The following is a 48,344-nucleotide window of genomic DNA, read 5'->3' on the forward strand; positions in this document are numbered from 1 at the left end:
AAGCCTCCTGGACCGAGTCGAACGGTCGCCACAGCAGACCGCCGAAAACGAACTCCGACGACTGGCTGAAGGAGTTGTCGAAATACGACGCTCCGACCAACACCTGTCCCCCCAGCCAGCGCTGCGGCAACCGCCATTCGAGGTAGGCCAGCTTCTGCGTGTTGTCGTGTTCGTCGTCCGGATGGAAATGCACCGTGTACAGGCTGGTCTGCAGGTAGAAGCGATCGGTCCGCCAGGGTTCGGGCGCCTCCCAGACCGAGGCCACCGCCGGCGTCACCGCCGATCCGTCAGAAGCACCGGCCGACTGCGCCGACGCCGGGCCAGTCGCACAGGCGCATATAGCGGTGAGCAGCAAAGCCAATTTCCTTGGCGCACAGGTGCAGGAAGAAAGAGTGGACATGGCACCTCGAGCAAGAGAAGTGAAGGCTATCCGATAGCGAGGTGGCGAGTATATGGCCCCCGCTCCATTACGGTCAATCCGTGATTTCACCGCCACACCGCTGACAGGACAATCGACGTCCTGCTTGACCGACCGGCAGCGCTCCGACGCTGCCAGTGCGAAGTGCTAAGATTGATCCCTCAAGACCCTCCGCCAACCACCCTGGGAGACCCCGAATGAAGCTCGAAACCCTCGCCGTACACGCCGGATACAGTCCCGAACCGACGACCAAGGCGGTTGCCGTGCCGATTTACCAGACCACATCCTATTCCTTCGACAGCACGCAACACGGTGCCGACCTGTTCGACCTCAAGGTGGCCGGCAACATCTACACGCGCATCATGAACCCGACCCAGGATGTGCTCGAAAAGCGTGTCGCGGCGATGGAAGGCGGTATCGGCGGGCTGGCCCTCGCCTCGGGGCAGGCGGCCATCACCTACGCGATCATGACGATCGCCGAGGCCGGCGACAACATCGTCTCGGCATCCACCCTCTATGGCGGTACCTACAACCTCTTCGCCCACACCTTGCCGCAATACGGCATCGAAGTCCGCTTTGCCAGCCACGCCGATGCGGCGAGTTTCGAAAGACTGATCAACGGCAGGACCAAGGCGCTCTATTGTGAATCGGTCGGCAACCCGCTCGGCAACGTCACCGACTTCGAACCGCTCGCCGAGATCGCCCACCGGCATGGCGTACCGCTGATCGTCGACAACACGGTCCCCTCCCCTTACCTGTGCCGCCCCTTCGAACACGGTGCCGACATCGTCGTCCACTCGCTGACCAAGTACATCGGCGGTCACGGCAATTCGATCGGCGGCATGATCGTTGACAGCGGACGCTTTCCCTGGGCCGAGCATAAGCTCAAATACAGGCGCCTCAACGAACCGGACGTGTCCTATCACGGCGTGGTCTACACCGAGGCACTGGGGCCGGCCGCCTTCATCGGTCGGGCCCGCGTCGTGCCGCTGCGCAACATGGGCGCGGCAATCTCGCCGCTCAACAGCTTCCTGATCCTGCAAGGCCTCGAGACGCTCCCCCTGCGCATGGACCGCATCTGCGCCAACGCCGAGAAGGTCGCCGCCTACCTGCAGGGCCACACCAGGGTGGCATGGGTCAACTATGCCGGGTTGAGCGATCATCCGGACCATCCCCTGGTACGCAAGTACATGGCAGGCAAGGCGTCCGGCATCCTGACCTTCGGCGTCAAGGGTACCGACTGCACTGGCTCCGCGGCGGGTGCCCGCTTCCAGGATGCGCTGCAGTTGTTCACCCGCCTGGTCAACATCGGCGACGCCAAGTCTCTCGCCTGCCACCCGGCATCGACCACCCACCGGCAGCTCGGGCCACTCGAACTGGCCAAGGCAGGGGTTTCCGAAGAGATGATTCGCCTGTCGGTCGGCATCGAACACATCGACGATCTGATCGCCGATCTCGAACAGGCCCTGGCAACCGTCTGAGGAGCCACAGCAACGACGCTAGCGCCTTGATATAGCAGCCGCTTCACCGTACGCAGGGCGCCGTTTTGCGATACGATGGATGCCCCTTGCCTGGCCTGTCCGCCGATGTCCGCTAGCCCGCACCGCCTGCCGCTGGTCGATCTGCGTGCCGATGACGCCGAAATCGGGCGTTATGCTACGCTGCTCGACAGCCTGGGCATTGCGCTGCTCGCCTTCGCCGCCGATGGCTCACTGCAGCAGCACAATGCGCGCGCCGGTGAACTGCTGGGCAACACTCCGACGCTCTGGCAGGACGAGAACGGCCGACCCCTGACCGATGACGAACGCCTCGAGATTCAGGTCCTGCACACCCGGCAGGCGGTTCATCAACGTGCGCTGGGCATCCTTGATCAACCGTCCGGGGCACTCACCTGGTGCAAGGCGAGCGCCTTTCCGGTGTTTGCCGACGACGACCGGTTGCACCGGGTGCTGCTGATCCTCGCCGACCTGCGGCAGTATGGCCGTGTCGCCAGTGAGACCAGGCAACTGCCCACCCACGACCCGTTGACCGAAGTCTTCAACCAGCGCTACATCCAGCTCCTGCTCGACGACGAAAGTCGCCGCGCGCGCCGCTATGGGACCCCATTCGCCGTCGCCCTGATCGCCCTCGACCATTTCGACGAGTTGAGCCAGTCGGAGGGCGCCGAGGCCGTTCTGATACGGGTGGGCAAGCTGCTTTGCAGGAGTCTGCGGGAGTTCGACATGATCGGCCGTTTCGCCGCCGACCAGTTCCTGCTGATCCTGCCCAACGTGCGGGTGAACGAAGCGATGATCGGTCTCGAACGACTGCGCGAAACGATCGAAGCGAGCAACCCGACCGCCACCCACCCCTCGTTGACGATCAGCGGCGGCGTCAGCGAATACACCGACGAGGACTCGCCGGCGCTGATCGCACGCGTCGCCTCGCTGCTCGCCGCGGCGCGCGAAGCCGGCTGCAACCGGCTCTGCGTCAACATGGATATCTTCTAGTCCAGCCCCGGCAGCGACTGACTCAGGGCAACTCCTCGACCAGCAACCAGACGTTGCGCCGATCACTGCGCTGGCTGCTACCGGCGTGCAGGCTGCCACCGCCGGCGAGGTCGGTCTGTTGACTGCTGCCCCCCAACTCGATCCACTCGCCGAGCCGGCCCGAAACGGTGGTGGAAAGGCGTTGCGTATCGATGCTGCCGTAGCTCCCGGGCGAGTCGAACTGCGGACTGATCTCCAGCGTGACACGGTCGCCGGCCAGCCTGGGAGCCGCGTAGAAGCCCTGCCCGAGGTCGCGATAGACGACCGTCTCGCTCATCACCGCACCGCGCGGCCCGACTGCCACCTGTCGGAGCGGTAGCGGCAGCGATTGCCCGACCTGAATCAGCGCCCGACCGCCCTCGACCACCTGTACCGTCTGCGTGCTGCCGACCGCCTGCGTGCCACGCCAGTCCTGCCCCTGCGCGCCGACGCTCGACGCCCCGCGGCGGATTTCGATCTTCGTGCCACCTGGCACCATGCCGGCAGGCGGCTGGACGAGGCGCCCGAACGGGTCGACCACCACGCGGCCCGCCACCTCGGCACCCTGCTGCCGGGTCTCGGCCTGACGGTTCTGGCTGACCCGGATCAGCAGGCGGCGTGCCGGTGTATCGATCGCCGCCAGGGTCTGCCTGATCTGTTCACGGTTGCGCCGCGAGGCGCGCACGATCACCTGATCGTTCATCCCGGACAGGGCGCCGCCCGGTTCGAGCAGCGGCTGCAGCGCCGGCAGCACCTGATCGAGCGTGCGATGGCGCAGGGGAATGATCTCCATCTCCTGCTGCCCATTCGCCTGCACCGGCAGCAGGGCAAACCACAGCACCGGCAGGTAACGCCGGACCAGCAGCATCACCTGCGGGCGCCTGGCCGCAGCCCATATCACTGCCGCACCCCGGCGGGCACTCACGAGAGGTGGGGCAGGCCGAGATAGTCGCGCGAACGCATCTCGGTCAGGCGGCTGGCCGTACGAAAGAACTCGCTCGCCTGGGTACCCTGCGTGTACAGGCCATCCGGAGCGCAATCGGCGGTGGCAATCAGCTTCACCTTGTGGTCATAGAAAATGTCGACCAGCCAGGTGAAACGCCGTGCCTCGGAAGCCATGCTGGCCGACATCTTCGGGATGCCGGAGAGCAGCACCGTATGATGGCCGCGCGCCAGTTCGAGGTAGTCATTCTGCGAACGAGGCCCGCCACACAACGACCGGAAGTCGAACCAGATAACGCCGTTGCCGCGCCGTCGCGTCGGGATCTGCCGCCCGAGGATTTCGATGCCGCCGTCCACGACGCCCTCGCCGCCAGCCATGGCGGCGAAGTATTCGGCCATCTTGAGCTCGGCCGCGGCATCCGCCGGAAAATGGAAGATCTCGACCTGTTCGAGCGTACGCAACCGATAGTCGATACCGGCATCGATCTCCAGCACGTCCAGGCGCGACTTGATCAGGGCAATCGTCGGCAGGAAGTTCTCGCGCTGCAGGCCGTTCGGATAGAGTCGGTCCGGCGGATAATTCGAGGTCATCACGAATACCACGCCACGCGCAAACAGGGCTTCGAGCAGGCGGCCGAGGATCATCGCATCGGCGATGTCGGAAACGTGAAATTCGTCGAAGCAGAGCAGCCGGACCTCGGTCGCGATACGCTCGGCGACCTTGAGCAGCGGATCGCTTTCGCCCTTGAGTTCGTTCAACTGGCGATGTACGCCGTGCATGAAGGCATGGAAGTGGATTCGCCGCTTCCGCCGATAAGGCACGGCGTCGAAAAAGCAGTCCATCAGGAAGCTCTTGCCGCGTCCGACGCCGCCCCAGAAATAGACGCCGCGTGGCACTGCCGGCGCCGCGAAGATGCGCCGCAGAGCACTGCGCCGCCCGACCTTGAACGACAGCAGATCATAGTACAGGCGCTGCAGGCGATCGGCCGCAGAGCGCTGTGCCACGTCCGCCCGGAAACCGCGCAGCGCGAGCAGGCCCTCGTAGGCTTCGATCATTCCCCGCTCGGGGACCTTGAGAACTCTGTGGGGCATCAGCGTCTTTCCGGTGCTCTGAGGGCATTCCTCACGGTTGTTCGACGGCCAGGCAGCCGGCGCAGGAGCGCTGCCGAGCCAGGCGCTGCTCGCCGCGGCGCTGCGGCCATTCTAAACCATCGTCGCGCCATGGGCAGGATCGGCCATTGGCGAGACCACCTCGGTGAGCGGCAGGAGGCGGATTCCCGCCGCCAGCAGCACGGAGCGAATCGCCCCGGCAGTGGCCACCGCCTGTTCTCCGTCGCCATGCACGCAAATGCTGTGAAACTCGGTCCTGATCTGCTTGCCGCCGGTGCTGACGATGGCACCAGCCTCCAGCATGCGCCACACGTGCGCCACACATTCCCCGGCGGTATGCAGCAGCGCGCCCGGCTGGCCACGCGGCACGAGATGGCCGGTGTCGGTATACGCACGGTCGGCGAAGATTTCCGCAGCCACGGGCAGACCGCCGGCGACACCGGCCAGCGCCAGTTGCGACAGGGCCGGCGCGAGCAGGATCAGTGAACGGTCATAGCTGCGGATCGCCGCCACCACGCTGCGCGCCAGCACCGCATCCTCGCACGCCATGTTGCTCAGCGCCCCATGTGGCTTGACGTGTGTCAGGCGCCCGCCCTCGGCCTGCGCAATACCGGCCAGAGCACCGATCTGGTAGATCAGCAGCGCCTCCAGTTCACTCGCCGGAAGCTGCATCACGCGTCGTCCGAAACCCTGCAGGTCGGGAAACGACGGATGCGCTCCGAGGCTGACCCCGGCCGCCAGAGCCTGGCGCACCGTCTGCCGCATCACCAGCGGATCACCGGCATGGAAGCCGCAGGCGATGTTGGCCGTACCGACGATGCGCAGCAGTTCAGCGTCATTGCCCATCCGCCAGGCACCGAAGCTCTCGCCGAGATCGGCATTGAGGTTGATATGCTTGATCATCAGTCGGCTCCTGCCGCGTTGGTGTTGGACGGCGCAGCCACCTCGTCGCCCCCGGCATCGACCACACCGCTGATCAGGTTGACAGCGTAGATGGCCTGCAGATCCAGTTCGCCGCTCTCCGCGAGCGGCCCGATGGCGGCGATCAGCGCCTGCAGTTCGGCTTCCCGCACCCGCGCCGCGCGCTCGGCGGCAGCCACCGAAACGCCGACAAAGCGCAGCGTCTGGCCCGGCGCCATCACTGCCAGCCGCGGTAGATCGGCCGAGATCACCGTGGCGATCTTCGGATAGCCACCGGCCGTCTGACCGTCGGCCAGCAACACGATCGCTTGTCCCTGCCCCGGCACCTGGATCGACCCCGGGATCGTCGCATCGGAAACGATCTCTCCCCCCTTTGCGGAGCGATGCCTGAGCAGTGGCCCATCGAGGCGCATGCCCATGCGATCGGCCGCCGCCGACACCCGGTAGGGCGCACTGAGCAAGGCGGCGATCGCCTGCTGCTCGAAGTAGTCGTCCTGCGGTCCGAGCACGACGCGGATTGCCGCCTGATCCAGACGCGGCGGCGTCCGCAACACTCTTTCGCCGGCACTGCCGGTCGCCCCCGGCAGACGGTCCCTGGCCACCAGCCAGCGCCCGTCGAGCCCCCCCAGCCCGGCACGTGCATAGGTCGACGCACTGCCGAGCTGTCGCCGCACGCAGCATCCGGCCAGTCCGAGGTAGCCAACGCGGGCGGCCGACAGCGTACCGCAGCGCAGGATCTCGCCGGGTGCCAGCGTCACGCTGCGCCAGGAGTCGAGCCGGCGTTTGCCGGCCACCGTGCTCAGCTCGGCTGAAAAATGTCCGCCCAGCGCCACCTGCACCGGCAGATCCAGTGCGCGCACCGCCAGGCCACCGGCCAGAAATTCGATCACCGGTGCATCCTGGGCATTGCCGAGCAGGGCATTGGTCAGCCGTAGCCAGCCCGGCTCCAACGCGCCGGCACGCGGCACACCGACCCGGCGCAGCCCGGACCGGCCAAGATCCTGGATCGACGCCATGCCCCCCGGACTGACGATCTCCAGCAACACAGACATCACCACTCCTCGCCCGGGCAGAGAAAGGCGAGCGGCGGCTGCGCGGCAGCGCTGAGCGCCGCCATTTGTCCGAGCAGCACCTCGTACTCGGCGGCATCGACGGCGCGCAGGCCGACCTGGTCGCCGGGCAGCAGCAGGGATGCCTGTGGCCAGGCCGGCGAAAACAGCGGCACCGGGCAGGCGCCGATCAGGTGCCAACCTCCCGGACTCTCCCACGGATAGATCGCGGTCAGCCTGCCCGCCGTCGCCACGCTACCGGCCGGCACGCGCAACCGGGGCTCGCTGCGCCGCGGACGCGCCAGTACCTGTGGCAGTTCACCCATGAACGGAAAGCCGGGCAGGAAACCAAGCATGTACACGTCGTAGATGACACCGGTATGCAGGCGGACCACCTCGCCCGGCATCAAACCACAAGCCTGCGCGAGTTCGTCGAGATCGGGCCCACAGGTAGCGATCTGGTCACCGTAGCAGACCGGCAGCTCCCAGCGGCGCCCGCGTCGCGCCGGCACGGCTGCGGACGTGCCGAGCACGGCGTGGAGTACCGGCTCGATTTCCGCACGCGTGCAGAGCAGCGGATCATAGATGACGGTCAGCGAGCGGAAGGTCGGCACGGTCTCGACGATGGCCGGCAGTTGCCCACCGGCCATCGCCCGCGCCAGAGCCTGATCGGCAGCCGCCACGGCAGCCAGGAGGGAGCGATCGATGTGCTCGCCGAACTCGATGGTCAGCGCCGTATCGCCGACATCGAGGATGCGATAGTTCATGTCTGTTCGTCTGTCTGTGCAGCGCAGCACGCCATGCTGGCGGCAGTGCACCAGCCGGCCGGGCCCTTGCGGAGCATCCTGGACACCGCCCGGCGCCTACTCGCGCATCGCCTCGGCCCAGCAATTGGGCGTTTCGTAGAGGCGCAGACGGGTGAGCCGCAGGTGGTTGCCGTAAGTATCGCGATACACCGCGTCGAGCATCGTGAACGCCTTGCGGGCGAGGTTCTCGGCGGTCGGCACGCAATCGAGCAGCACCGTCTTGTGTTCCGGCAGAGAGGCGAGAAAACGCACCACGGGCGTGTCGCCCGCATAGACCAGGAAGGCGTGATCCCAGACATCGACCACATGCTCCAGGGCCAGCGCCTTGACCTCCGAGAAATCCATCACCATGCCGTTGGCCGGGTCGCCGTCCTGCCGGATGATGTCTCCGGCAAGTGTGATCTCGAGTGCATAGCGGTGCCCATGCAGGTGGCGGCATTGGCTCCTGTGATCGGGGATGCGGTGGCCTGCGTCGAACTCGAGGCGACGGGTGATGAACATCGGAAGGACCCGGAAAAGGGAGCGACGATTATAGCACCGCCGTCTAGCACCGCCGTCCTGGCTCCTCCGGACCCCCGGCTGCGCCGCCCGATCGAGTCGAACCTCGGCAACGACGGACTGCTGCTTGATGTCGACAGCACTTACATCGCCACCGCCCGACAGCCGAGATTCGATGCCAACTCGTTGATTTTTATAAGATCGAAAACCTCGGCATGGCACTTGCTTGGATAGTTTGCAGCAATCCCGGCAAGCGCCTCCCGAACATGGAACTCAACGACCCTTTTGCCGCCCGCATGGTAGCCCAGCTCAGACTGATCGAGCGCTATCGCACCGCCGTGTTGCGTCGTGAAGGGCGCCGGCTGGACAGCGAAACGGCGGCACTGGAGTGGATCACGCGCTACGCGGCGCGCTTCCCGCCAATCGAGCATTACGCCAGGCAGCGGCCGAGCACGCCGGCTCCGGCGTCATTGGGGAATAACGCCTGGTCATGCCGCGACAATGCCGCCTGAAGACCGTGCGCCCGTCAGAACATCCTGCCGGCAAGCGCGGGCTGCCCCGCAGTACCCGCCTGATCAGTCGTTCAGCCGTGTAATCTTGTTGCCCTGCAGGCCGATGCCCGCCATCAGGCCCTTCTGGCTGAAGATGAAGGCGTAGATGTCTTCCTTCGCATTCATCGTGGTCAGCGACCTGCCCATGCCCTGGTCCACCACCACGACCGAGGGACCAACCCCAACCTCGAATCCCTCGTTGGCGGACAGGGCGGCAAGCGATTTGTGGTTCATGAAGAACATCGCATAACCAAACTGTTGGGCACCAGCCTGCAGTCCCCACGAGGCACCCGCGGTGCTATAGTAACCCACCGGGCCACCTTCGACGAACAGCACGCCCTCTCCGTACTGCCCGCCAACCACGAAACCGGCTTTGGTGATCTTCGGAAAAACGAGTACAGCCAGCGCATCCCTGGACAAGGACCTCGCCCCGGAAGTTCTGGTCACCAATTGCTGATAGGCTCGGCTCGCCTCCTGTTCGAGCGCTACCCGATCCGCTGCGATGGACTGGGCGGCAGCGACCAGACCGGCGACCAGCGCAAACAGAAACAACCGGGATTTGTGCGAGATTTGTGCAAGGACTTGTGTTTTCATGGAGTCACCCTGTCAGGAATGTTCATCAAGAAGTGGCCGCCCGCTGCGAGCGTTTTGCCATGATAATCCAAAGCGCTCCTCCTGCGGTCGGCAGGCGCGTCGCCGGCGACCTCCCGGACAGCGCCCTGTCAAGACCACTGACGCGTACGGTGGCGACCCAGACCAAGGGCTCCTTCTCGCCCGGCTTCTGCGGCGGACAGGCGAAGCTTCTGCTCGGGCCAAGCGCCTCGCCGAACTCCCAGAGCTCGAGGTCACGGTTCCGCCGGTGGAAGGCGGGGCATTGGCAGCCCCTGACTTCGACCTTCTGTCCGGCTTTGGCCATGGCATTGCACCGCCGCGAACTCACTTGACCAGCGTGACCGGCAGCACAGAGAGTGCGAGCACCCGGCTGCTGACCGACCCGAGCAGCAAGCCAGATAACGTACCCAGCCCGCGCGTACCCATCACGATTCCATCGCATCCCTGTTCCCTGGCGACCCGGACGATGGTCTCGGCGGCGGCGCCAATCTCCACCAACGGCGTGAAGCGAACACCGGCTGCCCGGAACGCCTGTCGATACTGCTGCAGGATGTCGCCACCCCGGCACCCTTCCATGGCCTCGACCTCTTCCTTCTTGAGGACACTGCGTACGCTCCAGTCATCGATTTCCGGCTGAACATTGAGCAGGACGGCCTCGAGCGACGGGCAGCCACCGGCCAAGGCAGCGACGTGCCGCACGGCACGATGGGCAGCGGCTGAGCCATCGACGGCGACCAGGGCTTTACGCATGGCGAATCTCTCCGGCAAGAAGTGACTGGCAGGAGCAAGGCGCCACCACAATGCCTCGCGTAGCCGGCGGCGTCACACCGTCCTGAAAATGCTTGACTGTCCGCCGCACAGGCAACAACCTTACCACAATCGTTCGTTCCGTCCCTGCAGGAGCGCAACCCGCACGATGGTTCATCGGCTCACGAATAGGGCGAAGTTCCTGGCGCTGACCACCTGGTGCCTGGCCCCGGCTGCGCAGGCCTCCGGCTCGCCGCAAGCCTTCGCCGTACCTGTGGAATTCCTTCTTTTTGCAGCGACGCTGCTGGGCGTCGCCCTGTTTCATCACCATGTCCTCAGGGTGGCACTCACCGGCCTGGTGATGCTTGCCTGGTACAAGATTGCCGTGACCGGCTTCAGGACTGGCGCGGGCGTCGCCGGCTTTGCCCATCACATGGCCGACGAGTGGGTGCTGCTGGTCAACCTGCTCTGCCTCCTGGTCGGTTTCGCGCTGCTGGCACGCCACTTCGAGGAGAGCGGTGTGCCGGAATCCCTGCCACGACTGCTGCCGGAAGGCTGGCTGGGACCGTTTGGCTTGCTCGCCATCATCTGGGCCCTGTCGAGCTTCCTGGACAACATTGTTGGGGCACTGATCGGCGGTACCGTGGCGGCGAGCGTGTTCAAGCGCCGGCTGCATGTCGGCTATCTGGCGGCCATCGTCGCTGCCGCCAACGCCGGTGGCGCATGGAGCGTGGTGGGCGACACCACGACAACCATGATGTGGATCGCCGGCGTCAGCCCGGTCGACCTCAGCCGTGCCATTCTGTCTTCGCTGGTGGCGCTGGTGGTATTCGGCATCCCGGCGGCTCTGCAGCAGCATGGCCACCAGCCAATCGTACGCCAACTGCAGGGTGCGCAACGCCTCGACTGGGTTCGCGTCGGCATCGTCTGCCATGTGCTGGCGACCGCGATCGGCACCAACATCATCGTCAACCTCGAGTTCCCCGAGGCCGCTGACGAGTTTCCCCTCCTCGGCGCGTCGGTGTGGGTCGCGCTGCTCTTGGCGGCACCACTACGCAGGCTGGAATGGAGCCTGCTCCCCGATGCCCTCAAGGGTTCGCTTTTCCTGCTCGCACTGGTTAGCTGCGCGTCGATGATGCCGGTCGAGGAGCTGCCTGCCGCCTCCTGGCAGACGGCGTTGAGCCTTGGCTTCGTTTCAGCCGTGTTCGACAACATCCCGCTCACCGCGATGGCCCTGAAGCAGGGAGGCTACGACTGGGGCATGCTCGCCTTCGCCGTGGGTTTCGGCGGCTCGATGCTGTGGTTTGGGTCCTCAGCCGGAGTTGCCCTGGCCAATCTTTTCCCCGAGTGCAGGTCGGCGCGCAAGTGGCTGCTTCATGGCTGGCATATCCCGCTTGGCTACCTCGCCGGCTTCTTCGCGCTGCTCCTGATGCTCGGCTGGCAACCAGCAGCGGCCCTGAAAGGGTCACCGATCCAGCCGTCGGAGGCAAGTCACTCGCCGACGCCTTAGTCAGTGGCGTGAGCTTTCCCCGGTTTCTCGTCTTCCAAAGGGTTGGGATTCATGCGACCAGTTTTTCTTGATGCTGCCGGCCGATCCAATGCGCCAGGAATTGAACTGGCGAGCGATGGCCGAGGGTCGAATGCTGCCGTTTCCGGTTGGAGAAGACCTCGGTGTACTTGAAACTCACGGCCCTCATGTCGGCATGGCTGGCGAAGGAAACGCCCTGCATCCGCTCGTTCTTGAAGCGGTTGAACCGGCGTTCGGTCGGCGCGTTGTGCCGGGCTTCGCCCTCTCGCCTGACGGCTCGCGAAACGGCGCTTCGCCTGTTTTCCCGGCAGTGGCCCTTGCGGCTCATCGAGCCGGTCATGCCGTAGTCCCGGAGCTGGTCCTGCAAGGTGTGGCTCGCGTACGGGCTGCCCCGGTGAACCTGGCGCCGGACATCGGCCAGAACGGAGCCATCGCATGGACTGTCGACATTCTTTACACCTCGTCTGATCCGCACTCGGGTGAGAAATATCAAGCCACTGAATAAATGAACATTTCGTTATTTAGCATGCCTCTTGCTTGATCTTCTCCGAATACCAATCGCGCACTCGGAAAGGCAGGAGCCGGGAATTGACCACCAGAAAGCGGTGACCAAGTCGGGAGCGGCTCGACACGCAAGCGGCATCGTTGACGTTCCACTTTTACGAAGGAGGAGCCACTCATGATCCACCGACCACATTCATACCTTTTCATCGCCGCAGCAAGCGCTACATTCCTGTTCCCGCCGGCAGCCGCTTATGGCAGCATCATCGGACTGGATCTCCATCAGGCGACTTTCGAGCAAGGTGCCCAATCGCAACCGTTCTCGGACTGGGGAGAGGCTCTGGTTACCTTTGAAGGAAAATCAACCATCCAGTATTTCAATCTCGCCAGAGACGGCGTCTGGGTGATTGAAAACGCACCGCTTGCCAGCATCGAGGGCGCAGGCGTCTCACAGTCGCTCTCGATCAATTTCGATCTCGGCAATACGCCGGACAATCCGATCACTTCGATGCTCGCCGCCTACGCTTTGACCGATTCACCAATCACTTCGCAGCCCACCAACAACACACCATTCACCATAAGGGAACGCAAGATCACCGTCGGTGGCATTGACGGCTCACCGTTCGTCCCAGGACCTGGCGTACCTTTCCTGCAACCCTTCGGTGACCCGGGATGGCTTCCGGTCGACCTGGCGGTCAACCCCGACATGGTGAACCAGGAGGTCGGCGTCGATGAGTGCGTCCCCGGGGCATTCTCGAACAGTCTCAAGTGGCTGGATGAACGCAGCAAATACGTCAGCATCCCGGAAGACAAGAAAACCGTAGCCGCGTTGAAGACAGTGGTGAATTGGCGACCGCCCACAGTCAAGGATGGCAAACCGGTACCCGGTACCGGCGGTGCAAACAATACCGGGATCCGCAAGAAAGGACCGGAGTACACAAAATACGGAGTCGTGACCAAGGAGATCCGCGCCAACGACATCGATGGACTACTGGCTGAACTGAAGCACCATGAAGACATCGAGGTAAACGGTGCAACCCACATGGCCGTACTGACCTGCGTTATCAAGCACGCGAACGGCAAGGCGACATTGTGCGTGACGCACGACACCGAGCAAGGAAAAGCAGGAGGCTTGAAAACCCAGGTGATCGGCTATGACCCGGCCAGCAGCAGCTGGCTGACCAATGCTTATGGGTTCAGGGCGGGGACGGGCGTGGACTGGTTCGTTTCCGAATCACCGGTGCCGGAACCGAAGATCTGGTGGCTGGTCGCTGCCGCGCTCTCGCTTGTGCTCGGGGTACGCAGCAGGCTGCGCCGACCGGCTCTCGACGGGCAGCCGGAGCGCGCTTGCCTCTGAAAAACCATGGCTTGACGCGCCGGCGATTGCTCTGCGGGCTTGGCGCGATCCCGGGATTGTTCAGCCTCACCACGCTTGCTGTCGAGTCGGCACCACCGGGATCGCGTGGCAAAGCCGGGAACACCGAAGCGGTCGGACAAGTCGTCCATGAGGCGGTCGCAACCAGTCCGGACGGCTCACGTGTCGCCTTCGTCCAGAAAACTGCAGGCGGCTGGCTGATCCATCTCGATCAACAGCGGTTCGGCCCGTACGAAGCGATTACGCCCGGACCGCCGGTGTTCAGTCAGGACTCGCGGCATGTCGCCTTTGCCGCACGCCGCGACGCCAGATGGCGTGTGATCAGCGACGGGAAAGAAACGGGCGACTTTGCCGGCATCCTGCAGAACAGCCTCGGCTATTCACCCGACAGCAAACGCTTGGCGTTCGTCGTCACCGAGGGCAAAAAGGTCCATGCGGTGGTCGATGGCCGCCAACAGCAAGGGTACGATTCCATCATCGACGGCCGGATTCTGTTCACTGCGGACAGCCGACGGGTCGCCTACGCGGCGTCAGTCGGTCGGCAGCAGGTTCTGGTTCTTGATGGCGAAGAGGTTCCGCCACGTTTTGACGCGATCGCTTCGCGCAGTCTGACCCTCAAACCAGACGGTGAGGGTTATGCATTCGCTGCCAGCCAGGATGGATTGTGGACCATTGCCACCGAGCAAGGCTCCCTGGGCCGGTATGCCGCAATTCTGCGGGGTGCGCCGGTGTACAGCGCCGGGGGCAAGCTGGCCTATGCGGCAAGGCTCGGAACCCGCTGGCTGATGGTGGTGGATGGCAAGGTGCTGGGCCAATACGATGCGATCGGTGCCGATTCCCTGGTCTTCAGCAAGAACGGCGAGCACGTGGTGTTCGCCGCCCGGTCCGCACATCAATGGCGCGTTTTCGTCGACGGAGCGCCGCAACAGGATTTCGATGCGCTCGGCAATGCGAGCCTCGTCGTTGGCGCCAGCGTCAACAGTGTTGCCTATGCCGGACGGCTTGGGAATGAGTGGTACGTTGTCGTGGGGGGGCAAAGAGTCGGGCCTTATGAAGCTGTGCTGCCCGGGACTCCGCTCGTCTCGCCGGACGGCGTCAGTGTCCTTTATGCTGCGCGCAGCAACGCGAAATGGAGCGTTTTCATGGCCGGGAAGGCAATCGGTTCGTTTGACGCGATTGTGCCGGGAAGCATCACCGTCAATCGATCGTCCTCCCGCCTCGCCTTCATGGCAGTTCTCGCAGGTCGTCCTTTGATCGTGAGTGCGAGAAAGGGAGCGGACGCATTTGACGTCATCAGGGATACGGGGCTCCTGATCGGCGTGAGCGCCCCCCGGTTTCCGAATCAAGACACGATCTCCTACATCGCCGAACGCGAGCAAGCATTCCGGTTGGTGGAGGTTGGCCTGCCCTGATATCGGCCGGCCTGACACCTGTTCTCGTTCATGCCGCCGGCGGGTAAGCGAAAAACGAGTCGATCAACTCGGCCAGCTTCTCCGGTCGATCATGCTGCACGTTGTGCCCACAGTCGCTGATCCGGACGATGCGGCCATTGGTGAAGGAGGCCATGCGTCGTTCCAGTTCATCGGGATGCTTTGCGAAGCGCTGCCACACGTAGCCTTCGTCGGCGATCACCAGCAGGACCGGCGCAGTCATCGCGCGCCAGCAGGCCATCACTTCCTCGACCCGATAGAGCAGCGGCGAAGGAAGCTTGTGCCAGGGGTCGCAGGCGACCACCAACTGGCCGTCGGGCCGTTCGATCGAACAGTGCGTCGCCAGAAAGGTGGCACGCTCCGGAAGAAGGCGTCGATTGAACTGCATCAGGCGCGCTGCGAGCTGCTCGCGGCTGGCGTAGGTGCGCAGTTTCGGTGTCGCACGTGCGTGGTCCAGCCATTCGCGGATACGCCCGGGCGCCTCGTGCGGCTCGTTCGGCAGCAGACCGAGAAAATCGACCATCAGCAGACCGGCAACCCGTTCGGGCCGCGCCCCGCCGTAAATGCTGGCCACCGCACCACCCATGCTGTGCCCGACGATGCGTGCCGGCGTTCCGGGGCTGTAACGGTCGAGCAGCGCGTCGAGATCGGCATAGTAGTCGGCAAACCAGTAGCGCCGGTTCAGCCACTCGCTTTGCCCATAACCGCGCCAGTCCGGCGCCACCGCATGCCACGCGTGACCGAGCGCATCGACGGTGAACTGGAAACTGGCCGACGAATCCATCCAGCCGTGCAGCATCAACAGGAGCGGCGCGCCATCCCGCCCCCAGTGGCGGACATTGCAGACGAGCCCGTTGATACGAATCTTTTCGCAGCGGAATGGGGCGAGCCTCTGCCCGGAGAGACTCATGCGCCGCGGGCAGTTGGCCAGCTCATTTCGCGGCCACCATCAGGAAAACGGGAAACTCGGTCTGGCCGGTGCTGTCGGGCTTCGACATGTGGAAAACGGTCGCGAACTCGATGCTGTGAAACCCGACTGCCTGCGCCGCGTGTTCAAGCAATCCGCGATCGAAACCGTTGTGCCCGGCGAAGCCCGGCCCGTGAAACGAGCCGTCCTCGGTGTCCAGATCCGCGACGCACAGGTAGCCCGGCGAACCCAGCAGGGCGAACAGGTCCCGCAGCAGGCCGCCGGTGTCGTCGATATGATGAAAGGTCATCAGGGAGCAGATCAGGTCGTAGCGCTCGGCCGGCAAGGGATCACTGGTCAGGTCGAGCTTCATCGAGTGCAGGTTGCTGCTGCGCGCGGCCGCGATCTTTTCGTCGAGGGTGGCCAGCATACCGGGCGAACTGTCCGCCAGGGTGATCCGACCGAGACAGGCTTGCAGGGCGAAGCCGAGCAGACCCGTTCCGCAGCCATATTCCAGGGCATGCATCTGTCGGGTCAGCGGCACTCGATTGCGGATTCCCTCGGCGACCGCAAGGGCGCGGGCCACCTTGACGGGATCGGAGTCCCAGGTCGGGGCGATTTCGTCGAACTGATGGCTCGAGTTCATGGTCATGAGCTCCGTTTGATAGATTGATGGCCGTTCGCGCTGGTCGGTACGGTGCCCTGCCCCGTCACGCCCGAAGCGAACCGGCGACCTCGGCGACGGCGTCCTGCAGCAGGGCCACGTCGTCGGCAGTCGTCCGCCAGTTGTCGAAGGCGGCGCGGATCGCGGCACGACCGTTCCATACCGTGCCGGTGACGAAGGCACGGCCATCCTGCTGGATGGCGCGCACCGCTGCGCGGTTGAGTTCATCGACCGACACATTGTCCAGCCCCGCCCGGACAATGCGAAAACAGACGATGTTGAGCGGCACCGGATTCATCAGCTCGACGCCGGGCGCCCCCGCCACCCAGCGCGCGAAGGCGGCGGCGTTGTCCACACAGCGCTCGATCATCACGCGATAGCCGGCGCGGCCGAACGCCTTGAGCGCACACCAGGCGGCAAGCCCGCGAAAACGGCGCGACATCTCCGGCACATGCGTGAAGGGATCCCAACAGCCAGCGCTGCCCAGGACGTAGGCACCGCCGGCAGCAAAGGTCTCGCGCAACAGGGCGGCATCGCGCACGAAGGCGAAGCCGCTGTCGTAGGGGACGTTCAGCCACTTGTGGGCATCCGAAGCAAGCGAGTCGGCTCGTTCGACGCCGCGGCAGAGGTGTGCCAGGCGCGGAGACGCGGCGGCGAACAGGCCGAAGGCGCCATCAACATGCAGCCAGGCACCACCGGGGTGGGTATCACGCAGATCGGCGAGGGCAGCGAGGTCATCGAAGTGTCCGCTGTTCACCTCGGCCGCGTTGCCGACGAGGATCACCGGCCCGTCGATCTCGCGCAGCAGGCCGGCCAGTGCGTCGAGGTCGACCGAGCCGCCGGGGGCGCCTACCCGACGCACCTGATTGCGGCCGAAACCGAGCGTGCCCAGGCACTTGACGGCGCTGAGATGGATCTCGCTGCTCGCCACGACAGCGATCGGTGGATGACCCGCCAGACCATCGGCGGCGGCGTCGAAACCGAGTTGCCGTCCGGCCCACTGTCGCGCCGCGGCCAAGCCGACCAGGTTGGCCATCGTCGCGCCACTGGTCAATGCGCCGGTCCATTCGGCCGGCAAGCCGAAGAGTTCCTTGAGCCAGCGCAGAACGACCAGCTCGGTCTGTGCTGCCGCCGGGCTGCTCGCCCACAGCCCGGCGTTCTGGTCGATCGCCGAGGCGAGCCAGTCGCCAGCCAGGGCGGCCGGGGTGACACCACCGGTGACGAAACCAAAGAAGCGGGGACCGGGCGAGGCGGTGATGCCGCGCTCGGCCCGGGCAAACCATTCATCGACCACGTCGGCCGGGTCTGTGCCGCTCTCCGGCAAGGTTTCGTCGAGAGCCGCCCGCATCGCTTCCGGCGAGGAAACGTGACTGACCGGACGCTCCGGCAAGGAAGCCAGAAAAGCATCGGCCAGCGCGTGCGCCCTGGTCAGCGCCGTGGCCATCGCCGCGCCGGCGGTCGGGTCGTTTCCTGCGTTCATGTTTCAGATTCTCCGGGAAGTGATGACAGCAGGCCGGCACAACGGAATCGCCGGCGGTCAAGGCCGCCGACAGTATCGCCGCGGCTGGAAACCCGAGTCAATTCGACATCCCGCGACGGCAGGATCATCATAGTCGATGGCCAGGGAGCGCCGGCAAGACTTCGCCCCCAAGCTGGCAGTTCTGTGCAGGTAATGACCCGACCCGCGCGCACACGTTCCGCCTGCCCGTCCTCATCGGTCCTGGCCCAGGCCTTCGTACTCCGCGATCACCTGCGCGCCGAGCAGGAGCAGCGTGGCGGCAATCTCCATGCTGAACATCGCCACCACAGCCGTCGCCAACGGCCCGTAAACGAGGCTCGCCTTCGACAGCGTGGTGAAAAACCAGACCAGGATCTGGCGGATCACTTCCCAGATGAGCGTCGCCGTACAGCCACCGAACAGGGCGTGGCGCAGAGGCACCCGCCCCACCGGCAGGATGAGGTAGATCGCGGTGAGGATGCCGACCTCGGCGCTCAGCCCAACGAGATAGAGCAGGTCACCGGCAAGGCCGCGCAGCGACCACTCCCGACCGAGGAGATTGAGGTTTTCCCGGGCCATCGCCTCGAGTGCAATCGAGGCGATGGTCACGGCAAGCAGAGCGACCCCGAGCAGGACGACGAAACAGTAGGGCAGCACGGCGGAGATCAGGAAGTGTCGTTTTTCGAGCACCACCCGGTGCGCAAAGATGACCGCCATCGCTTTTTCCAGCACCGAGAAGGCGAGCGAGCTGAAGAACAGCATGGTGACCAGGAGGACCGCACCGATCGCCGCACGCTGCTGCATGAACTTGGCAACTTCTTCGAGAAAGATGGACGACTGGCTGGGCACCACCCATTCAAGGTAACGTCCGAGCGTGGCGAGCAATTCCGCCTGATCGACCAGGTGCGACAGCGCGATCACCGAAAGGATGAGCAGCGGCACCACCGACAGCAAGGCGTAATACGCGATCGCAGCGGCCAGCAGCAGACCCTGATTGTGGCTGAAGCTGCGCAGCGTCTGCCGGGCAAACGCCGCCGGGTGCATGAGCACCTGCCGGGACGACGGGCTGAGGAGGCGTATGCTGAAAGGTGAATACACTGTCGTTGACCGGCATGATCCCGCAAAGCCGCTGGCGTGACCGGCAGTATGCCCGACCCTGGAGCGCCGTGGTAGGGCAATGAACAGCCCGCCGCCTGCGCTACACTCGAACCAGATCGTCGAGGAGAACGGCATGAGGGAAAAGGACCTGGAGATCATCGAGCGCGAAGTCTGCTACCAGGGTTTCTATCGACTGGAACGGCTGCGCCTGCGCCACCGCCTGTTCGCCGGCGGGATGAGCCCGCCGATCGTGCGCGAGGTGATCGAAAAGGGCGATGTCGCGGCGGTGCTGCTCTACGACCCGCGACGCGACGAGGTGGTGATGATCGAACAGTTCCGCATCGGCGCACGCGACGACCCGCGTGGCCCCTGGCTGCTGGAGATCGTCGCCGGTCTGATCGAGCCCGGCGAAACCCCCGAGCAGGTGGCGCGGCGCGAGGCACTCGAGGAGGCGGGCTGTACGGTGGGCGAGTTGCTGCCGATCAGCCGTTTCTACACCAGCCCGGCGAAGACCGCGCAGCGCACGCACCTCTTCCTCGGGCGGGTTGACAGTTCCAGGGCCGGTGGCCTGCACGGACTGGCCGAAGAAGGCGAGGACATCCGCGTCGTCCGCCTCGCCGCCGCACAGGCACTCGCTCTCGCCGAGCAGGGGCGAACCGACTCCTCCTGGCCTCTGATCGCCCTCTTCTGGTTCGCCGGCCACCGGGACGAGATCCGCAGGCAGTGGCTGGCCGCTGACCATGTCGGCATCAGGACCCCGCTCGTCTGATCGCGCCAGGAGGTGGCCGACCGCATCCGACCGATCATCCGGACGTGCCCACGCTCAGCGGACTCCCTGTCTGCGCTTCGTCTATACTCTTCCACTGGCCTCACCGATTCCAGCCACAGTCAGCGGAGCGTGAAAAGATGTTCGCAAAACTCGCCGCCGGTGCTCTTCTCACCGGCCTGATGGCCATTGCCGTCTCGTCCTGCGACGCCGACCGGCTGAACAAGCTGCGTCCCGGCAGCAGCACCCTCGACGAAGTGCGACAGGTCATGGGCAACCCGAAGCTCGAGTGGCGCCATGACGACGGCTCGCGCGTCTGGGAGTATCCGCGCACGCCGGAAGGCATGGTCAACTACCTGCTGGTCATCGGCCCTGACGACATCCTGCGCGAAGTGCGCCAGGTGCTGACCGAGGAGAATTTCAAGAAGGTCAAGCCCGGGATGACCACCGACGCGGTGCGCTACCTGCTCGGCCAGCCGGCACACGAAGTCCGCTACCCGCTGCAGCAGGAAACCGTCTGGGACTGGAAAACCAGGGTCGACCCGGGGATGGTGTGGTACTTCAATGTGCATTTCAATGACAGCGGGACGGTCACCAGGACCAGCACCAACTTCGTTTCGGGTGGTTGACGCGGCGGCCGGCGCCTCGGCCGCGGCCGCGGTCGCGCCCTCCTACCCGGTGACTGGCCCGCGCGCCAGTTCGGCCAGCAGGCCGCCCGCCGCCAGTTCACAGAGATCGACCACCCGTTCGAAACCGGATTCGGCGCCATAGTAGGGATCGGGGATCTCGGAGATGCCGAGACCTCTGGCGTAGTCGAGAAACAGGCCGAGATTCGACCGGCTCTCGGCCGGACACTGGCGGCGCAACGACGCCAGGTTGGACTCGTCCATCGCCAGGATGCGGTCGAAGCGGTCGAAGTCTGCCCCGATCACCGAACGCGCACGCAAGCGCGACAGGTCGTAGCCACGCCGGGCGGCCACCCGCCTGGCCCGTGCATCGGGCGCCTCGCCGGCGTGGTAATGGCCGTGCGTGCCGGCCGAGTCGAACTCCAGCGCCGGCCCCAGACCCAGACCCTGCCGCTGCGCCATGGTCCGGGTGACGGCCTCGGCAATCGGCGAACGGCAGATGTTGCCCATGCAGACAAAAAGGATTCGATATCGGCTGCCCACTACTGTCTTTCCTGATCAAGGTTGCTTGTCCGGGCGGGCCACGGCCCGCGCAACGAGCCTCCCTGTCCGACCGGTCCGGCCGCCACCCGCCGGCCGCACCCTAGTCGACCACACCCGCGTCGCCATCGGGAAACAGCTCCTCGACGAAACCGAAGCGGCTGAAGTCCCTGATCCGCATCGGATAGAGGATACCGTCGAGGTGATCGCATTCATGCTGCACGACGCGCGCGTGGAAACCGCTGACGGTGCGCTCGAGCGGCCGGCCAAAGGCATCGACACCGGCGTAGTGCAGCCGGCTCCAGCGCGGCACCCGGCCCCGCAAACCGGGCACCGAGAGACAGCCTTCCCAACCCTCCTCGATCTCGGTCGACAGGGGCGTCAGCACCGGGTTGATCAGCACCGTGCGCGGCACCGGCTCGGCATCCGGATAGCGCGGGTTGCGCTCGACGCCGAAAATCACCAGCCGCAGGTCGACACCGATCTGCGGCGCGGCCAGCCCGGCGCCGTCGAGATGGTGCATGGTCTCTTCCAGGTCGGCAATCAGGGCGTGCAGCTCGGGCCGATCGAAGTGCTCGACCGCTTTCGCCTGCCGCCACAGGCGGGGATCCCCCATGCGCAGGACTGCTCTAATCATCGCTCGCCAGCATCGTCCGGATGATCGCCCGCACCCGTTCCATCGCCCGATCGAGCACGTCGTGGATGGCCTCGAGGCTGACGCCCTGGCGGCTGTCGCCGCGTCCTGCGGCGTAGTTGGCGACCACGTTGATCGCCGCATAGGGAAGCCCCAGCTCGCGGGCCAGAATCGCTTCCGGCATGCCGGTCATGCCCACCACATCGGCACCATCGCGCTCGAGGCGGTTGATCTCGGCCGCCGTTTCCAGACGCGGTCCCTGTGTTGCGGCATAGACCGCGTCCACGCGGACCAGGGCACCGATTGCCGTCGCCGCTTCGGCCAGTTGCCGGCGCAGGAGCGGATCGTAGGGCTCGGTGAAATCGACGTGGGTGACCACACTGTCCGGTCCTTCGTGATAGGTCGACGGGCGTCCCCAAGTATAGTCGATGATCTGATGCGGCAGCACCAGATCGCCCGGCCGGAGGTCCGGATGGATACTCCCGACGGCCGCCACCGAGACGATGCCAACCGGTTCGCATTCGCACAGGGCCCAGATGTTCGCCCGATAATTGACCTGGTGCGGCGGGATGCTGTGTGCGTCGCCATGGCGTGCGAGAAACACCGCCGGCCGGCCGGCAACGTGGCCGAAGGTCAGCGCCGCCGACGGTTCGCCCCAGGGCGTCCGGGCCCGCCGACGATGCGACACTTCGAGCGCCGAAAACTGGCTCAGACCGCTGCCGCCGATGATCGCCAGCATCTCACTCCTCCCGCATGGCGTAGATCGCCGGCAGATTGCGCCAGGCGCCGCGCACGTCCATGCCGTAGCCGAAGAGAAAACGGTCGGGCACGGTCAGTGCGACGAAATCCGCCGTGATCGGCTTCTTCCTGCCGATCAGCTTGTCGGCCACCACCGCCGTGTAGCAGGCGTCGGCACCGCGTTCGAGCAGCCGTTGGCAAATGGCGGCAAGCGTGATTCCTTCATCCAGGATGTCGTCGACCAGCAGCACCGTTCGTCCGTTGACCGGGGTCGACGGCTCCCTGCGCCAGAGCAGCTCGCCGCCCACCGTCTGTTGACCGTAGCGGGTCGCGTCGACGTAGTCGAAGTCGAGCGGGAAGGTCAGTTGCGTCATCAACTGACCGGCAAAGGGCACACCGCCATTCATCACGCAGAGCAGCAGGGGATTGCTGTCGCGCAGCTTGGCGCTGATCCGGCGCGCCACGCTGCTCACCGCAGCAGCCACCGCATCGGCCGAATGGATCATGTCGGCCGCTGCGAGAATGGTCATCGCCTGGCGGGGATCGCTCATCTCGTCTCCCGGCGATCTGCCGACAACGCGCTGCGGCTCGCGCCACCGGCGCCGGGCGAGCGAGGGTCGAACGCGGCCGACCGGATCATGGCACCGACCGCCCGGGTGTGAGCAAGGCGAGCATCTGCCCTTCGTCGATCACCGGTACACCCAGCGATTGCGCCTTTTCGAGCTTGCTGCCGGCCTCGGCACCGGCTACCACGAAATCGGTTTTCTTCGATACCGAGGCGCTGACCTTGCCACCGGCCGCCTCGATCATCTGCCTGGCGGCATCGCGGCCGAGCGACGGCAGTGTGCCGGTCAACACGAAGAGCTTGCCGGCCACGCTCCCGGCCACCGGAGCAGTCGCCTCGCCTGCAGTCCAGTTGACGCCGGCCGCACGCAACTGCGCGATGACCTCGAGATTGTGCGGCTCGCTGCAGAACTGGCGGATGCATTGTGCGACGACCGGGCCGACATCCGGCACCTGCAGCAGTTGCCCCTGGTCGGCGGCGAGCAGGCGGTCCAGACTGCCGAAATGACGTGCCAGATCGCGCGCCGTCGCCTCGCCGACGTTGCGCATGCCGAGCGCGTAGATGAAGCGGGCCAGTGTCGTCTGCTTGCTCTGCTCGATCGCCGCCAGCAGATTGCTGGCCGACTTCTCGGCCATCCGTGCCAGATTGGCCAAAGCCAGCAGGCCGAGCCGGTAGAGATCGGCCGGCGTGCGCACGATGGCGGCTTCGATCAGTTGTTCGACCAGCCTGTCGCCCAGACCCTCGATGTCCATCGCCCGCCGCGAGGCGAAATGCAGCAGCGCCTGCTTGCGCTGCGCCGGGCAATACAGACCGCCAGTGCAGCGCGCCACCGCCTCGTCATCGTTGCGCACCGCCAGTGAACCGCACACCGGGCAAGTGGTCGGCATGACGAAGGCCGTGGCGGACGCCGGGCGTCGTTCGGGCAGGACACGGGCAAGCTCCGGAATCACGTCGCCAGCCCGGCGCACGACGACCGTGTCACCGATGCGCACATCCTTGCGGCGGATCTCGTCCTCATTGTGCAGCGTCGCATTGGTCACCGTGACGCCACCGACGAAAACCGGCATCAAGCGTGCCACCGGCGTCAGCGCACCGGTCCGGCCGACCTGGATCGAGATGTCGAGCAGCGTGGTGATCGCCTCCTCGGCCGGGAACTTGTGCGCCAGAGCGAAGCGCGGCGCACGCGAGACGAAGCCGAGGCGCTCCTGCGCCGCCAGATCGTCGACCTTGTAAACGACACCGTCGATGTCATAGGGCAGCGCCACGCGCCGTGCGCCCATGTCGGCATAATAGGCGAGCAGACCGGCAGGACCACTGACCCGGCGACGTTCCGGCGCCACCGGGAAACCCCATTCGGCGAGACGTTCGAGCAATGCCGAGTGGGTCGCCGGCAAGGCCGCGCCAGCGGCCACAGCGATACCGTAGGCGAAGAAACGCAGCGGCCGCGCCGCGGTGATGCGCGGGTCGAGCTGGCGGAGGCTGCCGGCCGCGGCATTGCGTGGATTGACGAACTCCTTGTCGCCCTTTTCCCGCTGGCGGGCATTCATCCGTACAAAGTCGCTGTGCCACATCAGCACCTCGCCGCGCACCTCGAGCAGCTCCGGCCAGCCACTGCCCCGCAGGTGCAGCGGGATGCTGTGCAAGGTGCGCAGGTTGGCGGTCACGTCCTCGCCGCGGCTGCCGTCGCCGCGCGTCGCGCCACGCGTCAGGCTGCCCTGCTCGTAGGACAGGCTGACCGCCAGCCCATCGAACTTGGGTTCGGCCACGTAGGAGACCTCGTCATCGACCGCCAGCCCCTCGCGCACGCGGCGGTCGAACGCCATTACCTCGTCATCGGCAAAGGCGTTGTTGAGCGACAGCATCGGCGTCACATGAAGCACCGCCGCGAACCCGGTGAGCGGCGCCGCGCCGACCCGCTGTGTCGGCGAGTCGCTGCGCACCAGTTCGGGGTGGTCGGCTTCGAGCGCCTGCAACTCGCGGAACAGGCGATCGTACTCGGCATCGCTGATCAGCGGCGCGTCGAGCACGTAATAACGGTAGTTGTGCTCGTCGATCTCGGCGCGCAGGATGCAAGCCCGCTCGCTGGCGTTCATTCCCGGCTCCGCCGCGCTCAGGAGAAGAGGCGCTGTGCCAGTGCCCCGCCAGCCGGCAAGTGACGATGTGCCATAGCCAACTGGTATTGCAGCACCTGCCGGCGGATCGGTTCGATCGCCGCCTCCGACAACGACCGCCGGTTGTCATCGACCAGGGCGCCGTGCAGTGCATCGGCGAAACGCCGTGCCTGCTCGACCATCTGGCTCAGCACACGGTCACCGTTGGCGACACGCGGCACGTCGAGCAGGAAAGTGATGCCGTGAGTGGCCAGGCTGCGTAGCGACTCGGCAGCAAAGCCCTGCGTCTCCTGGTTGAGTAGCGCATAGAGCAGTCGGCCTTCTTCGTCGCAGCGGGCGAAGCGCCCCGCACCGTCAAGCGCCATGCCGGCCGACTCGGCCAGGCTGCGCAGCTTGGTGCCGGGGAACACCTGCCCCTGACTGATCACGTTGATGCCGATCTGGATGTCGACACCGGCGCAGAACTCGTCGAGCTGCGCCGCCATCCGCAAGGCGGGCTCGCGCTGCGGCAACTCGGCAGCACCCATCAGCTCGCTCGCCAGGTCCTGGATGGTCACCTGAAAGACCGACAGGTCACTGTCACGCAGCGGACCCTTGCGGTCTACCAGTTGCAGCCCGACACGGATGTGCCGATAGGCGGCCTCGCCCTCCTCGACGATCGGTTCCCAGGCCTGCGCCTGCTCGTTGAAGCCGATCCAGTGCAAGGGTTTGCCGAGTCGCGCCAGTACACCGCGCCGCGCCTCGACGATCTGGTCGCCGGGGGTCGGTTCGGATACCTCAAGTGCGGCAATGTAATCGATCGCCGGCGACAGAACGCAAAGCGGCGCTCCCGCCACGCCGACCGCCCGCTCGCCGGGCGCAACCACGGCGACGGACGCGCCGACCGGCTCCTCGGCGGACTCCCGGCCGTGCTCCTCGGCCGACGGCTCGCCGGCCGCCCGCAACCTGGGCTCGACCCGATCCTGCCCGGCCCGCGCGGCGACGCCAGCCGCCTGCGGCGACGCATCGCCCACCCCGGCTGCGGCGGACGCCGCGCGCGACACGCGCTCGCCACCCTCGCCACCGGGCGCCGCTTCGTCGAGCAGGATGTCTGCCTGGCGAGCGTTGAGCAACTGCTCGGCCAGTTTGCGATGCTGGTGTTCCTGCCACTTGTTGTAGGCCAGGACGCCGACCACCGCGACGCCTCCGAGGCCGATCAAACCGATTTGCAAGTCAGTCATGTCGATTCCTAAACGAGTTGCTCGCGCATGCGCAGCGCTTCTTCCATGTCGACTTCAACGATGCGCGAGACGCCGGACTCCTGCATGGTCACCCCGACGAGCTGTTGCGCCATTTCCATCGTGATCTTGTTGTGGCTGATGAACAGAAACTGTGTGTTGGCCGACATGCGTCGGACCATGGCGCAGAAGCGTTCGGTATTGGTATCGTCAAGCGGCGCATCCACCTCGTCAAGGAGGCAGAAGGGCGCCGGATTGAGCTGAAACATGGAGAATACCAGCGCTATTGCCGTCAATGCCTTCTCGCCACCAGACAACAGGTGGATGGTCGAATTCTTTTTGCCCGGCGGCTGCGCCATGACCTGCAGGCCGGCGTCGAGAATTTCCTCGCCGGTCATGATCAGGCACGCCTCGCCACCGCCGAAGAGCGTCGGAAAAAGTTCGCCGAAACTGCGGTTGACCGCATCGTAGGTGGTCTGCAGCAGATCGCGCGTTTCCCGGTCGATGCGGCGAATGGCATTCTCCAGCGTCTCCATGGCCTGCGTCAGGTCTTCCGACTGGGCGTCGAGGTAGCCCTTGCGTTCGCGCGCCGCTTCGAGTTCGTCAAGCGCCGCCAGATTGACCGCGCCCAGTGCTTCGATCGCGCGCTGCAAGGCGCCAATCGCGCTCTGCAAGGCAGCGGCGCGCGCTCCGGCCAGTTCGCCAAGCAGCGCTTGCTCGTCGGCCTGCGCCTCGGCAAGCTGGACCGCGAACTGTTCGCACGCCAGGCTGGCCGCCTGTTCCTTAAGCCGCAGCTCACCGATCCGGTTGCGCAATGGGTCAAGGCTCTGTTCGACCTCCAGTCGCTGTTCGTCCAGCGCACGCAGGCCGTTCGCCGCCGCCTCGAGCGCGTCGCGCGCCTGCGCCAGGGCGTGTTCGCGCGCCACGCGATGATCCAGTGCCTCCTGCAGGCGCGGCTCCAGATCCTCGGCCTGCACGGCGCTGGCGTTTTCCGCGCAGCGCGCCATTTCGTCGTCGATGCGCTCGATTTGCTGGCGCGCCAGGGCGCGGCTGGCGGCCAGCTCCTGCAGCTTGCTGGCGCACTCGCGCTGCGAAAACTCCGCCTCGCGCAACTCGCGCTCGGCACTGTTGACCTGCTCCCGCTCGTCGCGCAAGGCCCGCTCGCTCTGTTCCAGATGCGCGCGGGCCACGGCCATCACCGTCTGCAGCTCGGTCACCTGCGCCCGCTGCACTTCGATCGCCTCATCGGCGAGCAGCAGGCGTTCGCTCTCGCTTTCCTCCTCGGCGCTCATCTCGGCCAGACTGTCGTCGATCTGCGCCTGGCGCTCGCGAAAACGCTCCTGCGCCTGCGCCAGCTTGAGCGTTTCGACCTGGATGGCGTGCGCCCTGTTCTGCAGCACGCCCAGTTGCTGACGGGATTCATGCTGCGCCTGTTGCGCGTCGGCCAGTTGTTGTTCGACGGCGCTCAGGCTGGACTGCGCCTGCCCCACCCGCACCTCGCGTTCAGCGATCAGCACCGCCAACTGGTCGATCTCGCGCTGCCTTTCGAGCAGGCCATGCGCCGCACTGTCCGGCGCGAACAGCGTCACGCTCTGCCGGCTGACGATGTCGCCGCCGGGCGTCACGCAGCAGGCACTGGCCGCCAGGGTGCTGCGTCGGGCCAGCGCACTCGCCAGATCGGGCGCAGCCAGGACGCCGCCGAGCCAGTCGCCCAGGATGGCGCACAGCCGCTCATCGTCGCAGCGAATCTGCGCCAGCAGCAGGTCGGCATCGGCCGCCAGCGGTTGTACCTCGGCCAGCGGCAGCAGGAAGGTCTGCTTGCCGCCCGGTCGGTCGCGGCTCCAGGCCGGGTCGGCGCGATCGGCCGGCAACGCCGACAGGCGCTCGCGCAGCACGGCTTCCACGGCATCCTCCCAGCCTGCTTCGACGTGCAGGGACTTCCACAGCGGCTGGCCATGCTGCAAACCGTGCCGGCGCAGCCAGTCATCGAGTTTGCCGTCGGTCTGCAGGCGCTGCTGCAACTGTTGCAAGGCCGTGCGGCGGGCATTGGCCTCGGCACGCTCCTTCTGCGCATGCTGGACCTCGGCCAGGACGCCGCGCCGCTGCTGCTCGAGGCGTGGCAGTTCATGCTGCAGGCCCTGCTGGCCGGCCTGCACCGCGCTGATCCGCTCGCCCAGTTCGACGAGTTCTTCCTGCTTGTCGACCAAGGCGGCGACATCGGGGAGCGCCAACGCCTGCCGTTCGGTCGCCAGGCGTTGGCGCCGACTGGCGAGGGTCTGCAAGGAGCGCTGCGCATGGCCGCGGTTGGCCTGCTCGACGTGCAGGCGCTGCTCGGCCTGAGCGATCGCGGCGCGCTGGCGATTGACCGCTTCGAGCGCCGCCGTCTGCCTGTCCTCGGCCAGCGGCAGCCGTTCGCGGCGTGCCTCGAGACGCATCTCGCCCTCTTCCAGGCGTACGTCGGAGCGTTCCCGCAGTTCCTGCCAACGCTCCTCGTCGCCCGCCAGCTTGGTGGCCTGCGCCTGCCAGTGTGCCTGGTCGTCGGTGAGCTGCGCCAGGCGCGTCTCGTATTCGCGCCGCGCTTCACGGCGGTGGCGGATCTCGGCTTCCAGACGCGCCACTTCGGCGTTCGCCGCGAACAGCTCGCCCTGCGCGCCATGTACCCCGTCACTGGCTCCAAAATGGGCTTCGCGCGCCTCTTCGAGCCGCGCCTCGAGGTCGCGCAGCGAGGCGTTCCGCGCTTCGAGGTCGATCACCGCCTGTTCGACCTCGCGCGCCAGCCGGTCCCGCTCGGCTCGTGCTTCATTGCGTCGCAGCAACCAGAGCAACTGCTGCTTGCGGGTCAGGTCGCCGTTGTACTCGCGATACTGGCGGGCGACGCTGGCCTGGCTCTCGAGACGTTCCATCTGGGCGCCGAGTTCGATCCGGATGTCCTCGACCCGGGCCAGGTTCTCGCGCGTATCGGCCAGCCGGTTCTCGGTCTCCTTGCGCCGCTCCTTGTAACGCGTGACTCCGGCGGCCTCTTCGAGGAAGACGCGCAGTTCGTCCGGTTTGGCCTCGATGATGCGCGAGATGGTGCCCTGACCGATGATCGCGTAAGCGCGCGGTCCGAGACCGGTGCCGAGAAAGAGATCGGTGACGTCCTTGCGGCGGACATGCAGGTTGTTGATGTAGTACTCGGACTGCCCGTTGCGTGTCAGCAGACGCTTGACCGAGAGTTCGGCATACTGCGACCACTGACCGGAAAGACGGCCCAGCGTATTGTCGAAGACCAGTTCGACCGCCGCCCGCGACACCGGCTTGCGCGCCCCGGAGCCGTTGAAGATCACATCCTGCATCGACTCGCCGCGCAACTCCGAGGCTTTCGATTCGCCGAGCACCCAGCGCACGGAGTCCATCACATTCGACTTGCCGCAACCGTTGGGACCAACGACGCCGACGAGCTGACCGGGTAGGGCGAGCGTGGTGGGATCAACGAAGGACTTGAAGCCGGCGAGTTTCAGTTTGGTCAGGCGCATGAACTGGAACGCGGCCGCTGCAGCCGCACTGGAAGAGATCGCTAGGAACGTCGTGACGAGCGAGGTCCACCCCGCACGGCCGATGCAGACGCACCGCAACTGAGCCACGGAATGCCATGATGGGTGTCTATGATAGCATTCCGTGTACCCGATCCACCGCCTGACGCACTCCAGCCGATACAACCATGAACGAACAGCCGGCGAACAAGCTTGAAACCTTCCCCAATCCGGCGCCGCAGCGCGATTTCCATATTCACATGGAAATTCCGGAATTCACCTGTCTGTGCCCGAAAACAGGGCAACCCGACTTCGCCACGTTGCTCCTCGATTACATTCCCGACCAGAGCTGTGTCGAACTGAAAAGCCTGAAGCTCTACATCTGGTCCTTTCGCGATACCGGCTGCTTCCACGAGGCTGTCGCCAATCGCATCCTGGACGACCTGGCCAACGCCACCAGGCCGCGCTACATGCGGCTGACCGCCCGCTTCTACGTGCGCGGCGGCATCTTCACGACGGTGGTCGCCGAACAGCGCAAGCCGGGCTGGACACCCGCGCCGACGGTGCACCTGGCCGACTTCCCGCAGCAGACCAACACACGAGGCTGAGATCATGAGCATCCAGGCACAACTTAGCGACCAACAGCTCCTGCGCCTCGAGGAACTGCTCGAGCATCCGCTGCTCGAGCAGGCGATGCGCCTCGACGAGGTCCAGGGGTATCTGTGTGCGGCGCTCTCCGGCCCGCAGCCGATCCCCGAGTCGCAATGGCTGGACGAAGTGCTCGGGGCGCCGGGCCTGGCCGCCAGCGACGCCGGGCGCGAGGCGGCCGAACTGCTGCGCCGTCTGGCGACCCGCCTGGAGGTCGAACTGGCGAGTGGCGAAGCGCCCCTGCTGCTGCTCTATGGGGTGGAAGAAGGCGACTCGGCGAGCGATTACGTTCCCTGGTGTCGGGCTTATCTGCACGGCCTTGATCAGGCAACAGAGGACTGGTTCGATTTCCTCGGCGCGGACGACGATCAGGAGGACAGCGATGAAATCACTTTCCTCGACGAGCAACTCTTCCCGCTCTTCGTGCTCACTGGCGACGCCGCAGCGGCAGCCGGCGAGGCCGGCGAGGAATGGCTGTCGGGCGAGGAGCTCGAGCGCCTGAACAGCGAATGCGAAGAACTGCTGCCGCAGTCGATCACCAACATCTACCGCTTCTGGCTCGCACAGCGGGGCGTCGAGACCATCCACCGGGCGCAACCCAAGGTGGGACGCAACGAGCCATGCCCATGCGGCAGCGGCAAGAAGTACAAGAAATGCTGCGCCACCGCGCCTGAGGAATGATCTTCCGCGCGCGGCACGCCCGACCGCCTTCGCCGCACCACCTCGCCCGGCCGCCGGTCAGGCCGGCGAATCCTCCGCCTGGCGTGCGGTCAACAGGCTGGCGGCGACGATGATCGCCCCTCCCAGCCACTCGCGCGCCGCCAGCGCCTCGCCGGCCAGCAGCCAGGCGGCCAGCGCCGCGACGACAATCTCGCTGAGCATGATGACGATCGCCCGGTTGGCGGCAACCCGCACCAGGCCAAACTGGACAATCACGTTGGCCAGCAGCAGGATGGCGCCGAGCAGGCCGAGCAGCAGCCACAGCGACGGCGCGCTCGGCGCACGCCAGTGGCCGACGCCGGAGAGCAGCAGCAGGAGACCGATGCCCACCACGCCGGCGAAGGCGGCCAGCACCTTGCTGGCGCTGTTCAGCGCGCGGGCCCGCCGGGACAGCACGTTGAACAGGGCAAAGGCGAAGCCGGCGAGTAAGCCCAGCCAGTCGGCGGCATCGCGCGGCGCCGGAATGCCCAGCCGCGGCTGCCAGAACATGATCGCCGCGCCGCTCAGCGACAGAGCGATGACCAGCCCTCCGACAGCATCGGGCCGTTCGCCGAGCAGGGGGCGAGCCAGCAGCACGGTCCACAGGGGCGCCAGATAGAACAGCAGCAGAACGCGCACCACTTCGCCGTTGAGCGTCGCCAGAATGTAGCCGAGATTGCACACGCCGGCCGACAGGGCCAACCAGAAGAGCGTCGACCAGGGCGGCCTGGCGCCGGGCGAGCGGCGCCAGAACGGCAGACCCAGAACGAAGGCCAGCGCATAACTGGCGGTCGACGCGGCGATGCCGTCCACTCCGTCGTCGCGCAGTATCCGGTAGGGATACCAGATCAGGCCCCAGATCAGCGCCCCGCAGAGCAGCGCCGCGACCGCCCGCCGGCTGTCGGCAGCAGCCTTCCCGCTCGCTGTGTGCAAGTCGCTTCCTTTCACCGTCGCCCGATGCCCCTTATAATCCAGCGTCCCGCCACGACCCCTGCGATCAGTGAATCCTCACCTCGGCAAACTGCAACCCTACCCCTTCGAGAAACTGCGGCAGCTCTTCGCCGGCGTCACGCCACCCGCGCAGCAGCGCGAGATCAGACTGTCGATCGGCGAGCCGCAGCACCCGACCCCGGAATTCATCAGACAGGCGCTGACGGCCGGCCTCGCCGGCCTGGCCAATTATCCTACCACGCTGGGCAGCGCCGAACTGCGGCAGAGCATCGCCGCCTGGCTGCAGCGGCGCTACGGCCTCGACCGGATCGACGCGGAGAGCGAGATCATCCCGGTCAACGGCTCGCGCGAGGCACTGTTCGCCTTCGCCCAGACGATCATCGATCCGACGCGCGGCGATCAGCCGCTGGTTGTCAGCCCGAACCCCTTCTACCAGATCTACGAGGGTGCCGCCTACCTCGCCGGCGCCGAACCGCGTTTTCTCAACACGCTGCCGGGCAACGACTACGCCTTCGACTTCGCGACCCTGAGCGAAGCGGAATGGCAGCGCGTGCAGCTCTTCTTCGTTTGCTCGCCGGGCAACCCGACCGGCAAGGTGCTGCAGCTCGACGACTGGCGGCAACTGTTTGCCCTCGCCGACCGCTACGGTTTCGTGATCGCGTCGGACGAGTGCTACTCGGAGATTTTCCCCGACGAAAGCGAGCCACCGCTTGGCTGCCTGCAGGCGGCCCGCCGGCTCGGGCGCGGTTTCGAACGGCTGGTGATGTTCTCCAGCCTGTCGAAACGGTCCAACGTTCCAGGCATGCGTTCGGGCTTCGTCGCCGGCGATGCGGCGACCCTCAGATCCTTCCTGCTCTATCGCACATACCACGGCAGCGCGATGAATCCGGCGGTGCAGACGGCCAGCGTCGCAGCCTGGAACGACGAGGCGCATGTGCGCGAAAACCGTCGGCAGTACACTGAAAAGTTCGCTGCCGTGACCCCCCGCCTGGCCGCAGTACTGCCCGGCACCGGCATGCCCGACGCCGGTTTCTACCTGTGGGTCAGGACGCCGGTCAGCGACACCGACTTCGCCCGCCAACTGTTCGCCGACTATAATGTGGTCCTGCTGCCCGGAAGCTTGCTGGCACGCACCGCCCAAGGAATCAATCCCGGCGCCGGCTTCGTCCGCATCGCGCTCGTTGCGCCACTCGCCGACTGTATCGAGGCTGCCGAACGCATCCGCTCATTCATTTCAAGACTATAGGAAAGGCAGACATGCAGGCCATCCAGCAGATCATCGACGAGACGTGGGAAAATCGCGCTTCGCTGCAACCAGACAACGCACCGGGCGCCATCGGGGAAGCCGTTGCCGCGGTGCTCGGCCGGCTCGACGACGGCACCCTCCGAGTGGCGGAGAAGATCGATGGCGAATGGGTGACGCACCAGTGGCTGAAGAAGGCCGTGCTGCTTTCGTTCCGCCTGCAGGAAAATCGCCTGATCGATGGCGGACCGATGCGCTACTTCGACAAGGTGCCGAACAAGTTCGCCGCCTACGATGCCGACGCCTTCGATCGTGGCGGTTTCCGTGTCGTGCCGCCGGCCACCGCACGGCGCGGCTCCTTCATCGGACGGAACGTCGTGCTGATGCCGTCCTACGTCAATATCGGCGCCTATGTCGATGCAGGCACGATGGTCGACACCTGGGCGACGGTCGGCTCCTGCGCACAGATCGGCAAGAACGTACACCTGTCGGGCGGCGTCGGCATCGGCGGCGTGCTCGAACCGCTGCAGGCCAACCCGACGATCATCGAGGACAACTGTTTCATCGGTGCCCGCTCGGAAGTCGTCGAGGGCGTCATCATCGGCGAAGGTTCGGTCGTTTCGATGGGTGTCTATCTCGGCCAGTCGACCCGGATTCTCGACCGCGAGACCGGTGAAGTGAGCTATGGCCGCGTACCACCGGGATCCGTCGTGGTATCCGGCAATCTGCCCGCCGCCGACGGCAGCTACAGCCTGTACTGCGCGGTGATCGTCAAGAAGGTCGATGCCAAAACACGTGCCAAGACCAGCATCAACGATCTGTTGCGCGGCGACTGATCGCGCCCTCATCAGGCAGCGGGCGACGAATGATCCTCGACAAGCTCTTTCACGTGATGGCCGAGCGCCAGGCATCGGACATCTTCATCTGTGCCGGCGCCCCGATCCACATCAAGATCCAGGGCAATACCGTACCGATCAATCAGCAGATCATGGAACCGGCGATGATCGACAAGATCGCCAGCGAGCTGCTGAATCCGCAGCAGGTCGAAGCCTTCGAGCAAACCAAGGAGATGAACCTCTCGTTCGGGGTCGCCAAGCTCGGCAACTTCCGCATCAACCTGTTCCGCCAGCGCGCCTCGATCTCGATCGTCGTGCGCTACGTGATGGGCAATATCCCGACCCTGGAGTCGCTGCTGCTTCCCCCGGTGCTGGCCGATCTGGTGATGGAACGGCGCGGGCTGATCCTGATCGTCGGCTCGACCGGTTCGGGCAAATCGACCACCCTGGCGTCGATGCTCGATTACCGGAATGCCAACTGCAGCGGTCACATCCTGACCATCGAGGATCCGATCGAGTACCTCTTCCGGCACAAGAAGTCGATCGTCAACCAGCGCGAGATCGGAATGGACACCCTCGGCTGGGAAACGGCCCTCAAGAACGCCATGCGGCAAGCCCCGGACTGTATTCTGATCGGCGAAATACGCGACCGGGAGACGATGCAGGCAGCCATCGCGTACGCCCAGACCGGTCACCTCTGCCTTGGCACGCTGCATGCCAACAACAGCTACCACGCACTCAACCGGATCATCAACTTCTTCCCGGTCGACAGCCGGGGAAGCCTGTACATGGATCTCTCGGTGAGCCTCAAGGCGATCGTTTCCCAGCGTCTGGTCAAAAAGAAGGATGGCCGGCAGGCACCGGCGGTCGAAGTGCTGCTCAACAGTTACCATGTCCAGGAACTGATCGAGGCCGGCGACATCCCGGCCCTCAAGGAGGCGATGGAGCAGAGCCTCGCCCCCGGATCGCGCACCTTCGAGCAGGATTTGTTCCGTCTCTATCGCTCCGACGTGATCACGCTGCAGGAAGCGCTGCTCAATGCCGACTCGCCGACCAACCTGTCCTGGCTGATCAACAACCACGACGCGGCCGGCAACCTGGCGATGGACGAGCAGCCGCGCGAAGCCACCTTCGACCTCGCGGCGACCAACCCCAGCAGCCCGTCGTACAAGGAGTTCACGCTCAGCCTTGACGACACGGCCAGCGTTCCCTGACCCACCGCCGATGCCCGCCGACCGCAAGAGTGCCGCGCCCGGCGACGACACGCTGGCGCTGGCCGAACAACTGATCGCCCGCCGCTCGGTCACCCCCGACGATGCCGGTTGCTTGGAGCTGATCGCCAGCCGCCTCGCAGCGATCGGTTTCACCTGCGAATTCCTCGGGCGCGGCGCGGTGAGCAACCTCTGGGCGCGGCGCGGCGCCAGCCGGCCGGTGCTCTGTCTCGCCGGCCATACCGACGTCGTGCCGAGCGGCCCAGCGGCGGACTGGCGCAGCGACCCCTTCGTGCCGACCCGGCACGACGGTCTGCTCTATGGCCGTGGCGCTGCCGACATGAAGGCTTCCCTGGCGGCCTTCGTGACCGCAGCGGAAGCCTTTGTCGCGGCGCGACCGGCATATCGCGGCTCGCTCGCCTTCCTGCTCACCTCGGACGAGGAAGGGGACGCGGTGGATGGCACGGTCGCCGTCACCGATGTGCTGCACCGTCGGGGCGAACTGCTCGACTACTGCATCGTCGGCGAACCGACGGCCAGCGAGCGGCTCGGTGATACGATCAAGAACGGCCGCCGTGGCTCGCTGTCCGGCAAGCTGACCGTGCGCGGCATCCAGGGTCATATCGCCTACCCCCACCTGGCCAGAAACCCGATCCATCTGGTCGCGCCGGTGCTGGCCACGCTGGCCGGAATCATCTGGGACGTGGGCAACGACTTTTTCCCGCCGACCACCTGGCAAGTCTCCAACATCCACGGCGGCACCGGCGCCGGCAACGTCATCCCGGGCAGTGTCGTCATCGACTTCAATTTCCGCTTCTCCACGGCCAGCACGCCGGAACAACTGCAGGCGGCCCTGGGCGCCGTCCTCGATCGTTCCGGGCTCGACTACGACATCGCCTGGACACTGGGCGCCCGCCCCTTCCTCACCGGGCGTGGCGCCCTGATCGACGCGGCGCGGCAGGCCATCGCGGCGGAAACCGGTATCGCGGCAGAACTGTCGACCACCGGCGGCACCTCGGACGGGCGTTTCATCGCCGAGATCTGCCCGCAAGTGGTCGAACTCGGCCCGGTCAACGCCAGCATCCACAAGGTCGATGAATGCGTCGAAATGGCTGCCCTGCCGCAACTGGCCGGCATCTACCGCCGCATCATCGAGCAGCTCCTGCCGGCCGATGTTTGACCAGGCGCAAAACGAATTGTCGACGCTGCGCGACCTGCTGCGTTTCGCGGTCAGCCGCTTCACCGAGGCCGGGCTCTTCTTCGGCCACGGCTCCGACAACGCCTGGGACGAGGCTGCCTATCTGCTGCTGCACAGCCTGCACCTGCCGCTCGACCGACTCGAACCCTTTCTCGACGCCCGACTGACCAGCGACGAACGCGCCAGCGCCCTGCGCCTGGTCAAACGTCGGGTCAGCGAAAGACTGCCGGCCGCCTACCTGACCCATGAGGCCTGGCTGGGCGAGCATCGCTTCTACGTCGACGAACGGGTGATCGTCCCGCGTTCATTCATCGCCGAACTGCTGCGCGAGCAACTGACCCCATGGATCGACGATGCCGACCAGGTGAACAACGTTCTCGATCTGTGCACCGGCTCGGCTTGCCTGGCGATCATCGCGGCGCACGCCTTCCCCACGGCGCTGGTCGACGCCGTCGACCTGTCACCCGCCGCACTCGCCGTCGCGCAGCGCAACGTCGTCGATTACCAGCTTGGCGAGCGCGTTCGTCTGGTCGAGGGCGATCTCTTCACCCGGCTCAAAAACCGGCGTTACGACCTGATCATCGCCAACCCGCCCTATGTCGATGCCGCTTCAATGGCCACCCTGCCCGCCGAGTACCGCTGCGAACCCGCCCTGGCGCTGGCCAGCGGTACGGACGGACTCGATCTGACGCGCGCCATCCTGGCCGGCGCCCGCCACCATCTCAAGCCGGGCGGTCTGCTGGTGGTCGAGATCGGCCACAACCGGGAAGCCCTCGAAGCCGCCTTCCCGGAAACTCCATTCACCTGGCTCGACACCAGCGCCGGCGATCAGTACGTCTTCCTGTTGCCGCGCGACGAACTGCCATGAGCCGCAAGGCACCCGACCCCCGCAGCGGTTCGCCGATGCGCTTGCTCCACCGCTTGCTCCACCGCTTGTTCCTGCTCGCCTGCATGCTGCTCGCCGGCTGCCAGCCATCGCCCAGGCTCGCGGCGCTGCCGGCCGGCAGTGCGGTCCTCGCCTTCGGCAACAGCATCACCTTCGGCACGGGTGCCGGCCCTGGCGAGGACTATCCGCGCCAGCTCGCCACGCGCAGCGGCTGGCGAATTTATAACGCGGGCATTCCCGGTGACAGTGCGGAAAGCGCCCGCGAACGGATCGGCCGTATGCTGCAGACAACACAGCCGGCACTGGTCATCGTCGAACTCGGCGGCAACGACTTCCTGAGTCGGCGGCCGGAAGCGGCGATCAAGGAAGACCTGCGCGCCATCATCGGCACGATCAGGCAGTCCGGTGCGCAGGTCGTGCTGCTCGCCGTGCCTCGTCTGTCGCTGATCGGCGCCGTCACCGGCAAACTGCCCGACGCCAGGATCTATGCCGAGCTGGCCAGCGAGGAAAAGCTGCCACTGGTCGAGGGCGTTCTGGCGACTATCCTGGCCGACGCCAATCTCAAGGCCGACCCCATCCACCCGAACGCCGAAGGCTATCGCAAGATGGCGACCGGCGTTGCCGAGCAACTGAGCCGCCTCGGCTTGCTCGGCAAACCATAGTCACCGCGCGCACCGCCTGGTTCCGGACCCGACCGTGCGCGCCGGCCGGACGCAACCGCCAGAAAGACAGGGAACACCGATGAACGATCCGAGCCCCCGCAGAATCCATCGCCAGGATTACGCCCCTCCCCCCTTCCTGGTCGATGAGGTGGAACTGGACATTCACTTCAACAGCGGCGAGGTGCTGGTCGACAGCCACCTGCACCTGCGGCGCAATCCGGCGGCAGCCGCCGGGCAAGCGCTGCAACTGGACGGCCACGGCCTCGAAACCCTGTCGCTGGCAATCGATGGCACGCCGCTGGCTACCGGCGAATACACCTGCAGTGATTGCCGCCTGAGCATCGCCAACCCGCCCGACGCACTGACGCTGAGCACGCGGGTGCGCGTCGACGCCGATCACAACACCAGCCTGTGCGGGCTGTACCGCTCGAAGGACGGCTACTTCACCCAGTGCGAGGCGCAGGGCTTCCGCCGCATCACCTGGTTTCCCGATCGTCCGGACATCATGTCGCGCTACCTCGTCACCCTGCACGCGGACAAGAGCAGCCTGCCGGTGCTGCTCGCCAACGGCAACCCGGTCGCCAACGGCGACGAAGGAGTGGACCGGCACTGGGCGCGTTGGCAGGACCCCTTTGCCAAGCCCTGCTATCTGTTCGCACTGGTCGCCGGCCGCCTGGACGTGCTGCGCGATCGCTTCCGTACCGGCAGCGGACGCAGCGTCGAGCTCGCCGTTTTCGTCGAACCCGGCAAGCTCGACCAGTGCGCACACGCGATGGACGCCCTCAAACGCTCGATGCGCTGGGACGAAGAGGTTTTCGGGCTGGAGTGTGACCTCGACCACTACATGATCGTCGCCGTCGGCGACTTCAACATGGGGGCCATGGAGAACAAGGGCCTCAACATCTTCAATACCAAATACGTTCTCGCCAGGGCAGACACCGCCACCGATGGCGACTATCAGAACATCGATCGCGTCGTCGCGCACGAATACTTCCACAACTGGACGGGCAACCGCGTCACCTGCCGCGACTGGTTCCAGTTGTCGCTCAAGGAGGGGCTGACCGTCTTCCGCGACCAGGAATTCGGCGCCGACATGCACAGCCGTGCGGTCAGTCGCATCCGCGACGTGCGCGCGCTGCGCGCCGCGCAGTTTCCCGAGGACGCCGGTCCGATGGCGCATCCGGTACGGCCCGACTCCTATATCGAGATCAACAACTTCTACACCAGCACGGTCTATGAAAAAGGCGCTGAGGTGGTGCGCATGATCCAGACGCTGATCGGCAGACCGGCCTTCCGGCGCGGCATGGACCTCTACTTCGCACGGCACGATGGCCAGGCCGTCACCTGCGACGACTTCGTCGCCGCCATGGCCGACGCTTCGGGCATCGACCTGACGCAGTTCAAGCACTGGTATGACCATGCCGGCACACCGCATGTGCACACCAGCGGCGCCTACGACGCAAGTCGCCGCCGCTATTGCCTGACGCTTGCCCAATCGCGGCCGACGGCCGACGAAACCGGCCCGCCATTCCACATTCCGCTGGCGATCGGGCTGCTCGGCCCGGACGGTCGGGATCTGCCGCTCTACCTGGCCGGCGAAGCGGACAGTGCCGAGCGCGGCAGGACGACACGCATCCTGTCGCTGAGCGAAAACGAGCAGCACTTCGTCTTCGAGGATCTGCCGGCAGCGCCGGTACCCTCGCTGCTGCGCGGCTTTTCGGCGCCCGTGATTGTCGACCACGACTGGCGCGATGCGGATCTGAGCCACCTCCTGACCCATGACAGCGACCCGTTCAACCGCTGGGAAGCCGGGCACCGCCTGGCCAGCCGGCTGATCCTCGGCGCCACCGCCGACTGCGCCGGCGGCCGGCCGACCGACTGGCCGCTAGGCTTTGCCGAAGCTGTGGCACAGGTCCTCCGGCAGGGCGGCGACGATCCGGCCTTTGCCGCCGAGGTCCTGACCCTGCCCGGAGAGGCAACGCTGGCGGAAGAGATGGCCGTCGTCGATCCCGATGCACTGCACGCGGCGCGCAATGGCCTGCGCAACTTCCTGGCCGAAGCGTTGCGCAGCGACTTCCGGCAGACCTACGACGCGCTGGCCCCAGACGGACCCTACCAGCCCACCCCGGCCGCTGCCGGACGCCGGGCGCTGCGCAACCTCTGCCTCGGCTATCTCGGTGAATCGGGCTCCGCCGAGAGCCGGACGCTGGCGCTGCAGCAGTTCGCATCGGCCGACAACATGACCGACCAGCTCGCCGCCCTCAGCATCCTGGCACAGCACGACTGCAGCGAACGCGCGCAGGCACTGGCGATCTTCCACGAGCGCTGGCACGACCAAGCGCTGGTGGTGGACAAGTGGCTGGCCATCCAGGCAGCCAGTCGTCTGCCGAACACGCTGGCGGTGGTCGAGCGTCTGCTCGCGCACCCCTCTTTCGACCTGCACAACCCGAACAAGGTCTATGCGTTGCTCAACACCTTCGGCAACAACCATGTGCGTTTCCACGCCGCCGACGGCGGCGGCTATCGCCTGCTCGCCGGGCAGATCGCCGTGCTCGATCGGTTCAACCCGCAGGTGGCCGCCCGCCTTGCCCGACGCTTCGATCGCTGGCGCCGCTTCGACCCCCGACGCCAGACGCAGGCGCGCTCGGTGCTCGATAAGCTGCGGGTGATCGACGGACTGTCCAGCAATGTGCGCGAGATCGTCGAACGGGCGCTGAGCTGGCGGCCAGCGCCGACCGTGCAACACTGGCAAGCCTGCAAATAGTGCTTGAGCGGGGCGAATCAGCTCGGTATAATCCCGCGCTCAGACATGGCAAGGCGCCCGTAGCTCAGCTGGATAGAGTACTTGGCTACGAACCAAGGGGTCGGGCGTTCGAATCGCTCCGGGCGTGCCAATGGAAGCAGGCAGTTAGGCCAATCTTCAGATTGGCCTTTTTGCTTTGTGGCTCGTGTGAAATAGCACGATATTGTGTGTGATTTCGCACGATATTTGTCGCACGGGATGCATGTGATTTCGCACGATATTTGTCGCACGGGACGCAATGGGCGATGGGGCGGGCAGATCCGGGAAGAGCCGCAACCATGCGGGTTTGAGCGGGATCGGCGGCGAAATCGGACGGGAAGCGATTTGCAGCAGGGTTGGGCGGAATCGCTTAAATATTGGGCAGGTTCGCACGATATTTGTCGCAGGGCTGCCGCCGACCGTCAAACATTTCCGAAGTCGAACGCGGTTTGACGCGGGCGGGTTTCGAGGCGAGGCGTTCTGAGCGGGAACCGCCTGGACGACCCCGGCCGGCTCGGTGAGGAGCGCCCACAGGCGCCACCAGCCGCAAGGATCAGGCGGCGCCTGGTCGATCCGGCACCGTCGGCCTGCGGGCTGGACCCTCCGGGGTGATCACGCCCCTCCCAACACCTCCCAATACAGCTCCACCGCCTTCTTTGCGGCCAGCCGCGGGTCTGCGGACGGCCCCATGGCATCGAGAATGCCCGCCAGGATCGCCGCAAGGGCTTCCGCGTTGATCTTCGGCACCGCGTCGCTCACCGAGGCATTCGGTTCACGGCAGGACAGCGCTGGACCGGGTGCGGCCGACTGACGCAGCGCAGCGAGCACCTCCGCGCGAGTCCGCGGCAGGCGCCCGGACGCAAGCCAATCGACGGTCACCGATCCAGCGTCCGCCATAGCCACCAAGTGCGCCATCCCTGGACGCTTCCCGCTCTGCAGATACCCGCGAACGACGCTTTCGCCGATATTGCATCTCCTGGCGAATGAGGCGACGGTTTCGCTCCCAATAACCTCCCGAAGCCGGGTAATGAACGCGTCCGATTCGACGCCAGGAATCGGACGCGAACTCCCTTGCGAATCGGACGACGTCCGATTATCAGAAGCGCTTTGTTTTCCGACACTTGAGGCCATCGCACCAGGACACCGAGAAAGGAGGAATCGGACGCGCACAATTGCGTTGACAAACCGCACTTTTGCGCGAACAATACACGCTCAACCATCACTAAACACTACAGGGTATGCCATGAACTTGGGCAAGTCCACCCAGAAGAGCACCGCCGAGCGCGCCGCGCTCGCGAAGGAGCGGTTCCTCCGCACCGGGCAGACCGTGGCGGCGTGGGCGCGAGCGCGGGGCTACAAGCCCCAGATCGTGCATTGGGTGCTCAGCGGCACCCGCCCGTGCCGGCACGGGATCAGTCACCGCATTGCCGTCGAGTTGGGGATCAAGGACGGCACCCTCATCGAGGAGTCGAAACCATGAGCAAGACTGAAGCCCTCATGCAGTTGGCGTTTTATCCGGGCCGTCCGGCCCGCTCAGCGGCCTACCGCGCGGGCGTCCGGGATGTGCTTCTCAAGCGCCTGGACGGGGTTCAGGACCTTCCGTTCCCCTACCAGGTGGGTTCTGCGGAGGCCGACGCGTACCTGTCCGGGATGGACGAAGGCATGCGCCGCGCCAACGAGCTGACGTGGGCGACGCCCGAGCAACGGAGAGTGATCGAGAAATGAGCGCGCCCAACACGCAGTCCGCATCCGATCAGGACCTGAAAGCGCTGAATGAGGCGGTCCAGAAGGGCGACTTCCGGACCGCCGTCCAGCTGGTGACGCTGGCGAGCTGTCAAGCGTCAGGAATCGTCGACGAGGATCGGCTGGCAGGCCTCCTGAGCTGCATCACGCTGCTCCACGACTGGGATTTTCATCAGTTCTCAGCCGATGACCTGCGATTTCTGCAGGTGATCATTGTGGCGGCGCTTGCCGTGCGGCCAGGAGCGCTTTTCGATGAGCTTCGGCCGCAGAGAGCAGCAGCGAGACGTCTTCGCCACGAGCGCTTGGTGCAGCGAGCAGACGAGATCATTTCGGCGGCACAGTCCGCTGCGCTTCAATCCTTCGGAGAAGGCCTTCCAGATGTTTCCGGTTGCGACGGAACGTCGCCAGGGACTCCGGCACAGTCCTCCCCAGAGCCACCTCCGACTTGTCCAGATAGCCTCTGAAAGCATCGATAGGGAGTGTTCCTGCATGGTGCAAAGCACAGACGAGCGCGTCAAACATGAACATTTGTGCGAGGTCGGAATGCACCGTGGACAGGTAAAGCAGGTCATCGTCGTCGTTTTCCATGAGGGGTCTCCGGTGAAGTGGAATGGTTTGCCAGTGGTCAGCCGGCCTCTCCATTCTAGCGAAGCGGCGAGACCCCTCTCCCTGTTCGCCCGCCGGGGGCGCCATGGCCACGATTGAAGCGGTCAACGGCTGCCGGATCGACCCCGCCGCCGGGTGGTTTTCGGCGCAGGAACTCGCCGGGCTCCCCGGCCTGCCAACAACAGAGCGTCGCGTGAGATCAACAGCGGAAAAAAATTTGTGGCCATCTCGCGCAAAAGTGCGATCCAAGGCGCGCGAGTACCCCTATAGCGCGCTCCCCACCCCCACCCGCGATTATCTCCAAACCCTCGCCCACGACCTCATCGCCGCGCTTCCCGCGCCTGCCGCCCCGACTCCCGAAAATACCCGCCCCCCTGGCGAGATAATCCCCCAACCCACCCCGCACCCGACCAAGAAAACCCCGCCCGCACTCCCCGCCGGAGCGATTGCCGCGCGCGGCCAAATCCGCCGCGCCATCCCAGAAGCCAAAATCACCGATAGCGGCCGGGATTATCGCGACGCCGCCTTATTGCTTTGCTCGGCCATTGACGAAGCCATTCAAACCCTCGGCTGCAGCGAGCGCCGCGCGTGTGAAGAACTCGCCCGCCGGCTGGTCGCCGGCGAAGCGCACGCGGCGCTCTTGCGGGCGGCGCAGGCCACCTACCTGAAGCCGCGCGGCAGCGCGGCGAGCCGCCCGGCGGCCGCGCCGCTCGGCGGACTCACCGCGCAGACCGCCCGCCTCAGCCGCCTGCGCGCCTGGTACGAACGCGGCCGGCTGGCTGGCGACCCGGGCCGCTACCTCGTCCCCGGCGCGCGCGCCGCGACCGGCCATCACCCGGTACAGATCGCCGCCTTCCTGCGCTGCTTCTGCCGGCCGAGCCGGCCGACGATCGCCGAGGCGCACCGCGCCATGGCGCCGTGGCTTGCCGAGCACGGCCTGCCGGTGCCGAGCTACGCCACCGTCGCGCGCATCCAGCAGGACCTGCCGGTGACGGTCAAGTACCGCGGCCGCGTCACCGGGTCGGCCTGGAAAGCGCTGATGCCCTACGTCGACCGCGACCTGTCGCTGTTCCAGGCCAACGACCTCTGGGTCGGCGACGGCCACTCCTTCAAGGCCAAGGTGCAGCACCCGATCCACGGCCAGCCGTTCACCCCCGAAGTGACGGTGATTCTCGACTGGGTCAGCCGCAAGGTGGTGGGCTGGTCGGTCTCGCTCTCCGAATCGACGGTTGCCGTGTCGGACGCCTTCCGCCACGCGCAGACCGTCACCCGGGCGCGGCCGCTGGTCTACTACTCCGACAACGGCGCCGGCCAGACCGGCAAGAAGATCGACGCGCCGATCACCGGCACGCTCGTCCGGCAGGGCATCGCCCACCATACCGGCATCCCTGGCAACCCGCAGGGGCGCGGCGTCATCGAGCGCTTCTGGCAGAGCACGCTGATCCCGCTGGCGCGCAGCTACGCCACCTGCACCTGGCGCGGCGCCGATGAGAACGCCACGAGCAAGGTAATCAAACTGCTGGCGCGCAAGGACGGCGGCGGGATCAAGGCCCCCTCGTGGCGGCAGTTTCTCGACGACCTCTGCCGAGTCTTCGCCGAGTACAACCTGCATCACCAGCACCGAGACCTCGCCAGGAGCGGCGGCGACGGCACCCCGGAAGGCACCTATCAGGCCCGTCTCGACCGCGATTCGATCGTCTTCGGGCCGACCGACGGCGAAATTGCCACCCTGTGGATGCCGGAAGTGATCCGCACGCCGTCGCGCGGCGTCGTCCAGCTCTTCGGCAACGCCTACTTCCGGCGTGACCTCGTCGGCCTGCTGGCCGAAGGCGCCAAGCTGCGCGTGCGCTACGACCTGCACGACGCCGCCAAGGTCTGGCTGCTCGACCTGGATGGCCGGCTGATCGGCGAAGCGGCCTGGAACGGGCACGCCAAAACCGCCTTCCCGGTCCCGGAAATCGACCGCCTGCGCGCGCTGCGCGCCGCCGGCAAGGTCAAGCGCGGCGAGGCAATCCTCGCCGAAGCGCAAGCCGAGCTGGGCGAAGTCTTCGAAGCCGCCGGCATCGATCCGGTGCCGATCCCGGTCGCCGACTACCTGCCCGTGCCGGCCGACGCCGACGACGACGCCGCCACCGACGAAGCCGCCCCGGCGACGATGAGCCACGCCGACCTGGTGATGTGGCTCTACGGATCGGCCGGCGCCGACGACGACGCACCCCCCGAATCCCCTGGCGACCGCCGGCAAAAGAAAGCGTCCGGATAGCCGCAAGCCCTCCGGACGCCGTTTTCCACCACCACAGACCCCTTCGCAGGGGAAAGGAGATTATCCCTTGAAACACCATTTCGTCCGCACCGAAAACCATTCCCGGCTGGCCGCCGCCGTCGCCTTCATGGAAGAGCGCGGCAGCGCCAGCAGCTGCCTGATGCTGCTGCACGGCGAACCGGGCGTCGGCAAGACGCGCAACATCAGCCACTGGGGCGCCGCCAAGGGCGCCGTCCTGGTCAAGGGCCACGTCGGCATGAACCTCGACGGCCTGCGCTGGGCGATCAGCGAGAAGCTCGGCGTCAAGCACCGCGCCAACCGATCGGCCGAGATGGAAGAGCAGATCGCCGCCCTGCGCGAGAGCGGCAGCCCGATCGTCTTCGACGAAGCGCAGTTCGGCCTCGCCATGCGCTGCCAGCAGGTGCCGGCCGCCGGCATCGAATACCTGCGCGACGTCGCCGAGCGCGGCAACACCTACGTCGTCCTCGTCTGCCACAACGCCGAAGTGCGGCGCTTTTCCGACTCCGCCCACATCCGCACGCGCATCGCGCACCGGCAGGAGCTCTTCAACGCCGCCGTCAGGGACACCGTCGCCTTCGTCCAGGCGCTGTGCGAAGTGCCGGTTTCGGTCGACGTCGCCGAGTTGGTGCACCAGCAGACCGACGGCAAGTTCCGCCTGGTCGAAAACGCCATCGCCACGCTCGAACGCATCGCCCGCACCAAGGGGCTGGAGCGGCTCGAATTGGCCGATGTCGGCATGGTCACGCTGGTGGTCGACCACGAGCTGACGCTGGTCCCCAAAGTCAGCCCGCGCGCCGTCACGCCGCGCGCCGGGGGGCGTTAAATGGGCCTCGCCACTCACGTTCTGAACGCCTTTTCTGACGGCGTGTTGACGCTCGATGGCCTGGTCGGGCGGCTCGGCTGCCCGCGGCGCGACCTCGTCAAAGCCGTGCAGGTGCTCAAACGGCGCGGCTTCGTGCGCGTGCACGAAACCCTCGACGGCGTCACCGGCGGCGTCGGCCGCGGCCAATACACCCTCACCGAAGCCGGCCTCGCCTGGGCCGAAGCCGGCAAACCCGTCTCGCCGGGGCAGGGCGCGCGCCCACGCGGCCGCACCAGCGGCCTGCGCGAGCGCGCCTGGTGGCACCTGCGCGCGCATCGCGTCGCCACCCTGAAGGACATCCTGACGACGCACGCCGAGGGCCACGAAGCCGCCCCCGACATCAACGTCTACAAGTACCTCGCCGCGCTCGAACGCGCCGGCATCCTGGTGCGCAGCGCGCAGCGCCTGCCGGCGCGGCAGAGCCGCGGCCGCGTGCAGTGGCGCCTGGCCGTCGATCTCGGCCCGAAAGCGCCGGTCTGGCGCGAATCGGCGCGCGTCATCTTTGACCCGAACAGCGGCAGCCTGCTGCCGCTCGACGGCGCCGCCGACTCCGGGGAAACGTCATGAGCCACGCCCTAAACCACGCCCTGACCCGCGCCCGCCAGCTCCTCGACGAGCAGATCAAAGCCGGCAAGACGCAGACCGCCCTCGCCGCCGAGATCGGCTACAGCCGCCCGGCGATCAGCCAGTACCTGGCCGGCGACTACGGCGCCGCCGTGCGCAAGATCGAAGCCGCCATCGTCCGCCGCTACGACCGCCGCCTCTGCCCCGACGACGGCCAGGAAAAGCCCCCCGAGCACTGCGCGCGCATCGCCCTGCGGCCGCGCCCCTACGGCTTCCCGGACGCCGAAACCCTGTGGCTCACCTGCCAGACCTGCCCCCACAAACCGGCGGCGCCGGGGCCGGTGCCGCCGGGCGCCGGCCGGCCCGCTGCGCGGAGCGCGCCATGAGCTGGCCGCGCGATCACTCGGCCGAACGGGCCGCCGAAAAACGCCAGCGCCGCCAGGTGCTGACGGCGCTCGAGCAAGGGCTCGGGCACGACGAAAACGGCACCAGCAGCGTGCAGATCGTCGCCCGCAGCGGGATTCCCGGCGTGCTCGTCGACGCGCTGCTCGAACGCCTGGAAGCCCGCGGCAGTGTCGCCGGCAGCGGCCCGGCGGCCTACCGGCGCTACCGGCTGACCGCAGTCGGCCGGCAGGAACTGCGCTCCGGCCAGCGGCCGCGCGGCGCGCGGCCGGCGGGCGACGTCCGCGCCGCGCTCTGGCGCACCATCCGCCAGCAGCGCGACTTCACGCAGGAGGAACTCGCCGATCGGCTCGCCGGGAGCGGCTGTCGCGTCTCGCAGGCCAGCCTCGCCGCTTACGTCGGCGCGCTCGCCGGCGCCGGCTACCTGCGCCGCTCGGACCGTCCTCAGCGCCTCCCGGCCGACCGCCAGAAAGGGCACGGCGGCTACCGCTACCACCTGCCCGACGACCGCGACCCCGGCCCGCTGCCGCCCCGCTATGACGCCCACCGGCGGATCGTCTTCGACCCCAACCACGGCGACGAGCGCGCACTCCCCGGCCGCCGCCCGTCGCCAACGACGCCACCCCCCACCCCAGGAGTCCAGCCATGAACCCGACCATCCCCCACCCCCCGCTGGCGCCGGCGACGCGCCGGGCGAGCGCCCCGCAGGCGGTCAACGCCCTGCACGACCTGGCCGAGGCCATAGCCGTCCTGCACGACGAGATGACCGACCCGATCGACCGCGCCGCCCTGCTCAACGCGCAACAACTCCTGGAGGACCTGGCGTACGTGCACGGCGGCCTTTGCTGGGTCCCGGAGCACGCCCCCCCCGGGCCCGGGGGCGGGCCCCGGGGGGG

At 66.3% G+C, this 48,344-nt stretch carries 48 protein-coding genes, 1 tRNA gene and 1 pseudogene; 26 read left to right on the forward strand and 24 right to left on the reverse strand.

Annotated features, from left to right (window positions below; translation table 11 throughout):
- Positions 1-355: pseudogene (locus JNK99_RS14375) on the reverse strand (hypothetical protein); the annotation flags it as partial.
- 260 nt (positions 356-615) lie between these two features.
- On the opposite strand from JNK99_RS14375, the gene JNK99_RS14380 reads away from it, so the two are divergent.
- Both JNK99_RS14380 and JNK99_RS14385 read left to right on the forward strand, forming a co-directional pair.
- Positions 616-1,899: an aminotransferase class I/II-fold pyridoxal phosphate-dependent enzyme gene (locus tag JNK99_RS14380; protein ID WP_291854251.1), complete on the forward strand. Its 1,284-nt coding sequence runs from the start codon at positions 616-618 to the stop codon at positions 1,897-1,899.
- Positions 1,900-2,004: 105 nt separating this feature from the next.
- On the forward strand, positions 2,005-2,907 hold the full coding sequence (locus JNK99_RS14385; RefSeq protein ID WP_291854252.1) for a GGDEF domain-containing protein: 903 nt from the start codon (positions 2,005-2,007) through the stop codon (positions 2,905-2,907).
- Positions 2,908-2,929: 22 nt separating this feature from the next.
- Here the strand turns inward: JNK99_RS14385 and JNK99_RS14390 are convergent, their stop codons facing one another.
- The 6 genes from JNK99_RS14390 to queD form a co-directional block, all read right to left on the reverse strand.
- Positions 2,930-3,793, reverse strand: coding sequence for a secretin N-terminal domain-containing protein (locus JNK99_RS14390; RefSeq protein WP_291854326.1), 864 nt, complete (start codon positions 3,791-3,793; stop codon positions 2,930-2,932).
- A gap of 53 nt (positions 3,794-3,846) precedes the next feature.
- Complete coding sequence (zapE, locus tag JNK99_RS14395; RefSeq protein WP_291854253.1) at positions 3,847-4,959, reverse strand: cell division protein ZapE; 1,113 nt, start codon at positions 4,957-4,959, stop codon at positions 3,847-3,849.
- Between the two features lie 111 nt (positions 4,960-5,070).
- Entirely contained in the window at positions 5,071-5,880 is an 810-nt protein-coding gene (locus JNK99_RS14400; RefSeq protein ID WP_291854254.1) for a 5-oxoprolinase subunit PxpA, read from the reverse strand.
- Positions 5,880-6,950 carry a biotin-dependent carboxyltransferase family protein gene (locus JNK99_RS14405; protein WP_291854255.1) on the reverse strand — a complete coding sequence of 357 codons (1,071 nt, stop codon included), beginning with the start codon at positions 6,948-6,950 and terminating at the stop codon, positions 5,880-5,882. Before JNK99_RS14405 ends, JNK99_RS14400 begins: the two co-directional genes overlap by 1 nt.
- On the reverse strand, positions 6,950-7,714 hold the full coding sequence (pxpB, locus tag JNK99_RS14410; protein ID WP_291854256.1) for a 5-oxoprolinase subunit PxpB: 765 nt from the start codon (positions 7,712-7,714) through the stop codon (positions 6,950-6,952). The genes JNK99_RS14405 and pxpB overlap by 1 nt, the downstream gene beginning before the upstream one ends.
- A 96-nt stretch (positions 7,715-7,810) precedes the next feature.
- Positions 7,811-8,254: a 6-carboxytetrahydropterin synthase QueD gene (queD, locus tag JNK99_RS14415; protein ID WP_291854257.1), complete on the reverse strand. Its 444-nt coding sequence runs from the start codon at positions 8,252-8,254 to the stop codon at positions 7,811-7,813.
- A 212-nt stretch (positions 8,255-8,466) separates the two neighbouring features.
- Here queD and JNK99_RS14420 point away from each other — a divergent pair, with 212 nt between their 5' ends.
- On the forward strand, positions 8,467-8,763 hold the full coding sequence (locus JNK99_RS14420) for a hypothetical protein (protein ID WP_291854258.1): 297 nt from the start codon (positions 8,467-8,469) through the stop codon (positions 8,761-8,763).
- Positions 8,764-8,826: 63 nt separating this feature from the next.
- On the opposite strand, the gene JNK99_RS14425 is transcribed toward JNK99_RS14420, so the two are convergent.
- Positions 8,827-9,396, reverse strand: a complete 570-nt coding sequence (locus tag JNK99_RS14425; RefSeq protein WP_291854259.1) for a lipid-binding SYLF domain-containing protein — start codon at positions 9,394-9,396, stop codon at positions 8,827-8,829.
- Between the two features lie 342 nt (positions 9,397-9,738).
- Positions 9,739-10,164 (reverse strand): universal stress protein, encoded by a 426-nt coding sequence (locus JNK99_RS14430; RefSeq protein WP_291854260.1) that lies wholly within the window; start codon positions 10,162-10,164, stop codon positions 9,739-9,741.
- A gap of 166 nt (positions 10,165-10,330) precedes the next feature.
- Here JNK99_RS14430 and JNK99_RS14435 point away from each other — a divergent pair, with 166 nt between their 5' ends.
- The gene (locus JNK99_RS14435; protein ID WP_291854261.1) at positions 10,331-11,671 is read left to right on the forward strand and encodes a citrate transporter; all 1,341 of its coding nucleotides are present in this window, start codon (positions 10,331-10,333) and stop codon (positions 11,669-11,671) included.
- A 49-nt stretch (positions 11,672-11,720) separates the two neighbouring features.
- Here JNK99_RS14435 and JNK99_RS17705 read toward each other — a convergent pair whose 3' ends face one another.
- Positions 11,721-12,029 carry an IS3 family transposase gene (locus tag JNK99_RS17705; RefSeq protein WP_366518766.1) on the reverse strand — a complete coding sequence of 103 codons (309 nt, stop codon included), beginning with the start codon at positions 12,027-12,029 and terminating at the stop codon, positions 11,721-11,723.
- 339 nt (positions 12,030-12,368) lie between these two features.
- Here JNK99_RS17705 and JNK99_RS14445 point away from each other — a divergent pair, with 339 nt between their 5' ends.
- Both JNK99_RS14445 and JNK99_RS14450 read left to right on the forward strand, forming a co-directional pair.
- Positions 12,369-13,547: a hypothetical protein gene (locus JNK99_RS14445; protein ID WP_291854263.1), complete on the forward strand. Its 1,179-nt coding sequence runs from the start codon at positions 12,369-12,371 to the stop codon at positions 13,545-13,547.
- A 335-nt stretch (positions 13,548-13,882) separates the two neighbouring features.
- On the forward strand, positions 13,883-14,977 hold the full coding sequence (locus tag JNK99_RS14450) for a hypothetical protein (RefSeq protein ID WP_291854264.1): 1,095 nt from the start codon (positions 13,883-13,885) through the stop codon (positions 14,975-14,977).
- Positions 14,978-15,005: 28 nt separating this feature from the next.
- Here the strand turns inward: JNK99_RS14450 and JNK99_RS14455 are convergent, their stop codons facing one another.
- The 4 genes from JNK99_RS14455 to JNK99_RS14470 form a co-directional block, all read right to left on the reverse strand.
- A complete protein-coding gene (locus JNK99_RS14455) occupies positions 15,006-15,905 on the reverse strand; it encodes an alpha/beta hydrolase (protein WP_291854265.1) in 900 nt (299 codons plus the stop codon).
- Positions 15,906-15,927: 22 nt separating this feature from the next.
- Positions 15,928-16,548 carry a class I SAM-dependent methyltransferase gene (locus JNK99_RS14460; RefSeq protein ID WP_291854266.1) on the reverse strand — a complete coding sequence of 207 codons (621 nt, stop codon included), beginning with the start codon at positions 16,546-16,548 and terminating at the stop codon, positions 15,928-15,930.
- Between the two features lie 64 nt (positions 16,549-16,612).
- Positions 16,613-18,046: a pyridoxal-dependent decarboxylase gene (locus JNK99_RS14465; protein ID WP_291854267.1), complete on the reverse strand. Its 1,434-nt coding sequence runs from the start codon at positions 18,044-18,046 to the stop codon at positions 16,613-16,615.
- A gap of 231 nt (positions 18,047-18,277) precedes the next feature.
- Positions 18,278-19,108: a YihY/virulence factor BrkB family protein gene (locus JNK99_RS14470; RefSeq protein ID WP_291854268.1), complete on the reverse strand. Its 831-nt coding sequence runs from the start codon at positions 19,106-19,108 to the stop codon at positions 18,278-18,280.
- 187 nt (positions 19,109-19,295) lie between these two features.
- Here JNK99_RS14470 and JNK99_RS14475 point away from each other — a divergent pair, with 187 nt between their 5' ends.
- Together JNK99_RS14475 and bamE are read left to right on the forward strand one after the other, a co-directional pair.
- Entirely contained in the window at positions 19,296-19,931 is a 636-nt protein-coding gene (locus JNK99_RS14475) for an NUDIX domain-containing protein (RefSeq protein ID WP_291854269.1), read from the forward strand.
- A gap of 137 nt (positions 19,932-20,068) precedes the next feature.
- Positions 20,069-20,557 carry an outer membrane protein assembly factor BamE gene (gene bamE, locus JNK99_RS14480; RefSeq protein WP_291854270.1) on the forward strand — a complete coding sequence of 163 codons (489 nt, stop codon included), beginning with the start codon at positions 20,069-20,071 and terminating at the stop codon, positions 20,555-20,557.
- A gap of 42 nt (positions 20,558-20,599) precedes the next feature.
- Here the strand turns inward: bamE and JNK99_RS14485 are convergent, their stop codons facing one another.
- From JNK99_RS14485 to smc, 7 genes are all read right to left on the reverse strand, one after another.
- The gene (locus JNK99_RS14485; RefSeq protein ID WP_291854272.1) at positions 20,600-21,097 is read right to left on the reverse strand and encodes a low molecular weight protein-tyrosine-phosphatase; all 498 of its coding nucleotides are present in this window, start codon (positions 21,095-21,097) and stop codon (positions 20,600-20,602) included.
- A gap of 100 nt (positions 21,098-21,197) precedes the next feature.
- Positions 21,198-21,731: a peptide deformylase gene (gene def, locus JNK99_RS14490; protein WP_291854274.1), complete on the reverse strand. Its 534-nt coding sequence runs from the start codon at positions 21,729-21,731 to the stop codon at positions 21,198-21,200.
- A complete protein-coding gene (locus JNK99_RS14495) occupies positions 21,724-22,467 on the reverse strand; it encodes an S-methyl-5'-thioinosine phosphorylase (protein ID WP_291854276.1) in 744 nt (247 codons plus the stop codon). The genes def and JNK99_RS14495 overlap by 8 nt, the downstream gene beginning before the upstream one ends.
- Position 22,468: 1 nt before the next feature.
- Positions 22,469-23,017, reverse strand: a complete 549-nt coding sequence (locus JNK99_RS14500) for a hypoxanthine-guanine phosphoribosyltransferase (RefSeq protein WP_291854278.1) — start codon at positions 23,015-23,017, stop codon at positions 22,469-22,471.
- An 85-nt stretch (positions 23,018-23,102) separates the two neighbouring features.
- Positions 23,103-25,124 (reverse strand): NAD-dependent DNA ligase LigA, encoded by a 2,022-nt coding sequence (gene ligA / locus JNK99_RS14505; protein ID WP_291854280.1) that lies wholly within the window; start codon positions 25,122-25,124, stop codon positions 23,103-23,105.
- Positions 25,125-25,141: 17 nt separating this feature from the next.
- The gene (locus tag JNK99_RS14510; RefSeq protein WP_291854282.1) at positions 25,142-26,362 is read right to left on the reverse strand and encodes a cell division protein ZipA C-terminal FtsZ-binding domain-containing protein; all 1,221 of its coding nucleotides are present in this window, start codon (positions 26,360-26,362) and stop codon (positions 25,142-25,144) included.
- A gap of 8 nt (positions 26,363-26,370) precedes the next feature.
- Positions 26,371-29,874: a chromosome segregation protein SMC gene (smc, locus tag JNK99_RS14515; RefSeq protein ID WP_291854284.1), complete on the reverse strand. Its 3,504-nt coding sequence runs from the start codon at positions 29,872-29,874 to the stop codon at positions 26,371-26,373.
- Positions 29,875-30,059: 185 nt separating this feature from the next.
- Here smc and queF point away from each other — a divergent pair, with 185 nt between their 5' ends.
- Entirely contained in the window at positions 30,060-30,479 is a 420-nt protein-coding gene (gene queF, locus JNK99_RS14520; RefSeq protein WP_291854285.1) for a preQ(1) synthase, read from the forward strand.
- Positions 30,480-30,483: 4 nt separating this feature from the next.
- The gene (locus tag JNK99_RS14525) at positions 30,484-31,200 is read left to right on the forward strand and encodes a UPF0149 family protein (RefSeq protein WP_291854287.1); all 717 of its coding nucleotides are present in this window, start codon (positions 30,484-30,486) and stop codon (positions 31,198-31,200) included.
- A gap of 57 nt (positions 31,201-31,257) precedes the next feature.
- On the opposite strand, the gene JNK99_RS14530 is transcribed toward JNK99_RS14525, so the two are convergent.
- Positions 31,258-32,151 carry a DMT family transporter gene (locus JNK99_RS14530; RefSeq protein WP_291854289.1) on the reverse strand — a complete coding sequence of 298 codons (894 nt, stop codon included), beginning with the start codon at positions 32,149-32,151 and terminating at the stop codon, positions 31,258-31,260.
- 67 nt (positions 32,152-32,218) lie between these two features.
- On the opposite strand from JNK99_RS14530, the gene dapC reads away from it, so the two are divergent.
- The 8 genes from dapC to JNK99_RS14570 all read left to right on the forward strand — a co-directional run bounded on the left by dapC (position 32,219) and on the right by JNK99_RS14570 (position 41,099).
- Positions 32,219-33,415, forward strand: a complete 1,197-nt coding sequence (dapC, locus tag JNK99_RS14535; protein WP_291854291.1) for a succinyldiaminopimelate transaminase — start codon at positions 32,219-32,221, stop codon at positions 33,413-33,415.
- A gap of 11 nt (positions 33,416-33,426) precedes the next feature.
- Positions 33,427-34,248, forward strand: coding sequence for a 2,3,4,5-tetrahydropyridine-2,6-dicarboxylate N-succinyltransferase (gene dapD, locus JNK99_RS14540; protein ID WP_291854293.1), 822 nt, complete (start codon positions 33,427-33,429; stop codon positions 34,246-34,248).
- Between the two features lie 29 nt (positions 34,249-34,277).
- Positions 34,278-35,462 (forward strand): PilT/PilU family type 4a pilus ATPase, encoded by a 1,185-nt coding sequence (locus tag JNK99_RS14545; RefSeq protein WP_291854296.1) that lies wholly within the window; start codon positions 34,278-34,280, stop codon positions 35,460-35,462.
- A 10-nt stretch (positions 35,463-35,472) separates the two neighbouring features.
- Complete coding sequence (gene dapE / locus JNK99_RS14550) at positions 35,473-36,639, forward strand: succinyl-diaminopimelate desuccinylase (RefSeq protein WP_291854298.1); 1,167 nt, start codon at positions 35,473-35,475, stop codon at positions 36,637-36,639.
- Positions 36,632-37,525, forward strand: coding sequence for a 50S ribosomal protein L3 N(5)-glutamine methyltransferase (prmB, locus tag JNK99_RS14555; protein ID WP_291854299.1), 894 nt, complete (start codon positions 36,632-36,634; stop codon positions 37,523-37,525). The genes dapE and prmB overlap by 8 nt, the downstream gene beginning before the upstream one ends.
- Positions 37,522-38,205 carry a GDSL-type esterase/lipase family protein gene (locus JNK99_RS14560; protein WP_291854301.1) on the forward strand — a complete coding sequence of 228 codons (684 nt, stop codon included), beginning with the start codon at positions 37,522-37,524 and terminating at the stop codon, positions 38,203-38,205. The genes prmB and JNK99_RS14560 overlap by 4 nt, the downstream gene beginning before the upstream one ends.
- A gap of 79 nt (positions 38,206-38,284) precedes the next feature.
- Positions 38,285-40,969 (forward strand): aminopeptidase N, encoded by a 2,685-nt coding sequence (pepN, locus tag JNK99_RS14565; protein WP_291854303.1) that lies wholly within the window; start codon positions 38,285-38,287, stop codon positions 40,967-40,969.
- 53 nt (positions 40,970-41,022) lie between these two features.
- Positions 41,023-41,099: transfer RNA gene (locus JNK99_RS14570), tRNA-Arg, on the forward strand.
- A gap of 500 nt (positions 41,100-41,599) precedes the next feature.
- Here the strand turns inward: JNK99_RS14570 and JNK99_RS14575 are convergent.
- Positions 41,600-41,902 carry a hypothetical protein gene (locus JNK99_RS14575; RefSeq protein ID WP_291854305.1) on the reverse strand — a complete coding sequence of 101 codons (303 nt, stop codon included), beginning with the start codon at positions 41,900-41,902 and terminating at the stop codon, positions 41,600-41,602.
- Between the two features lie 328 nt (positions 41,903-42,230).
- Here JNK99_RS14575 and JNK99_RS14580 point away from each other — a divergent pair, with 328 nt between their 5' ends.
- Entirely contained in the window at positions 42,231-42,467 is a 237-nt protein-coding gene (locus JNK99_RS14580; protein WP_291854307.1) for a DNA-binding protein, read from the forward strand.
- A complete protein-coding gene (locus JNK99_RS14585; protein ID WP_291854309.1) occupies positions 42,464-42,712 on the forward strand; it encodes a hypothetical protein in 249 nt (82 codons plus the stop codon). The genes JNK99_RS14580 and JNK99_RS14585 overlap by 4 nt, the downstream gene beginning before the upstream one ends.
- A gap of 342 nt (positions 42,713-43,054) precedes the next feature.
- On the opposite strand, the gene JNK99_RS14590 is transcribed toward JNK99_RS14585, so the two are convergent.
- Complete coding sequence (locus tag JNK99_RS14590) at positions 43,055-43,318, reverse strand: hypothetical protein (RefSeq protein WP_291854311.1); 264 nt, start codon at positions 43,316-43,318, stop codon at positions 43,055-43,057.
- Positions 43,319-43,421: 103 nt separating this feature from the next.
- Here JNK99_RS14590 and JNK99_RS14595 point away from each other — a divergent pair, with 103 nt between their 5' ends.
- From JNK99_RS14595 to JNK99_RS14620, 6 genes are all read left to right on the forward strand, one after another.
- Positions 43,422-45,599: a Mu transposase C-terminal domain-containing protein gene (locus JNK99_RS14595; RefSeq protein ID WP_291854313.1), complete on the forward strand. Its 2,178-nt coding sequence runs from the start codon at positions 43,422-43,424 to the stop codon at positions 45,597-45,599.
- Between the two features lie 127 nt (positions 45,600-45,726).
- A complete protein-coding gene (locus JNK99_RS14600; RefSeq protein WP_291854315.1) occupies positions 45,727-46,443 on the forward strand; it encodes an ATP-binding protein in 717 nt (238 codons plus the stop codon).
- Positions 46,444-47,049 carry a hypothetical protein gene (locus JNK99_RS14605; RefSeq protein ID WP_291854317.1) on the forward strand — a complete coding sequence of 202 codons (606 nt, stop codon included), beginning with the start codon at positions 46,444-46,446 and terminating at the stop codon, positions 47,047-47,049.
- Positions 47,046-47,432, forward strand: a complete 387-nt coding sequence (locus JNK99_RS14610) for a helix-turn-helix domain-containing protein (RefSeq protein ID WP_291854319.1) — start codon at positions 47,046-47,048, stop codon at positions 47,430-47,432. Before JNK99_RS14605 ends, JNK99_RS14610 begins: the two co-directional genes overlap by 4 nt.
- Entirely contained in the window at positions 47,429-48,097 is a 669-nt protein-coding gene (locus JNK99_RS14615; protein WP_291854322.1) for a hypothetical protein, read from the forward strand. Before JNK99_RS14610 ends, JNK99_RS14615 begins: the two co-directional genes overlap by 4 nt.
- Positions 48,094-48,344, forward strand: a 251-nt coding sequence (locus JNK99_RS14620; protein WP_291854324.1) for a hypothetical protein, incomplete at its 3' end; no start/stop codon positions are given. The genes JNK99_RS14615 and JNK99_RS14620, both read left to right, overlap by 4 nt.

It is taken from the genome of Accumulibacter sp., from assembly GCF_016789985.1.
Lineage (GTDB): Bacteria > Pseudomonadota > Gammaproteobacteria > Burkholderiales > Rhodocyclaceae > Accumulibacter.

What these genes read in the sequence shown, in the direction of transcription:
- JNK99_RS14380 (WP_291854251.1), top strand. Translation starts at nt 616, where the DNA reads ATGAAGCTCGAAACCCTCGCCGTACACGCCGGATACAGTCCCGAACCG.
- JNK99_RS14385 (WP_291854252.1), top strand. Translation starts at nt 2,005, where the DNA reads ATGTCCGCTAGCCCGCACCGCCTGCCGCTGGTCGATCTGCGTGCCGAT.
- JNK99_RS14390 (WP_291854326.1), bottom strand. Translation starts at nt 3,793, where the DNA reads ATGCTGCTGGTCCGGCGTTACCTGCCGGTGCTGTGGTTTGCCCTGCTG.
- zapE (WP_291854253.1), bottom strand. Translation starts at nt 4,959, where the DNA reads ATGCCCCACAGAGTTCTCAAGGTCCCCGAGCGGGGAATGATCGAAGCC.
- JNK99_RS14400 (WP_291854254.1), bottom strand. Translation starts at nt 5,880, where the DNA reads ATGATCAAGCATATCAACCTCAATGCCGATCTCGGCGAGAGCTTCGGT.
- JNK99_RS14405 (WP_291854255.1), bottom strand. Translation starts at nt 6,950, where the DNA reads ATGTCTGTGTTGCTGGAGATCGTCAGTCCGGGGGGCATGGCGTCGATC.
- pxpB (WP_291854256.1), bottom strand. Translation starts at nt 7,714, where the DNA reads ATGAACTATCGCATCCTCGATGTCGGCGATACGGCGCTGACCATCGAG.
- queD (WP_291854257.1), bottom strand. Translation starts at nt 8,254, where the DNA reads ATGTTCATCACCCGTCGCCTCGAGTTCGACGCAGGCCACCGCATCCCC.
- JNK99_RS14420 (WP_291854258.1), top strand. Translation starts at nt 8,467, where the DNA reads ATGGCACTTGCTTGGATAGTTTGCAGCAATCCCGGCAAGCGCCTCCCG.
- JNK99_RS14425 (WP_291854259.1), bottom strand. Translation starts at nt 9,396, where the DNA reads ATGAAAACACAAGTCCTTGCACAAATCTCGCACAAATCCCGGTTGTTT.
- JNK99_RS14430 (WP_291854260.1), bottom strand. Translation starts at nt 10,164, where the DNA reads ATGCGTAAAGCCCTGGTCGCCGTCGATGGCTCAGCCGCTGCCCATCGT.
- JNK99_RS14435 (WP_291854261.1), top strand. Translation starts at nt 10,331, where the DNA reads ATGGTTCATCGGCTCACGAATAGGGCGAAGTTCCTGGCGCTGACCACC.
- JNK99_RS17705 (WP_366518766.1), bottom strand. Translation starts at nt 12,029, where the DNA reads ATGACCGGCTCGATGAGCCGCAAGGGCCACTGCCGGGAAAACAGGCGA.
- JNK99_RS14445 (WP_291854263.1), top strand. Translation starts at nt 12,369, where the DNA reads ATGATCCACCGACCACATTCATACCTTTTCATCGCCGCAGCAAGCGCT.
- JNK99_RS14455 (WP_291854265.1), bottom strand. Translation starts at nt 15,905, where the DNA reads ATGAGTCTCTCCGGGCAGAGGCTCGCCCCATTCCGCTGCGAAAAGATT.
- JNK99_RS14460 (WP_291854266.1), bottom strand. Translation starts at nt 16,548, where the DNA reads ATGAACTCGAGCCATCAGTTCGACGAAATCGCCCCGACCTGGGACTCC.
- JNK99_RS14465 (WP_291854267.1), bottom strand. Translation starts at nt 18,046, where the DNA reads ATGAACGCAGGAAACGACCCGACCGCCGGCGCGGCGATGGCCACGGCG.
- JNK99_RS14470 (WP_291854268.1), bottom strand. Translation starts at nt 19,108, where the DNA reads ATGCACCCGGCGGCGTTTGCCCGGCAGACGCTGCGCAGCTTCAGCCAC.
- JNK99_RS14475 (WP_291854269.1), top strand. Translation starts at nt 19,296, where the DNA reads ATGAGGGAAAAGGACCTGGAGATCATCGAGCGCGAAGTCTGCTACCAG.
- bamE (WP_291854270.1), top strand. Translation starts at nt 20,069, where the DNA reads ATGTTCGCAAAACTCGCCGCCGGTGCTCTTCTCACCGGCCTGATGGCC.
- def (WP_291854274.1), bottom strand. Translation starts at nt 21,731, where the DNA reads ATGATTAGAGCAGTCCTGCGCATGGGGGATCCCCGCCTGTGGCGGCAG.
- JNK99_RS14495 (WP_291854276.1), bottom strand. Translation starts at nt 22,467, where the DNA reads ATGCTGGCGATCATCGGCGGCAGCGGTCTGAGCCAGTTTTCGGCGCTC.
- JNK99_RS14500 (WP_291854278.1), bottom strand. Translation starts at nt 23,017, where the DNA reads ATGAGCGATCCCCGCCAGGCGATGACCATTCTCGCAGCGGCCGACATG.
- ligA (WP_291854280.1), bottom strand. Translation starts at nt 25,124, where the DNA reads ATGAACGCCAGCGAGCGGGCTTGCATCCTGCGCGCCGAGATCGACGAG.
- JNK99_RS14510 (WP_291854282.1), bottom strand. Translation starts at nt 26,362, where the DNA reads ATGACTGACTTGCAAATCGGTTTGATCGGCCTCGGAGGCGTCGCGGTG.
- smc (WP_291854284.1), bottom strand. Translation starts at nt 29,874, where the DNA reads ATGCGCCTGACCAAACTGAAACTCGCCGGCTTCAAGTCCTTCGTTGAT.
- queF (WP_291854285.1), top strand. Translation starts at nt 30,060, where the DNA reads ATGAACGAACAGCCGGCGAACAAGCTTGAAACCTTCCCCAATCCGGCG.
- JNK99_RS14525 (WP_291854287.1), top strand. Translation starts at nt 30,484, where the DNA reads ATGAGCATCCAGGCACAACTTAGCGACCAACAGCTCCTGCGCCTCGAG.
- dapD (WP_291854293.1), top strand. Translation starts at nt 33,427, where the DNA reads ATGCAGGCCATCCAGCAGATCATCGACGAGACGTGGGAAAATCGCGCT.
- JNK99_RS14545 (WP_291854296.1), top strand. Translation starts at nt 34,278, where the DNA reads ATGATCCTCGACAAGCTCTTTCACGTGATGGCCGAGCGCCAGGCATCG.
- dapE (WP_291854298.1), top strand. Translation starts at nt 35,473, where the DNA reads ATGCCCGCCGACCGCAAGAGTGCCGCGCCCGGCGACGACACGCTGGCG.
- prmB (WP_291854299.1), top strand. Translation starts at nt 36,632, where the DNA reads ATGTTTGACCAGGCGCAAAACGAATTGTCGACGCTGCGCGACCTGCTG.
- JNK99_RS14560 (WP_291854301.1), top strand. Translation starts at nt 37,522, where the DNA reads ATGAGCCGCAAGGCACCCGACCCCCGCAGCGGTTCGCCGATGCGCTTG.
- pepN (WP_291854303.1), top strand. Translation starts at nt 38,285, where the DNA reads ATGAACGATCCGAGCCCCCGCAGAATCCATCGCCAGGATTACGCCCCT.
- JNK99_RS14575 (WP_291854305.1), bottom strand. Translation starts at nt 41,902, where the DNA reads ATGGCGCACTTGGTGGCTATGGCGGACGCTGGATCGGTGACCGTCGAT.
- JNK99_RS14580 (WP_291854307.1), top strand. Translation starts at nt 42,231, where the DNA reads ATGAACTTGGGCAAGTCCACCCAGAAGAGCACCGCCGAGCGCGCCGCG.
- JNK99_RS14585 (WP_291854309.1), top strand. Translation starts at nt 42,464, where the DNA reads ATGAGCAAGACTGAAGCCCTCATGCAGTTGGCGTTTTATCCGGGCCGT.
- JNK99_RS14590 (WP_291854311.1), bottom strand. Translation starts at nt 43,318, where the DNA reads ATGGAAAACGACGACGATGACCTGCTTTACCTGTCCACGGTGCATTCC.
- JNK99_RS14595 (WP_291854313.1), top strand. Translation starts at nt 43,422, where the DNA reads ATGGCCACGATTGAAGCGGTCAACGGCTGCCGGATCGACCCCGCCGCC.
- JNK99_RS14600 (WP_291854315.1), top strand. Translation starts at nt 45,727, where the DNA reads ATGGAAGAGCGCGGCAGCGCCAGCAGCTGCCTGATGCTGCTGCACGGC.
- JNK99_RS14605 (WP_291854317.1), top strand. Translation starts at nt 46,444, where the DNA reads ATGGGCCTCGCCACTCACGTTCTGAACGCCTTTTCTGACGGCGTGTTG.
- JNK99_RS14610 (WP_291854319.1), top strand. Translation starts at nt 47,046, where the DNA reads ATGAGCCACGCCCTAAACCACGCCCTGACCCGCGCCCGCCAGCTCCTC.
- JNK99_RS14615 (WP_291854322.1), top strand. Translation starts at nt 47,429, where the DNA reads ATGAGCTGGCCGCGCGATCACTCGGCCGAACGGGCCGCCGAAAAACGC.